We start from the raw sequence: 57,671 nt of genomic DNA on the forward strand, positions 1-57,671 counted from the left end.
AGAGAGCTATGATTTCGTCGGTAAGTGTTCCCCATTCGATTTTCTTATTTATTAATTCTTGATTTTCTTTACTATTATTTAAAGCTAATAACTCCTCTTCTAATTCAAAAGAAGCACCAAGTGAGTCTGTAAATCTATTCTTTTCATTTACATCATCGAATAATAAATAGCCTCGTAAATAAGCTTCCCGCGTAGCCATATTATTTGCCAAGTTTTCATCGACAATCAGCAAGGATAGTTGATAATCCATGATTTCGGTCGTTTGTTCATTCGTGGTACGAATCATATAAGAATTAAATAGTATAAATATAAGTACAAGGAGTATTACGACTGCAAAACCGGATAAAACCCTTGTTCTAATGCTTTTAAAATTGTATAACTTCTTCAATACTTCCACTTCTTTCATCCTCTTATTGAGGTATATTTATTTCATAATTAGGCAGAATGAGTACTTCCACTCTTCTGTTTTTCGCCCGATTCTCCTCACTCGTATTTGCTACAATTGGTTTGTGCTCTCCGAATCCTTTCGCACTGAAGAGGGTAGGGTCCAATTCTTCATTCTCCAAAACAAGACTCATAAAGTTCAAGGCACGAGTCACACTTAGTTCCCAGTTCGAGCTATATTCTGATGTACCAATCGGGACATCATCAGCATGTCCACTGATAACAATCTGATGTGGAGGCTCTGTATATAAAAGATTAGAAACATCCCGTGCAACTTCATTACCTTCTGTTTTTACTTCTGCACTGCCAGAATCAAAGAAAATATCATTTACAATGGTGATCAGCAAACCCTCATCCGTCAATTCCGTACCTAACTGATCAGTAAGACTATTTTCATAGATATAATCTTGAATCATCGTTTGCAGTTGTTCTAATCGAACGAGTTCACCTTGAGAATCGCTTTCAGCTTCCTTATCTTTTTCCTCATTCTTATCTTCCTGCACTTCGTCTGCTGGCAGAGGTTCTACCGGAGCATTATTTTGCTCTAGCAGTCCAGTCCCACTGCTCGAAAATTCACTGCGGAACACACTTGATAGTTCTTCATACTTTTGAACATTGATATCACTCATCGCAAACAGAACAACAAATAATGCTACTAGAAGTGTCAGTAAATCAGAATACGGGAGCAGCCACGATTCATCAATATGCGATTGCCTTTTCTTTTTTCTTCTACTCATTGGCATCAGCCTGCTTCATCGCTGCCATCTCTTTACCAGAGAGTAAAGATCCAAGTTTCTCTCTAACGATCATTTTAGAATCTCCTGTCGTTATAGAGAGAATTCCCTCTACCATAATTTCCTTGTTTAAAACTTCTTTTTTGGACTTCTCCCGTAATTTATTAGCAAATGGATGCCATAACACATACCCAGTAAAAATACCTAACATTGTTGCAATAAAAGCTGATGAAATTGCATAACCAAGCGCATCTATATCGGACATATCTCCTAAGGCAGCAATTAAACCAATTACCGCACCAAGCACCCCAAGTGTTGGTGCATATGTACCCGCCTGGGAAAAAATAGCTGCACCCTCTTCATGTCTTTGCTCCATCGCATCTATTTTTTCAAGCATTATATCTTTGATAAAATCGGGTGACTGTCCGTCGATTGCAAGCTGCAACCCGGATGATAAAAATGGATCATCTACCTCTGAAACCCGTTGTTCCAGTGTTAGGATTCCTTCTTTTCGGGTCTGATCTGCCCATTCACTGAACATTTGAATCAGATCCTTTCTGTCTATATGGTTTTGTTCTGTAAAAAGAATTTTAAATAGCACAGGGACTTTTTTTAAGGTGCTTGCTGGAAAAGCTATGGTTACAGCAGCAACCGTTCCTAGAAGTATAATTAAGATTGCTGCAGGATTTACCAGTGCCATGACACTTACGCCTTTAAGCACCATACCTACTCCAATCGCAACGAGTCCTAATATCAAACCTATAATCGATGTTTTATCCATGCGGTTACCTCCTGAAGAATATGAAATCTTTCATTGTAAAGTTGTTATTCTTTTTATCGGTTTATATTGCGAGGAGTGTAGTGAATTATTGGAATGTCGAATATTTCGATTATTGCTCGATGGATTCGACAAAATTCGGGGAGTGACAGGCACTCTTTATTTCGATATATTTCACTCTCCTCCTCATTTCCAGTAAAATAAAAACAGATCATTGAGAAAGGGTGAATCAACATGCTAAACACGTTTGTATTAAACACGAACAATCATTCAGAAATGATAGAAATTACTGCAGAAATTGAGGAGTGGATACATAATGAAGGAATAGCAGATGGCATTGCAGTAATCACATCTCTACATACAACAGCAGGGATTACAGTAAATGAAAATGCGGATCCGGATGTGAAGCGGGACATGCTTATGAGGCTAGATGAGGTCTATCCATGGGAACATACAAAGGACAGACATATGGAAGGTAATACAGCATCTCATTTAAAAGTAAGTACTGTCGGCCATGCACAGACGCTGATCATCTCAAACGGTGCGTTGTTGCTTGGTACATGGCAGGGCGTCTATTTCTGTGAATTTGACGGACCGAGAAGAAACAGGAAGTATACAGTAAAAATAATGGAAGGTTAAGCTGATCACAGGACAAGCAGTTCTCCTTTTGGTGTTAATCATAACTGCTTGTTCTGCCTGATTAATTGTAAAGTTTTTAGGTACCTTTAGCATAGTTACGAAGACTTATTTTTTTAAAATATACGCTGCTTTTAATCCTTTTTCATCTTCTTCCCTCCTCTCTCTTCCATATCTAGGATGTATAGCTCAGTTATATTTTCCCTATGTACCTGATAAAGGCGATTAAATGTCCCGAATCACAACCAATTTGATTAAAAAATTTAAATTTAGATTATATAGAAATTATTTAAAATATTTACTATAATATAGGAAACTGATGTTCTTTCAGGTTGTGCCATAGTCATTATTTTTGCCTTTATTAGATAGAAGGGAGGAAAATTAGGATGAAAAAAAATACAAGTCCTGATGAGGAACAATGTGAATACACATGGGCTAAACAGTTTGTTGATGAAAATGAGTTGATTTTCCGTAACAATCTGATGCGATCATTTTTGCTTACGAAGAATAATTGTTTTCTTCTGGATCAGTCCATCCGTTATTCAACATCTGATGCAAAAAAAGCGTTAGATAAGGCGTTCCAAGATCATCTTGCCGAGATAAGGTTAATTAGTCAATTATCAAATGATTTGCGAAGGTATGCAATTCGTTACGACCAAAAATTTAACCTGGAAAGGAAACGGCAATTATTAATTTTGGACCAGCCAAATCATATTGATACGAATAACCCAGCATCGAAAGTCGATCTTATTGCAGACGATCAAGCTTTATCTGTTGATGAGGAAGCCTTGGAAAACGATAATCACTTGGAAAGTAACATTGGAAATCCTTCTCTTTATCAAGCTCTTCATTCTCTCACACCAAGACAGAAATATATTTTAGAAGCATCGTATCTTTTTCATATGACTGATACGGAAATCGCAGCTAAAGAAGGTGTCTCCCAGCAATCCATTTCCAAAACAAGAAACAAAGCTTTAAGCAACCTAAAAAATCAGTTATTAGCAGAGGAGGGTAAACATGAATGAAATTTCCGCTCTCTCTTATATGGTCCAATCCATGGAAAATGTCGGGTTTCCGGTTGTGGTTACTTTAATTTTGTTAATTCGTTATGAAGTAAGAATGGAACGTTTAGAAAAACATTCCAAAGATTTATCGGATATTATAAAAGAATTAAGGAGGGATATTTCATGACTCGACTCATTGATTTAACGAAAAAAATTCAAAAGCAAAATGATATCGAATCGTTGGAAATTGTTCTTCATTTATTTGAACCGAAAATCAGAGTTTCTTTGAAACAGACTTCTCCCCAAGAACGGGAGGACCTGTATCAGGAATTGAAAATCAGAACAATTGAGATTGTTAGGCAATATGACTTCCATAGCACATATGGATTTTGGGAATTCACAGATATACTAAGGAAACAATACTATATGGAATATGCTGAATCAAAGTAGCTCTACAAGTTCTAAAACGCATACTATATTCAACGCTTAGAGGAGGAAAGTACAAATATTGTATAATAAGAAAATAATTTATTCTGTTTCTAATTTTAATCCTCCGGTATAGAATCCGTTCTCTTTCAGAGGGGGACGGGTACATAATGCTAGAGAATACGAGTTCAGCTGCGCCCCTCACCCGCTTTTCTAGGTGGGGGAAGGAAACCGCTCTAATTACCTCTTTATTTCTCTTACTTTTTATGATGTACAAGCCCATCATCTTCCTGAAAAGATCTTACAGTGAACCAATCCCGCTACATGAACTACCCAACTATATTATAAAAGGGAGAACTGTTTGTTCTCCCTCTCCTTCTGTCTATTTATTTTCTCTTATCTATCCTGAACTGCTGTTTGTACTTGAAGTTGATAATTTTTTGCCATTTCAACAGCGCTTTCTGCTTCAATATATCCCCATAAATCATCAAGTGTAGAATGAGAAGTTGCCTTTAAGATGCTTTTTATATCATTCGGACTGAGCTTCGGGTTAGCTTCCAACATAAGGGCGATGATTCCTGCACAAATTGGTGTTGCCATCGATGTACCTGACAACTGGATGTAGTTTTCATCGATAATCAACTCTGGTATTTGTGATTCGATTGCTGACCCTGCGGCTAACAGTGAGATAATATTTGTACCTGGTGCATAGATATCTGGTTTAATTAGGGAATCGATTGTAGGTCCCCTACTGGAATAATCTGCGATAATATCATCCTTACGTTCGATCGTATTCTGATCATCCGTCGATCCGACCGTTATGATAAATGGGTCGATTGCTGGGGTACTGATTGTTGCTGCAGCAGGTCCACTGTTTCCGGCTGGTGCACATACAACAATTCCTCGATGCCACGCCTTCTGTGCCGCTCGTGATAGTGGATCATCTCTGAAAGATTCATAGGCAGGAGCTCCGAGTGATAAGGAAATGATTCGAATATTATGCGCTTCTTTATGATCCATACACCATTCCAAACCTTCGATAATCGTTGATAGTCTACCACTTCCCTGTTCATCCAAAACTTTGATTCCTATTATAGAGGCTTCAGGTGCTGGGCCTACATATCTTCCATTGGAGAGATTACCGTTTCCAGCAGCATCACCGGCACAATGTGTTCCATGACCATTATCATCATACGGTTCGCTTTCACCATTTATAAAATCTTGAAACGCTATTATTCTATTGGAGGGATTGATCAAGTCTTCATGCGGGTAAATTCCTGTATCGATGACAGCAATCGTTATCCCATTTCCAGTTAAATCAAGATTTTTATGAACATGAACAGCACCTATTTGCTCACTCGCGACATCTAGAAAGGAAGTTACAATTCGATCGTAAAAAATCCGATCTACTGCTTCATGGTCTTTAATCTCTTTTATTTTATCAGGTGTTAAATGGCCTTTCACACCATTTATACTATGCAGTTCTCTTTCGAGTTTGTTATGAGAATCTAAATTGCAGGTTTTTAGGAGATCGTCTTTTTTGTCTTTGTCACAGTTCTTCTTCAAATAAACGATAATGGGGATTTCATTGCTGTTAAGTACATTCGTGTCTACTTTGCGGAAGTTCCATAATTGTTCCACCAGGCCAGGGTCAAGTTTGCGATCGGTATCTTCAAACCATACTCTTTTCCTGTTACTCATTTTACTCCTCCTTTTAAAATAATCTATCTTCATTGATAGATTAGCAATCAAGATAGATGATAACAATCCGACAACAGGACTATTTTTAGAAAATTAAAATAAAAAGTAGTAGTTTTGTCGATAGTTTGATAGCTTTTTGATTAATATTTGTTGCTTTTTAAGCATTGCAGAGTTGAGATGAAATGCTACGTAATTTCTATCTTTATTAGATCCTATCCATAAAGCGACGTAACTTCTGGGTGGTATTCTAAGATGTGTGCTATTGTTGCCGTCCGGGATCGCTACGGGCGGATGCTTTCCTCGGGCACGGCCTCAGCCTCCTCGAGAAACCCACTCTGCGGGGTCTTCGGACACGTGCTGGGACTGCGATTACTCGCCCCACCGGAAACATTTGTTCCCGCAGGAGTCACCGCCCTTCGCTCAACCGGACTGGTGAAGCTGTAGGATGTTATTTTATCTATTAGCAAGTGTAGTCATTGTCAACAACCTTCCAGCTATGGGAAATACACGTAGACTTCTGCGGGAGGAAAGGCATAGGTGAGACTCTGAAATGCGTCAGCATGAAGAGGCTCACCAGCCGCCCGCGAAAAGCGAAGTGTATTTCCCATAGCGGTCGCCGAAGCTTCTACATACTGTTAGAAACAACCAACAGTTATAGTTTATGTATTTTTTGAACTAACAACAATTCTTTTAGAATACACCCATTGATAGGATAGTAGATTTTAACCTTTACATTTTGAGACTTTTTACGTAATGACAAGCATACAATTAACTATATTTTAATATTATCAAATAATTTGATAATATTGTTTTGAATACGTTTACAAAATAATTAAGGAGGAATAATTGTGAAAGGATTAACTTCATTCTTTGACCGTATGGTTCAGCGTTATTTACCGGATGCATTTTTATTTGCTATTATCTTAACCTTTGTCGTTTATCTTTTGGGTGTGCTATTTACAGACAGTGGACCTGTTCAGATGATTGAGCATTGGGGAACGGGGTTTTGGGATTTACTTGCTTTTGCTATGCAGATGGCCCTCGTAGTTGTTACAGGGTATATTTTAGCAAATGCACCGGTTGTTAAGAACCTGCTGGCGAAATTGAGTACACTTGCCAATACGCCAGCACAAGCAATTATGTTAGTTACCTTTGTTGCCATTATAGCTTGTTTAATCAATTACGGGTTTGGCCTTGTAGTTGGAGCGCTCTTCGCTATTCACGTCGCAAAGCGTGTTCCATCCGTGGATTACCGCTTATTAATCGCCAGTGGATATAGTGGAATGCTTGTCTGGCATGGTGGTTTTTCTGCATCTATCCCACTAACCATTGCAACACCAGGGCATTTTTTGGAAGAAACGTTGGGAACAATTCCGGTAGTAGAGACGTTATTCAGTCCTTTTAATATTTTCACAGTTCTTGTACTCGTTATTACCTTACCTTTATTTAATCGTTACTTGTTAAATGGCACAGATCCGCTTAGAAACACGGATGCGGCTTTGTGGAAGTCAGATACTGAGGAACAAACCGAACATGAAATCACACAACCGTCCACACCTGCAGAGAAGCTTGAAAACAGCCAAATTGTTTCACTGATTATTGGTGTTATGGGTCTTGCTTTTATTGTTTATCATTTTGCTACAAATGGATTTGATTTGAATATCAATATCGTTAACTTCATTTTTCTATTCCTAGGTATCATTCTTCATAAAACGCCAAGACGATTTCTAGATACAGTAAGTAACGGTGTGAAAAATGCAGGAGGAATTATTATTCAATTCCCTTTTTATGCTGGTATTATGGGGATGATGGTTGCTTCTGGTCTTTCGGAACAAATGTCTCTCTGGTTCGTCAGTTTTTCAACTGAATATACACTGCCATTTTTCTCCTTTATTAGTGCTGGTATCGTGAACTTCTTCGTTCCCTCTGGTGGTGGACAATGGGCAGTTCAAGGTCCAATTATGATTCAAGCAGCTCTTGAAACCGGCGCAGACACAGCGAAAACTGCAATGGCAGTTGCATGGGGAGACGCATGGACGAACATGATTCAGCCATTTTGGGCACTGCCTGCACTCGCAATTGCTGGTCTGAAGGTTCGTGACATTATGGGATTCTGTGTAATGATCTTACTATTCAGTTTTATTCCTATCTCCATTGGTCTGTTTTTATTTTAATAAAAATCCAAAAATCCCCGATTCCTTCATTGGAGTCGAGGATTTTTTAATTGAGCAACGATAATACCAATAACAATCAACACAAATCCTACCACGATGCTTGGGGTCATTTCTTCGTTTAATAGTAAACTGCTAAACACAAGTCCAAACATGGGAACGAGCATGGTGGAGATTGTTGCTGTTACCATATCAATCATTCCTAAAATAATAAACCACACCGTGAAACATAATGCTGAAGCCAGTACACCTGTGAAGAGAATATAATAAGTGCTTTGTGCATTTAGGTGAACAGGCTCCCCCCATTCCATAAATAAGGTAACAATAAAAATAGCTATCGTTCCAAACAACATCTGAAATGCAGTTGCTTGTATTTTTGGTAAATCCTGTACATGTATGCGGTAATATACATTAGATACGGCCCAAGAAATGGCTGCAATAATAATTAACAATTCCCCAATTATAATAGACGGGTTCTGTCCAACCCATATGTCCCAACCAAGAATCGTCAACAATCCAAGCATTCCTATCCATAGACCTGCCATTTTAGCCGGAGTTATTTTTTCCTGTAAAAATTTAGTTGCTAGCATACTACTCCAAATCGGCATAGAGTAAAGTAGAACAGAAGATTTTCCTGCATCAACATATCGTAATGCGAACATAACAAATAGAAAAACAATTGCCGTTTGCAGAGTACCAACGATCAATAAATGTTTCCAGGACTCTCTCGGGGGTATTCCTATTTTCAACAGCCATACGAAGAGCATTAATGTTACTGTTCCAACACCAAATCGTAAAAAGGAAAATGAAAATGGACCCATGAATTCAATTGAAGCCTTCATCAATACCCAAGCATAACCCCATATGATGGTAATAGTAAGAATAAGTAACCAAAGGAGAAGTTTATTTTGGCGAAGCGTTTTTATACAAGGAAATTTTTGTGTCATAATGATTTTACATCCTCCCTGGTTCATTTATAGTTTATGCTAGCAGGTTTAGTGGATAGTTAAAAGTAAATATGAACAAAAAAAATAAGCCTGCCTTAGCACGCTTAGCTGATTGCTTTATAGACTGCTATCTCTTCTTTAGCTCTGCTCATGATACAATCCAAGACCTGAGACAGCCTATCGTTAAGGCTCTGTGCATTTTTTTCCAAACCATGGATATTTATCTCCACATCATTAACTCGTGTTTCCAACTGATTTATTAATTCATCCATATGATAGCTATTTTCTTGAACATCTTTGACATCATCGAGTAATAATGTGATGGATTCCAACAACTCGTCAATAATTTCCTGAGTCAAATCGTCCCCCCCTATGACTTTATTTTATTTCAATCGTGCATTCATTCACAAGTGTAATTAGTATGAATTCAATATTAAGGTATAGGTCATATTATCTGTATTTCAGAAAAAACAGTTAAAAACTGCCCTATTATAGTCTTCAAAGCTAATATTTTCTTACTGACAATTCATTTATGATATCCTATATAAATATACATGCAAAGGAGCGGTTTATAATGGACAAGCTTATAGAAAATCAAATTATTGGCCTATATCAACAACTTATTATTTCGTGGAATAATCGCCAAGCCCATGATATGGCTGATGTATTTACAGAAGACGGTGTACAAATCGGTTTTGATGGCAGCGTAGCAGATGGGCGTGAGGAGATCTTTTCACATATTGCTCCAATATTTAGAGACCACCCTACCGCACCGTTTGTAACAAAAATAAAAGAGATAAGTTTGTTAAATAACGATACAGCTATATTACGTGCGATTGCCGGAATGGTACCCCCTGGCCAATCGGATATCAACTCGGAGGTAAATGCCCACCAAACAATGGTTGCGGTTCATAAGAATGGAAACTGGCGTGTGAAACTTTTTCAGAATACGCCTGCACAGTTTCATGGAAGACCAGAGCTTGTAGAAGAAATGACAACTGAACTAGAGAGTTACTTTAACTAAAAACATGAAAATGTTTACTCCTCTTCTTTTCAATTAAGTACAAACTTAATTGCATATTCTAAAGGGAGCGACTCAGCACATCAAGCAGGGATTTCCCCATCTTGGTTCAAGCACAAAAAAGCGCCGCCCCAAACAAGAGGAGCAGCATACTATTATTTATTTTCCTTGAGAATATTACCAGCGAGAGCATAAAGCACAGCATAGGTGACAAAATGGGATGAGTTATCATTTGTGTCCTGCTGTGGATAAACTTCCACATAGTCCATGCCACGAATACCGAGTTTCGCAAATTCATGAATGAGTTCCAATAATTCATAGGAAGTGAGGCCATTTCCATCAACCGGCCCCCCAGGATTGAAGGCGAAATCCAAAACATCACTGCAAATACTTAAATAAACTGCTTCTGTTCCTTCACTTGCAATCGAATAGGCCTTTCGTGCCAATTCTGTAAGATCCGTTCCAGCCTTTCTTATTTCCCTGACAGATATCGTTGTAGCACCAACTTCATCCGCATACTTCCCAGTCTCCGGCTGATTGCGAGGCCCGTGAATCCCCATATGCACAATACTTTCATTACGCACGCTTTCACTTTCATATATTCGGTGGAAAGGTGTACTGCGTGCATAGAGGTCACCTTCATAATCCGGATGATTATCGTAATGGGCATCCAAATGTAGGATGCCTACTTTTCCTTTTACTTCCTCACTTAATGCTTTTACGATTGGAAAGGTAATCCCATGATCTCCACCAAAGGCGACAGGAAATTTGCCCGTTTTCCATACATCGGTTGCGAAATTTTCAATACGAGTCATCGTTTCCAGTGTATCAGCTGGAACGACGTCCACATCTCCCAAATCACCAATCTTATAATGACTCAAAACATCCATGTGATCTAATTCAGGTAAATAGCCGGAATATCGAGCGGAATTCAAGCGGATAACCTTTGGCCCAAGCTCACAACCAGTATAATCCCCCCATGTTACCGCCCCTTCCCACGGTACGCCATATACGAGTACATCTCTATCATGATAACTAGTATCTTTTAGGCAGACTTTCTTTCCGCCTAAATAACAAGGTGTATTGCCATATAATTTTTCCGTCATAAACTTTCACTCCTATATTATTTGACTCCTGCAACTTTATCAAACTCTTCTTGCATTTCTTTTGTAGGTCCCTTTCCTATAAGACTAAATACAATAATTGCTATACTTGATAAAATAAATCCTGGTACCATTTCATATAAATCCGAACCTGTTAGCGGCCATAGGAATATCGTAATTCCACCAACAATAATCCCAGCCAAAACTCCATTACGCGTTGTTTTCCGCCAAAATAAGGAAAACAAGATTGCTGGCCCGAATGTTGCCCCAAAACCTGCCCATGCATAGGATACAAGATCAAGTACGGAACTGCTCTCATTCCATGCAAGTATCAATGCGATAATCGCAATAACGAGTACCGAGATTCTACCGACCCATACAAGTTCTTTATCACTTGCCTTTTTACGCAAATATCTTCGGTAAAAGTCTTCTGATAAAGCACTCGATGACACGAGCAACTGGGAATCAACCGTACTCATAATTGCTGCTAATACTGCTGCAAGTAAAAAGCCTGCAACCCAAGGATTATAAACTACCTGTACGAGTTGAATGAATACCTGCTCCGAGTCAGCTAATGGCTGATCAAATGTTACAATCCCAAGCATCCCTACAATTAAAGCTCCATACAATGGAATAACAAGTCCCAGAGAAACACTTATTAAACGCGCTTTCCTGACTTCTTTATGAGAACGAATCGCCATAAACCTTGCTAAAATATGTGGCTGTCCAAAATAACCAAGTCCCCAGGCAAGAGCTGAAATAATACCGACCGCTCCAATTGCTCCGGCAGATTCCCATAGAACTCCCCCTGCTTCATCATAAGATGTAGCAGCAAATGCATCTATTAAACTACTGTTGATAGAACCCAATTGACTAAACAATTCCCCAAATCCACCAATTTGAATCAATCCATAAATGGCAGTAAATAATAAGGCTGCTGACATTAATACACCTTGAATGAAATCTGTATAACTAACTGCGAGGAATCCACCCAAGAAGGTATACGCTACAATTATAATTGCTCCAACGACTAGTGCTATATGATAATCAATATCGAATGTTCCTTGGAATAACTTCGCACCAGCCACAAGACCTGATGCGGTATAAAAAAGAAAAAATGCTAAAATAAATAATGCGGAGATCACTCTTAATAAATGGGAATTATCTCGAAAACGGTTTTCGAAAAACTGCGGTAATGTAATGGAATCATTTGTATACTCGGTATAAATTCTTAATCGCTTTGCTACATACTGCCAGTTAATCATCGCACCAAATGCCAAACCAATGGCAATCCACAAACTCCACTGTCCAAGTCCTGCTGCATATGCTGCACCGGGTAAACCGATAAGTAGCCAACCGCTGAAATCACTGGCTGATGCTGAAAATGCCGTTACCCAACTATTTAATTTTCGACCACCGAGAACATAATCTGATAATGTGTTTGTCATTCTGTATGTAATAATTCCGATGGTGATCATAACTGCTAGATATGCGACAAATGTTATAAGTGTTGGATTCATACGTCATCACTCCCCTTGTCCGTAAAGAAAGTAATGATCGCCCATACGACCAATAATGGCATCGGTACGGCAAACCAAAACAATGTCCAGCCATCAAGCATAAATTCCTCCATAGTAAGCCCCCTCCTATTTTTTATACGCTACTTTTTTCCTTTTCCCATACAGAATAATATTAAACCGGAAAATTTAAAATATTGTTGCATAGTTTAGAACTATGTAATTCGATTGGCTATTATGACTAGACATTCGCTATTGTCCAATCTATTAATCTATTTTACCTGGTTCCTTTACACTATCTTTTTAAAATATTATTTCACAATATAGTTAGTTTGTGTGATGGACAATTTTAATAGCGTGCTATAATTAAAATAGAATTTAATAAATAATGTGAATTCTATGAATAAATAAAAGGAGGAAAACTATGCAAAAACGTTTTATCTGTATCGTTATTACTGGATTACTAGTCTTCTTGATTATTATTACCACAAGTGAGCCTGTACAGGCAAAAAAAGATTCTAAGCCCCGCTTTACTTGGGGAGATCCTGGAGCTACATCACCCGTCTTGCATCCAGGTTCCGTTAATGGAGCTGGTATGATGGAGGGCCCTTTATTGGAAATCGGGCCTTATATGGAATCAGCAATTGAAAGTGGCGCATTTCCTGGCGCTGTCACATTTGTTGCAAGGAAAGGTCATATTGTCCAACAGGAGGCATATGGACATGCATACCTATATGAAGATGACACTGGTAATACAACCGACCAACCGATTAAAATGAGTCAAGATACCATCTTTGATCTAGCCTCCATCAGTAAAATTTTCACTTCAACAGCAGCTATGGTTTTGTATGAACAAGGTCTTTTTGAACTTGACGACCCTGTTGCTGATTACATTCCAGAATTTGCTGGGAATGGTAAAGAAAATGTAACGATTAAACAACTTATGACCCATACATCAGGATTTACCCCATGGATTCCGCTTTATACGATTGGAGACAATCGCGAAGATAGACTGCAATATGTTTATCAGTACCCACTTAATAACACACCAGGATCTACATACACCTACAGTGATTTAAACATGATAACCTTAGGAGCTCTTATTGAACGTTTATCAGGCCAGCGTCTGGATGAATTTGTTTATAAGAACATAACAAAGCCACTAAAAATGAATGATACGATGTATAACCCACCGGAATCATTAAAGCATCGTGTTGCTGCAACAGAGTACCAACCCGGGATTAACAGGGGCCTTGTCTGGGGTGAAGTACATGATGAAAGTGCTTGGTCCTTGGATGGCGTGGCAGGACATGCAGGCGTATTTTCAACTGCAGAGGATCTAGGTAAACTTGCACATATGTTTATCAATGATGGACGTTATGGCGGAAAACAAATTCTTAATCCGGAAACAGTAGAGTTATTAGTTGAAAATCAAATCCCTGCGTTTCCTGGTAATGATCATGGATTAGGATGGGAGATTTCACAGGCATGGTACATGGACGGGCTTTCCGGACCTGCATCAATTGGGCATACCGGTTATACAGGAACATCACTTGTCATTAACATGGAAAACGATACGATTGCAATTCTTTTGACAAATCGCGTCCACCCTACACGTGATACCGTATCAACAAACACTGCCAGAAAACAGCTTTCAAGACTCGTTGCAAATGCAATTCCCGTTGCTACTCCAAATGGGGAAGACGCATGGTACGCCGGACATGGTGATCATTTGGAAAATCGCAATTTAACAGTCGAAGTAAATGTAAAGGACGATGCGACACTGTCCTATGATACGTGGTACAGAATTGAAAATTATTGGGATTTTGGATATATCGAAGTATCAAGTGATGGTGATCATTGGAATACTGTTAAAGATGCTTATTCCGGAAGCAGTGAGAACTGGCTTCATGAACAAATTGAAATTCCTGCAAATACGACCCAAATCCGGTTTCGTTACGCTACCGATGGAGGTGGAAATGAACGTGGCTGGTATATAAGCAATCTGAAACTCACCGATTCTTTAGAAGAAAATATACCTTTTGAAGTGGTAAGCGATGGATGGGTCGAACGTAATTATTAATGAATTAGAGGAGGAGTATCATGAAATTTTTTCGCAACGCTCCATTTATTTTTGTCACTATAATTGTGCTTATGTTAAGCACATTCACCTTTTCAGGTAGTAAAGTTATTGCTGCAGAGGGTAAAATCCATGATTTAATCATATTCCAAAACGTTCCAGAAGCTGCTATAACCGTTGAGGATAAACAAATCGATTTAAATGTACTGAATATCTATGAAGATGGTCATTTTAAAATGAATTCTGAGGATTTAACATGGGCTTCGAAAAATAAGAATGTTGCTACGGTGGATCAGAATGGTGTTGTTACATTCACTGGGCAAAACGGCCGTTCCTTCATCACAGTCACAGATGGTAATTCAACAGATCGAATCGCCGTGCACAAGAAACAATCCGAGGAGCTTGTTATGAAAGAAAAAGGAAATCGCTACGATGTAATCGAAAATGCAATCAAAGGAATGACACTAAATGAAAAAATAGGTCAAATGCTTATGCCGGATTTTAGAAACTGGGACGGGGAAAATGTAACTGAAATGCTCCCCGAAATCGAACAGCTAGTAAAGGAATACCATCTTGGCGGAGTCATTTTATTCGCTGAGAATGTTGTCACTACAGAACAGACAGCCCGCTTGGTAGCAAATTATCAAGAAGCAAGTGAAAAATATGGATTGTTGCTGACGATTGACCAGGAAGGTGGGATTGTTACCCGATTGCAATCAGGTACACATATGCCCGGTAATATGGCACTTGGCGCAACCCGTTCTGCTGAAACCGCAGAAAATGTAGGACAAGTGATTGGTAAAGAACTACAAGCTTTAGGAATTAATATGAACCTCGCTCCAGTATTGGATGTAAATAATAATCCTGATAATCCGGTAATCGGTGTACGTTCGTTCGGAGAATCACCTGAACTGGTTGCAGAAATGGGAACAGCATATATTCAAGGTTTGCAAAGCACAGGGGTTGCAGCAACTGCTAAGCATTTTCCAGGACACGGTGATACCGCTGTTGATTCACATCTTGGACTGCCTGAGGTTCCACATGATAAAGAACGTTTATTGGAAGTAGAACTCTTCCCTTTTCAACAGGCAATGAAAGAAGGCATTGATGCAGTCATGACGGCACATGTTACTTTCCCTAAAATAGATGATACGAAAGTAATCTCTCAAAAAGATGGTACGGAAATATCTTTGCCTGCTACCCTTTCCTACAAAGTATTAACCGGTTTGATGCGTGAAGAAATGGGATATGACGGTGTGATTATTACCGATGCTTTGAACATGGCTGCGATCGCAGAACATTTCGGATCCGTTGATGCCGTCATCCGTTCTGTAAAAGCCGGAACAGATATTATATTAATGCCTGTTGGTCTTGAGGAAGTAGCAGATGGCTTGGTAGAAGCAGTTGAAACAGGAGAGATAACAGAAGAACGTATTGAGGAATCCGTTGAAAGAATTCTAACATTAAAAATGGAACGGGGAATTATCAAATCTGAGAACTCCCTCCCTATTGAAGAAATAATAGCAAATGCTGAAGCGATTGTTGGTTCGGATGAACATAAACAAGTAGAAGCAGACGCTGCCAACCAATCAATTACCCTTATTAAAAATAATAATGTGCTTCCATTCACTTTATCTGAAGATGAAAAAATCGTTGTCATAGGTAATACGTTTATCAATAGCCTGCACGATGCAGTCAATGCGTACCATACGAATACAGACCTCTTTATAGCATCTGGGCCGCTCGATGAGGACCAACTAGCCCAACTTGAGGATGCTACTGCAGTTGTTGTTGGATCGTACACCTATAATGTAAGCGGCCGTTCACCAGACAGTGCACAAATGCAATTGATCAACCAACTTATTGAACATGTGGAAGCACCGATTGTCGGCGTCGGCATCCGTAATCCATACGATATTATGGCATTTCCTGCAATTGATGGTTATTTAGCACAATACGGATTCAGGCCTGCAAGCTTCCAGGCAACAGCAGCAACCCTTTTTGGCGAAAACAATCCAACTGGAACGCTGCCAGTAACCATTCCCGATCAAAATGGCGATTCACTATTTGAATTTGGCTTTGGACTATCCTACTAATAATAAGGAGTGTGTAAAAAAATGAAAAAATCTTTGATTATGGTTTTGACAGTTGTCCTGGCTTTAAGCTCCCTATCTGCGGTATTCGCAGATAAGGGCAACAACAATGGTAAAGGGAAAGACAAACAAAATGAATTAGAACTTGGTGTTGAAGTGCTGCTTGAAGAACAAAAGGAGCTGATTGAAGGAAAACGGGTCGGATTAATTACCAATCCAACCGGGGTAGATCAGGAGCTAAATAGTATTGTAGATTTACTGCACAATGATCCGGATGTTGAATTAACCGCATTGTATGGACCGGAACATGGGGTACGTGGTGATGCTCAAGCTGGAGAATATGTGGAGTTTTATATTGATGAGACTACAGGATTACCAGTCTACAGCTTATATGGACAGACTAGAAAACCCACACCAGAAATGCTGGAAAATGTTGATGTATTGCTATTTGATATCCAGGACGTAGGAACACGCTTCTATACGTATATTTATACGATGGCATATGCCATGGAGGCAGCACAGGAAAATAACATTGAATTTATCGTACTTGACCGTCCAAACCCATTAGGTGGCCATAAAGTCGAAGGACCAGTTCTTGAAACGGAATATGCATCCTTTGTTGGTAATTATCCGATCCCTTTGCGTCACGGGATGACAGTCGGAGAACTCGCAAAACTTTTTAATGAAGAATTTGAAATTGGTGCAGATTTAACCGTTGTTGAAATGGATGGCTGGAAACGGAATATGTATTATGATGATACAAACTTAGAATTTGTTCTCCCGTCGCCGAACATGCCAACACTTGATACAGCACTCGTATACCCTGGTGCAGCATTAATTGAAGGCACAAACCTATCTGAAGGTCGTGGTACAACGAAACCATTCGAATTGATTGGTGCTCCATTTGTAAACAGCACTGAATTTGCAGCTGCTTTAAATGAACTGGAACTACCTGGAGTTGCTTTCCGAGCAGCATCCTTCACACCTTCCATTTCCAAACATGCTGGAACACTTAGTCATGGTGTGCAAATTCATATCAAGAACAAGAAATCTTATAAACCGGTTGAAACTGGTCTGCATATCGTAAAAACACTGCATGATATGTACCCAGAAGACTTTGAATTCCGCGCTGAAAACAGCGCAGGTATTTCCTTCTTTGATAATTTAATTGGTAATGGTTGGATCCGTGAAGCAATCGAAAACGGCGAGTCTGTTAAAGATATGGAAAAAGAATGGAAAGATGAATTGAAAGAGTTTAAGCAGGTTCGTAAAGACTACCTTATTTATTGAATAGATGACTAGATAAAAAGACATCCAGTAAGCTGGATGTCTTTTCCTTTTTGTATCTACCCTTTTATCGCCCCTTCTGTCATACCTTGTGAAATCCTCCGTTGGAAAATCGCATAAAGAACAATAACTGGAAGGATAGCAATTACGAGACTGGCAAATAATGTACCCCAAGCATTTGTATATTGTGCTTCACTACTAATAAAGTCGATTGCCAATGCCAATGTATAATTCTCACTGGATTGTAGAAAGATCAATGCCATAAAATACTCATTCCAAAACTGAATCGCATTCATAATTGTTACCGTAATTATTCCCGACATTGTTAATGGTGTAATCACTTTCCAGAGAACACCATAAGGCGAGAGACCGTCAATTGCTGCAGCTTCTTCAAGTGACTTTGGAATCGTACTTATAAAGCTTGTTAAAACAAATATGGTAAAAGGCAACTGGCTGACTGCATATACAATAGCCAATCCATAAATATTATCTAATAAACCTATATCCGATAGTAGAAAGAATAACGGTATCCAACCCAATACCATTGGAATCATCATCGCTGATACATATAACGTAAATAAGAATTTACTCCCCCGGAAATTTATTCGCTCAATCGCATATGCCGTAGGGACAGCAAGGAACAATGTTAAAAGTGAACCTACTACCGTTACAATTAAACTATTAAACACACTTGTATCGATATTATAGTTCGTCCAAGCATCTGCAAAGTTTTGCCAGCTAAAGTTTTCAGGAAACCCCCATGGATTTCTGTATATTTCTGCATTTGATTTAAATGAACCGAGGAACATCCAAAATATTGGGTATAACACGGCTATTGACCATAAAATTAAAGGGATACGTATCCCTGTCTTACCTAAAATTTGACCCACACTACGTTTCACTTTTGTTCCTCCTTTACCTTTTCCACTTTATGATTCTAGTATTCAACTTTATCCCTGCGCATCAAGAATTGTAAAATTAATACGGTAATTAGCGAAATGACTAAAATCATAACTCCAATTGTTGCTCCATAACCAAAGTTATACTGTACGAATGCCTGCTGATAGAGATAGGAACCCATTACATGTGTAGAGTTATTTGGCCCACCGGCAGTCATAACCTGCACAATAACAAAAGAACCATTTAAAGTAGTAATAACGATGTAAAGAACGGATATTTTAATTTGTGGCCATACAAGTGGCAAGGTAACCTTCCAAAATTGTTGCCATTGGTTTGCTCCGTCGATTTCAGCTGCTTCATAATAGCTTTTGGATATATTAGAAATACCGCCTATTAGCATTAACATAAATAAGCCAATCCCCGCCCAAATGGATGGTAATACAAGACTTGGCAATGCCCATGTCTCACTTCCAAGCCATGGTCTGGCCAAATTCTCTAAACCAAGAAATTCCAATCCTGAATTAACCAGCCCCATACTCGGATTATAGATAAAGGTCCATAATATCCCAATTACAACAACCGACATAATATTGGGAAAGAAAAAGACAACCCGGTAAAATGGTGCTTCTTTAATTTTCAGTTGAGTCAGAGCAACTGCAAAAAACATTGCCAAAATCATAATGCCAATAACTTTGGTTACCACGAGGAAATAATCATGAATAATCGTATTGGGGATTATTGCATCATTGAATAATTTTATGTAATTGTCGAATCCAATAAATTCTTTGTTTTGGGACGAACCTGACCAATCAAAAAAAGAATAGTACAATCCGCTGAACAAAGGATAAAGCGTAAAAATAGCGAACATGATAAACGTGGGAATAAGGCAAAAGGCCAGAAATGTATATTTTTGTTTTTTAGACTGTACCATCCAATCACTCTTTCTTTTGGAAATAGATGTATGGAACATAATGGCTAACGTTGAATGCCATCATGTTCCATACCGACTTATAGAGACTGTTCAAATAGTCCGATAAAAATGAAGCAGATGTTTCTCGTTGACGGATCTTTTACCGAGATCGTCCACGTCCTATCGGCAACGTAGAGAGCATAGTTAATTAATTACGATATTCTGCAGCTGCTTTTTCCGCTTCTTCAACAAATTCTTCTGCAGTCATATTTCCGAGCATCAAGGACATCAATGCATTACCAATCGGTGTTTCCAAATCTGCACTCATTGGATGCGGTTTTTCATAGATTTGAACTTGATCCGGATCATTAATCATCGCATTCGCTTCTGTTAAATACCCTGGAACATTTTCATTTTCCGTTAAATCTACTTCCGTAATATTCATAATAGCCCCTGTATGTTCAGAGAACGACATTGCATATTCCCTTGTAAATGCAAACTCAACAAAAGCTTTAGCTGCCTCTGGATTTTTCGCATTTTCAGCGATTGCCAAAGGTCGTAAATCTGGAACAATAGCAAATGGTTCGCCAGCATCCTGCATTGGCGATGGAATAAATCCAAAGTCAAATCCTTCAGGAATATCATTTGCCATTTCATTCGGCAACCAGAAGCCTACTGGAATAAATGCATTTTCTTGTAACAGGAAGTTCATTTGAGATTGCGTATGGTTTAATGCACCCAATCCAGAATCAAACATTCCTTCTTGTTGCAATTTCTCCACTTTTTTCATCGTTTCTAGTACGACATCACTTGTCCAGGCACCTTCTGCACCAGTAATTAAATCAGCAAGTAGTTCTTCCCCACCGGCTGCACCAAATGCAGGGTAAAGCATTCCACGTAGGAAGTAATATGGATGTTGACCACTCGTTACAAGTGGATTAATATCCTCTTCCTCTTTTATCTCCTTCATCGAACTCATAAAGCTGTCAAAGTCTGTTGGTACTTCATATCCTTTTTCTTCAAATAATGCTTTGTCATACCATGTTCCCCATGTATCAAATACTAAAGGCAGTGAATAAATTTCCCCGTCGAATTTACCGGGCTGAACGATAAAGCTATCCACTAATTTATCGCCGCCTTCTAGTTCAATTCCTTCGACCCATTCTGACAAATTCATTAATTGTCCATCTTCGACCATTTGTGTTTCGCTTGAGCCAGCTCCATCAATGTAAACGACATCAGGCGGATCATTTGCAATCCAGCGTGAGCGCATTTCTTCATTAATGTTTGGACCCGCATGTTCAATTACATTTACATCAGGATATTCTTTCTGAAAATCTGCAATGACTTCTTTCCACCATGAATCTCCATATCCACCTACAAAATATTGTATTTCAAAATCCCCTGAAATTTCCCCTTCAGCGCCAGTGCTTGGTGTTCCACTTGTTTCCGTTGCATCCTCTGCATCATCCTCTTCATTTTCACCTGAAGAACATGCTGCAATCAGTGCTACCATTAACAGCACAGCTATTAGTAAAAAACGACGTACTTTAAATAACTTATTCAACTTATTACCCCCTTTTATTTTTGTGCAAAATATATGAAACACATTACTAGCATTCACCCAGTAATGGAGTTTCTGAATTTAATAATTGCTGAATGTTTCAATCGCAGTTCTTGCATAGCCATTACTTGTAGATAACGCTTCTTTTGCCTCTTCCAAGGTAACTCCAGCTTTGATCATTACAATTGCTGGCTTGACTTCATGATTGGTCTGGTTTAATACTTCTTCTGCAATCTCATAGGAAACATTTGTTATTTCAATGATGTTTTGTTTAGCACGTTCTTTTAATTTATAGTTACTTGCATGTACATCTACCATTAAATTTTCGTACACTTTTCCAAGCTTCACCATTGTCGTTGTGCTAATCATATTCAAAATCATCTTATGCGATGTAGCCGCTTTCATTCTTGTTGAACCGGTCAATACTTCTGGCCCTACAACCACTTCAATCTCACAATCTGCATATCTACTAATTAATGAATCTTTATTGCATGAGAGAGATATCGCATATGCCCCCATTTTCTGGGCAAATTTCAAGGCACCGATTGGATAAGGGGTTCTTCCACTGGCAGTAATTCCGATGACCACATCCTTTTTGGTGAGGTTCCTTGATTTTAGATCAACTTTCCCCTGTGCTTCATGATCTTCAGAACCTTCAGCAGCTTGGAAAAATGCATTATTTCCACCAGCCATAACCGTTTGGATCATTTCTGCTGGGGTCATAAAAGTAGGGGGACATTCCGAAGCATCCATTACTCCTAATCTCCCGCTCGTACCAGCGCCCACATAGAATAGTCTTCCACCATTGGAAAGAGCAACAACTATCCTTTCAACAGCAACTTCTACTTTATGCAGAACTATTTCAACAGCTTCGGCCACCTTCTTGTCTTCTTCATTAATTAGCTTCAACATTTCAAATGTAGACATCTGATCCAGGTTCATACTGTTCTGGTTTCTCTGTTCAGTAGTGAGATTGGTTAATTCCATGCGCATAAGGATCTCCCTTGTTATTAGATTCGGTAATTACGATTAATTAAATAATAGTAATTACATTAATTTTCTTAATTTTATTTCATTATAGGTCGACTGAATTATTTTGTCAATATTTCTTTTTTTTATAGTAATATAATTTCACTCATAATTCAAAACGGCCTGTTTTTTTAAATCTTAGGTATTGCCATAAATCTATAAACTGCGATGTAAGATAAACTTCGGCGACCGCTCTGGGAAATACACTGCGCTTTCCGTGGGCGGCTGGTGAGCCTCCTCGCGCTAACGCACTTCGGTGTCTCACCGATGCCTTTCCTCCCACTGGAGTCTCCGTGTATTTCCCAGAGCTGGTTAGAAGGTTGACACTTTTGAGTAGCTAAATTAGCAATTCAGCATAACCAGTCCGGGTGAGCGAAGGGCGGTGACTCCTGCGGGAACAGCACGTGTCCGAAGACCCGAAGAGCGGTTTTCTCTTCGGGGCTGAGGCCGTGCCCGCGGAAAGCATCCGCCCGTAGCGATCCCGGACGGCAGCAATAGCACACATCTTAGAATACCACCCAGAAGTTACGTCGCTTTGTGGATAGGATCTAATAGAGGTAGTAGTTAGTTCGCATTTTATCTCCACTCCGCAATACTTTAAAAGCAACAATCATTTTCAAATGGACGAGTAACTGCAATCCAAACAATTTAAAAGCCCTTAAAAAAAAGAAGTTATATCCGTTTCATTTCTTAAAAAAGGATATAGCTTCTCTCGTTTCATCTAAGTGTCGAACGGTCTCCTCATATTGAACAGATGCTAAACACATAAATAATATATCGATTACCTGCAGTTGTGCGATTCGGGAAGAGGTTGCACCACTTCGTATGGTTGCTTCCTTTGCAGCAGATGTATGTAATTGAATATCGGAGTAATTAGACACCAATGAATTCCCGTATTTTGTAATACTAATTGTCGTTGTGTTTTTATGTTTTGCAAGTTTTAATAGTCTTGCAACTTCTTCTGTATTCCCTGAAAAAGAAATGCCAACCACCACATCATCCGGTCCTTTATTCGCAATGGAAGTTGCAGCCATATGCGCATCAGAAAAGGCATATGCATTCTTATTAATTCGTAAAAATTTCTGTTCGGCATCTTTTGCAGCAATATAGGAAGCACCAACACCAAAAAAGATGATAGCTGGTGCATTCTCCAATGCATTTACAGCCGTTTGCAAATCCTTTTCATTCATAATATCTGCAGTTTCTTTAAGTGTTTGGATCGTATTAGTTGTTACTTTATCAATAATATTTTTAAAACCCTCATTTGGCTCAATATCCCTATATTCCGTTACAACCTGCTTCTGTAAATCACCAGCAACTCTAATCTTAAGCTCTTGAAATCCACGAAAGCCTAATGATTTACACAAACGGATAACTGCAGCACTACTTGTTTTACTTTTTTCACCAAGCATTAAGGCTGTCAGAAGAATGGACTCCTCAGGATTTTTCAATATGTATTCCGCTATTTTTTTCTCGGAAGGTGGCAAGCTGTTTACCATATCTTTTAAAATAACTAGTCCGCCTTTAATATGAGACATTCCTTCACCTTCTTATCTATTGGATTGTACCCTTTATATTTTTAATCATTTCCTTCGTAGGAAGCTCTCCCTGCAAAACATAGGCACCGATTATTGAACCACCCACTGGAGGCATGTCAGGTAATACAACAGTTGTATGGGGGTTTTTACTTAGGCTCTTCTTTATTAATTCAGAAATAGTCTTTTCGCTAAAAACTCCTCCACATAATACTACTCTCACTTTATCATGTTCAGAAAATAATTTTTTATATAATGTTTCAATACTGCAGGTTATTTCCTCAATCACATTTGCAATGATTCCCTCTGCCACGGGATCCTGTTTGTGGTAGGATTGAATTACTATTTTCGAAAGAGCTGAAATTTCATTTTTTGGTCTTGGTGATGTATATATTTTTTGAATCAAATCCTGGCCATTATCTACTTTAAAAAAGGTAAACATCTTCTGGCTCATGTCGGTGTCGATACCTCTCCCGTCGTAAGCCTTTAACACTGCCATCATTCCTTGGCGTCCTATATCATAGCCACTCCCCTCATCGCCCAGTAGATAACCCCAGCCGCCGACACGAGCATGCTTCAGACTGCTGTCAATTCCGTAAGTAATGGATCCTGTTCCGGATATTTGAACAATTCCAGGCTTTCCGTATGTACCGGAATAAAGGGCGTTAATCGTATCTGGTTCTACTACAACAGACGTAGTTGCTGGGACAAATCGTTTAATCATTTCTTTCAAAAAAATCTGGTTAGCTTTATTACCAGCGCCAGCAATACCAGCGAACAGATGCGTAATCTTTTGAAAGCTATCTGGCAATTGTTCTTCCAAAACACTGAATAAACCTCTGAATATTTTCTCAAGCTCCTGTTTTGAGGTAGCATTCGGGTTTGTGGAGCCCGTTCTTGTCTGAGCTAAAATATCCCCATTTCTATCAGCTATTGCAGCGACCGTTTTTGTCCCACCACCATCAATACCCAATACAAAGCCCATCCAGGATACCTCCTTTCAATTATTTATGTTTATTTATACACTATATAATTTTATGTTGATAAACAATACCTTTTTTAAAATTAAATTTTAAAATTATAAACAGAGGATCGATTAATCAATAGGGTTTCACTGTTTCCCCAATCATCGCACAGGCTTCCTTTACAAATGCTTCACATCGCAACTTATCCTTTTTATCTGGCTCAAGTTCCACTTTCAACCGAGTTGGGACGACCTTTGCACCAAGATGAACCAATCGATCACCCATAATTTCAATGGACTCACAGAACACATCATAAAACGATTCTCCTGAACCAAACACCCCAATTAACCTGTCTTTAAGATCTATGTTATCCAGCTCATCATAGAAATGCTCAGCCTCAAAGGGAATCTGTCCATCATCTGCAGAGTGCGTACCAATCAACACCAAGTTAAAATCAAGCAGTTCCTCTACATCGATTGTATCAAATTCAAATGATTTCGTTACAAGATCATAGCGATGACTTTCAAGGTAGGAAACCATAGTATCAGCAATCATCTCCGTATTACCAGTTGAGCTTGCATAAAGTATAAGTACCTTATTCATTGCTTTCCCTCCACTCAGGATTATTATCTATCTCCATTTTACCGATAATGATAATCATTTTCAATTAACCCCAAGAATTTAACACAAAACTATGTCCGAAATGTGTACAACTGAGCAAGGTGCCTGTCACTCCTCGAATTTTGTCGAAATATAATTATCTGATATATAAATAAGCGGAAATAATACTTTTCAGCATTATTCCCGCTACCTGAATTTACATCCCTAACTTATTTTATAAACCCTTGCTTCATAAGCCTTTAGAATATTCTCTTCATACTCATTATAGTTGTTGATCAATAAATTCTTTTTGTTTTCCCGTAAATCAGCTGGCAGCTTGAACTCTACCTTCTCTGCAAACAGATTCGTAACAATTAATATTTTCTCATCTTCCAGCGTTCTTGTATAAGCATAAACCTGATCATGTTCTTCCAATATAATATCATAACTACCATAAATAAGAACGTTATTTTCTTTTCTAAGCTGAATCAGCTTTTTATAATAATGGTAGATGGAATCAGAATCGTTCCTATCTTTTTCCACATTTATTTCCTTGTAATTCGGGTTAACCTTCAGCCATGGGTCACCTTGTGAAAAACCTGCATTTTTCTCCGCATTCCATTGCATTGGTGTCCTCGAATTATCTCTGCCTGTTTTCCATATAATTTCCATAATATCTTCGGATGGTGTACCTTCTGCTAGCTCGTTATCATACATATTTTTCGCATCAATGTCATTATAATCATCAATGGATGGGTACTGGACATTTGTCATGCCAATTTCCTGACCTTGATAAATAAATGGGGTTCCTTGCATCAGAAAGTACATCGTCGCCAAACATTTTGCAGATTCCACGCGGTATTCCTCACTGTTTCCCCAGGTCGAAAGCGATCGTGGTTGATCGTGATTTTCCAAAAACAACGCATTCCAACCGATGTCTTCCAGCCCTTTTTGCCACTTACTTAAGGTTTTCTTTAAAGCATGGATATCAAGGCCTTTGTTTGTGTTTTTTCCCCATAAATCTAAATGTTCAAATTGGAAAATCATATTAAACTTTCCGTTCTCTTCTCCAACCCATTCATCGGCTTCTTCCAAACGAACGCCATTAGCTTCACCAACAGTCATAATATTATAGTTATCCAGGGTTTCCCTTTTGAATTCTCCCAAAAATTCCTGAATACCTTTACGGTTCATATGACCTTTAAAGGAGGGAACATATTTAGTTTTATTCGGGTTTGGCATATCTGGAAATCCTTCGACTTTTTTAATATGTGAAATAGCATCTACGCGAAATCCATCAATTCCTTTATCAAGCCACCAATTAACCATGTTATATAATTCTTTACGTACAATCGGGTTTTCCCAGTTTAGATCTGGTTGCTTTTTTGAAAATACATGAAGGAAATATTCCTCTGTTTTTTCATCATACTCCCATGCCGATCCACCAAAAATGGACTCCCAGTTATTCGGCTCCTTCCCGTCTTTTCCGGGATGCCACATGTAATAATCACGATATGGGTTATCCTTTGAAGTACGTGATTCAATAAACCAGGGATGTTCATCAGAAGTATGGTTGATTACTAAATCCATGATCAGTTTCATATCACGCTTATGTACTTCATCCAATAATTGATCAAAATCTTCCATTGTTCCAAACTCATCCATTATATTTTGATAATCACTAATATCATAGCCATTATCATCATTTGGCGATTGATAGATTGGGCTGATCCAGATGACATCAATCCCAAGATCTTTCAAATAATCCAGCTTCATAATTACACCTTGAATATCCCCGATACCATCACCATTGGAATCCATAAAGCTTCGTGGATATACTTGATATGCAACCGCTTCTTTCCACCATACTCGTTTCATACAAATCCTCCTTGCTTTCGTTTATTAGCTATATGATTTATCTTAATTACTCAACTTTCGAACTAATAAAATAAGATCAAACAGTTTACTGGTTTAAACTTATTTTAATCCTAATAATTCCCTTACTAACCTGGTAAGAATATAGTTGTTTTCTAAAGGATAATTTTGTAATGGTTGTTGCTCTTTAAGCATCAGAGTTGAGATAAACTACAAACTAGGATAGGAACTTCGGCGACCGCTCTGGGAAATACACTGCGCTTTCCACGGGCGGCTGGTGAGCCCCTTCATGCTGACGCATTTCAGTGTCTCACCGATGCCTTTCTTCCCGTAGGAGTCTCCGTGTATTTCCCCGAGCTGGTTCGTGGGTTGCTGACAATGACTACACTTGCTAATAGCTAAAATAACATCCTACAGTTTCACCAGTTTGGGTGAGCGGCGGGCGGTGACTCCTGCGGGAAAAGCACGTGTCCGAAGACCAGAAGAGTGGTTTTCTCTTCGGGGCTGAGGCCGTGCCCTAAGGATGCGCATCCGCCCAGAGCGATCCCGGACGGCGGGAAAAGCAGTTACTTAAAGAAACCAAATAACCAGCAGTTACTTCGCTACCAAGGCTCAATTAGCCATTCACTCTGCAAAAGCTGTGTTATTTACTTGTGATTTTTATATACAATCTGTAAAACGCTGAAAATGATACAAAGGCTAGCAATGACCAGGTAAAGAAAGGGATTAAAAATTGCACCGTATTAAAGCTCGTAAGCAAAATAATTCCATTCATCAAGAGGACTGTGAAAAATAATATCGGGCTGCCTAGCGTGATTAGCAGGCTGTTTTTCAAAATAGCTCCAAGTCTCATCTCATAATGTACTGTTACAGAAAAGAAATTCATCGTATACACATATAGAAGTGCTCCCATGATGACAAAAGAAAACATCAGAATAATATTTTCCTGACTGAAGTAGTAATAATCAACACCCCATACAAACCATAATACCGTTAAAATCATTCCTCCGAATAAACTTTTTTTATAGTTTTCTTTATAATAACGCCAATAAGACTTGATTAAGCCTTTATCGTCCTTGTCCATAATCCAATCCCTTACCGAGGCAAACATTGCAGTTGTTGCAGGAAAAAATAATAAGGGCATGAAAACAATGAGTGGTGGAAGTAAAAGAAATATATTGCTGATTCTTTCAACAAACATAATGCTTACTACAATGAAAACGATCGGCAAATTGAAAAAGAGCCACAATACATTGATTACCGAAAAACGCATCATCCACTCACTTAAAACATATAAACCACTCATAAATCCGGTATTTCTCAATAGTGTTCTCCTCCCGCTAGTTATAGATCCTTTTCCATATATGATGAACAAATGCCCCCTTCAAGTTTATGCTACACATAAACTCAGGAGGGAGCTCTTGTCTTACGCCCACCACATATCAGCAGGCGATTCTTCAATATTAACAGCTTTCAAATTTTTAACTGCTGCTCTAAATCCTTCATCGACTGACATAATTGGATCCTCGTGTTCAATGCTGATAACATAGTCATAGCCATATGTTCGTAATGCACTCACAATATTGGACCATTCCTGAATACTATGACCATATCCAACAGAACGAAAGCTCCACGCACGTGTTTGAATTTCAGAATAGGCTTGCATATCTGTTAAACCGTACATGTTCACATTATCCTGATCGATGTACGTGTCTTTCGCATGGAAATGGTGGATTGCGTTTTCCTTGCCCAAAATTTTAATTGCTGCAACAGGATCTATTCCCTGCCACCACAAATGACTTGGATCAAGGTTTGCTCCGATTGCATCACATGTAGCCTCTCTTAACTTTAATAACGTATATGGTGTGTGCACGAGAAAACCTGCATGCAACTCCAAACCTACTTTAATGCCATGATCCTGCGCAAATTGACCCTGTTCCTTCCAATAAGGTATGAGTTTTTCCTCCCATTGCCATTTTAAAATGTCGGAGTATTCCGTTGGCCACGGTGTTACTGGCCAGTTTGGATATTTGGAATCTTCATTGGATCCAGGTGTGCCAGAGAATGTATTTACAACTGGTACACCAAGCATTTCTGCTAGAAGAACTGTTTTTGTGAATGCATCATGTGATTCATGAGCATGTTGTTTGTTTGGAGAAATAGGATTATCATGACAACTCAATGCACTGATGGTTAATCCACGTGATTGCACTTTGTCCATGAAGACGTTTCTTTTTTCTTCGCTTTCCAATAACTCATCTACATTACAATGAGCAGTTCCTGGATTTCCACCTGTTCCGATTTCGACAGCACTTAATCCAGCATCCTTTACATAGTCGAGCATTTCTTCAAATGGCTTTTCTGCAAATAATACGGTAAATACGCCTAGTTTCATGTATATTCCCTCCACTTACGAAAATTTTATACTTGATCCGGTATTGCTGCTTTCATAAATAGCTTCTATTAATTTCGTAACGATTAATGCCTGTTCAGGCTTACAGATTAATTCCCCTTCACCAAGGCAGCTTTCAACAAAATTCTGAGCTTGCAGTACATCAACTTTCGCTGGGTCTTCTACCAGTTTTGCTTCTGTCGTCATAAATGTTCCATGTCTTGGTTGATAGATTTCAAATGGAAATACATTTACTCCGCCTTCCACACCAGAAATACTTACATGTGTGGTATCCTCTTTAATATTTGCTGCCCAAGAACATTCAAACAGCATCGAGCTATTATCCTCAAACTTGATATATGCTGAAACATGATCATCCACATCAAATGTAGTATGATCAAAGCTTCCCCAATCGTTAAGCTGGTTTGGTGTTTTACTTAATTGATTATATGTTGTACCGATTACCTCAACCGGCTTCGGTCCGTCTAATAACCAAAGTGATAAGTCAAGAAGGTGACATCCCCAATCAATTAAACTACCTCCACCTTGTAATTCCTTATTTGTAAATACACCCCAGCCCGGAACTTTTCGCCGTCTTAGAGCTTGCACTCGGGTAACAAGCGGATCCCCGATATCATTCATCGCCTGCTTTGCGATCCGCGATGCCTCCATAAACCGGTAATGATAGGCAATGGATACTATTTTATTCGACTTTTCTGAAGCTGCTAGCATTGCTTCACATTCACTCACGGATATTGCCATTGGTTTTTCACAGAAGACATGCACATCTGCTTCTAATGCGGCAATGGAAATTTCAGCATGGAACTTATTTGGCGTGCAAATTGTTACAGCATCGACGACATCAAATAATTCATGATAGTTTGTGAAAACATGCGGAATATCATATTCCTTTGCTACTTCTACTGCTCGTGATCGGTTTAGATCCTGTACAGCAACAATTTCTACTTTTTCCGCTAATTCCAGATAGGCTGGAATATGCCTGCTTTGCGCAATCCCACCTACCCCAATTATTCCCATTCTTAATTTAGTCAAAGTAATCACTTCTCCATTTGATAGATACGTTTTGATTCAACCGATTCGATAGCACCTAATATAACTTCCAATGACTTCTTTCCTTCTTCCCCATTAATCAAAGGCTCTTTATCCTGAAGTATGGATTCCACAAAGTGATCAATAACATGTGTTGTTGATTGACCGCCTTCTTCATTGGACTGGATTCCACCTAATTCATATTTGACGACTTCACCGTTTTTGTATTGCACCACAAGAGAATAGTCAGGATGATCCTCGAGTCTCAATGTCGCATTCTCACCATAGATGATGGTTGAATTATCTTCTTTTGCTGTGTAGGCCCAGCTGGCAGCAAGGGTTCCAATTACTCCACTTTCCGTTTTTAAAATAAAGACCGCATTATCATCGACATCTGCATTTTCTTTTGCACTCGTCTCGACGAAAGCTCCAACCTCAACCACCTCTTCATTCAATACGTAACGGAGCAAATCGGCCTTATGTACACCAAGATCACCCATTGCACCAATAAATGCTTGATCCTTTTTAAAGAACCAGCTATCTCCTCCATCTGCACTCCAGCCTTCAGGTCCACCATGACCAAATGCAGTACGGAAGCTGTAAATTTTTCCTACTTCACCTTGTTCAATTAACATTCTAGCTCTTTGGTGCGAGGATACGAAACGCTGGTTATGTCCAATCATTAGCTTTTTATTATTTGATTCAGCAGCTTTAATCATGTTTTCAGCTTCTTCTTTGGAAGTCGCCATCGGTTTTTCGCATAATACATGACATCCTGCATTCAAAGCAGCAATAGTTACTGGAGCATGCAAATAATTTGGAAGACAGACACTAACCGCATCCAAATCTTCTGTTTTTAATAGGATTTCATAACTTGTATATGCATTCGCATGATACATTTCCGCAGCTTCTTTTGCCCGTGATTCAACAATATCGCATACGGCAACAATTTCTACTTCCGAGTTGTTATCGTATTCCAATAAATGACGATGTTTTGCAATACTTCCACAGCCGATTACTGCTACGCGAATTTTTGACATAGTTGCATTCTCCTCTAATTCATTATTTTTCAGAAATGTTTTCCAATGGCTTTGTATTGCCATAAACATGTGTTGGTGTGTTTTGATTATTTACCCATTTTACTGCATTTTTTATTACCCGTTGAACATCCTTGTTGTAGTAGGTAGGATATGTTTCATGTCCTGGTCTGAAATAGAATATCTTCCCTTTGCCGCGTTTAAACGTAGCACCACTTCGGAACACTTCCCCACCTTCAAACCAACTGACGAAAACGAGTTCATCTGGTGTTGGAATATCAAAATGTTCTCCATACATTTCTTCCTGTTCAAGTTCAATATACTCGCCAAGCCCCTCTGCAATCGGATGTGTAGGATCTACCGCCCAAAGACGTTCCTTTTCCCCTGCTTCACGCCATTTAAGGTCGCAAGTTGTGCCCATCAGTTGTTTAAATATTTTAGAAAAATGTCCAGAGTGTAAAACAATAAGGCCCATGCCTTCCAATACACGCTGCTGAACTTTTTCTACGATTTCATCCTGTACTTCGTGATGGGCTACATGTCCCCACCATAACAATACATCTGTTTCATTTAAAATTTCCTCGGTAAGTCCATGTTCTGTTTCCTCCAATGTTGCCGTTTTGACATTTACTTCCTCTTCATTCAGGAAATCTGCAATAGCTCCATGAATTCCTGTTGGATAAATTTCTGCAACTTTTGCATTTGTTTTTTCATGACGATTTTCATTCCATACGACTACATTCACAACTGTTCTCTCCCTTATGTTTGCATGATTTAAGGAAATCGTTTGCATTCAAGGTTGCAATGATGATTCCCTATACATATTTTAATCCTTCATTAACCTGTGAAGATTCTCTTATCTTAATGACAGTAGGTATAATTAAACTTCTTTTGAACATCTTCGGATCATGAATCAGTTCTATGACACACCTCGATGCCTCATATCCCAACTGATAGGTTTGTGTATCTATCGACGTCATTGGTGGACTGGCTAATTGGGAAACAATTGTATTATTAAAACTGACAATACTTATATCTTTTGGAATCGTAATATTTCTGTTTCTTAATTCCTTCATAACTACTAATGCATTTACATCGGTAGAGATCACCATCGCTGTTGGGGGATCAGGTAAATGAATTAGATCTTCGACGACCTGTACTCCATTCGGTGTTCCATATTCGAAATGTTTGATATAATCATCAGAACCTTTCAGACCATGAACCCTCAATGCTTCCTGGTACCCATTTAGCCTGTCCTGAATCACCTGAAAATCTGGATCATCGCCGATAAAACTAATTCTTTGATGTTTAAGTTTTATCAAATACTCGGTAGCTTCTTTAGCAGCCTGAATATTATCATTATCTACATACATGACTTTACTTGTTTCACTTAATGGTTTGCCAATAACGACAAATGGAAAATTTTGATCAATTAAATATGGAACAACTTTGTCATCCTTTTTTGAATAGAGCACAATTACTCCATCTACACGTTGCCCTTGTACCATTTTAACAACTTCATTAAAAATAGATTCTTCTGATTCACCCGTCGTTAGTGAAATACTATAATCTTCTTTGTTACAATAAGCACTTATTCCTCGCAGTACTTCCGGAAAAAATGGATTATGCAGGCTATGGCTTGCTGAATGCTTCATGACAATTCCTATTGTCTGTGTTGATTTCTGAACGAGAACCCGTGCATTTAAATTAATATGATATCCCATCTCATCCATTATTTTTCTAACTTTGCGCTTTGTCTTTTCACTTATTTTACTACTGTCCGACAACACCCGCGATACGGTGGACGGAGATACGTTCGCTCGTTTTGCTACATCTTTAATTGTAACCGACATATTTTTCACCCTTTCCCCTTAACTTACCAGTCTATGAGGGGATTTCCAATTATTTTACTGCGCCATCAGATACCCCTTTAATTATATGTTTTTGTGCAAAGAAGTAGATGATAATAACTGGAATAATTGCGATGGTTAAACCAGCTAATGCTAAATGCCACTGCTTCGTATATTGCCCAAAGAAGAAGAACATTTTCAATGGAATGGTTGCTTGGTCTGCACTTAATACGAGTGAAGGAAGTAAATAATCATTCCAAATCCAGATTAAGTTCAAAATCATTACCGTTACAGAAATCGGCTTTAACATCGGGAAAATAATTTTCCAAAATAATTGCCACCTATTGGCCCCATCAATTGTTGCAGCTTCATCTAATGTTCTTGGTATTCCAGTCATGGCACCATGATACAAAAAGATGGATAAACTTGAACCAAAACCTAAGTACATAAATATAAGTCCAGATCGGTTTAGCATATCAATTTGACCAAATAGCGATACAAGCGGAATCATAACCGATTGAAACGGAATCAGCATAGCAGCTACGAACACCATAAATATTCCCGCACTTAGTTTACTTGTATTACGTGCTAAAGCATAACCAGCCATCGATGAGAAAATGATAATCAGTCCGACACTTAGCACCGAAATCAAAACAGAGTTAAAGAGTGAATGGGCAAAATCCAAATCTATAAAAGCTTTTGAAAAGTTTTCAAACGTCCATTCTGTTGGCAACCCCAATACATCTGTAAAAATACCATTTTTTGTTTTAAATGCATTCACAATCATTAAGTAAAATGGAGATAACCATAATAAAGCAATCAAAACACCAACTATTTGCAGTAAAAGCTTATTGCGCTTTTTTTCCTTCATTATAAGTCAACCTCCCTTTTCTTGTTGTAATAAACTTGTGTTAACGCAACAGCAGCTACCAGAATAAAGAAAATAACCGCCTTGGATTGGGCATATGCCATATCATAATCACTGAATGCTGTGTTATAAATTTCCATTGCCACCATTTGTGTTGAGTTAAATGGTCCCCCTCCTGTTAATGCAAGGTTTTGATCATAAAGTTTGAATGCATTGGATAAAGTGAGGAACATACTAATTGTGAAAGCAGGTGCAATGAGCGGGAATGTCACTTTCCAGAATCGTTGCAGTGGATTCGCCCCATCAATCTCTGCCGCTTCAATTAATTCACCCGGTACAGCCTCCAAATAAGCAATATAAATAATCATAATATAACCACCATACTGCCATGTGTTCAGGATTACTAATCCCCAAAACCCTGTTCCAGTTGTAGACAACCAACCTTGAAGCCATTCCATTCCTAACAAACTACCAACACTATCGAACGCACTGACGAAAATAAACTGCCAGATAAAACCTAAGATCAGTCCACCAATCAAGTTTGGCATAAAGAATACCGTTCTTAATAGATTGCTGGATTTCATTTTCTGTGTAACAAGTAAAGCTAAGCCTAATCCAATCACATTTACGAGTATGATGGAAATGACTGCAAATTTAATCGTAAACCAGATCGAGTCAAGGAATTCTCTATCCTGAAATAGATTAATATAATGCTCCATGCCCAAAAATTGTGTAGCCGTTAAGCCATTCCAATCGGTAAAGGAAAAAATAAATCCATATATAAATGGAACAAAAACGACAAGCCCTAATGCTAGTAGGGTTGGTGTAACAAATAACCAAAATGATAAACTTCTATTTCGCATTACTAGCACCTCCACGCTTTCATAAAACTCCCCTAAAGTGAGAGATACAACCAACAAGTTCATCGATCTTGTTGGTTGTATCGCTTTGTTAAGTTTTCAACTATTTTCTAGCATTTTCCCAATCAGCTTTGGATCCTTCAATTACTTCATGCCAAGTAATATCTCCACTTAAATATCTTTGCATATTAACCGCTAAGGAATCTTCCTGCCATCCAATTGGAGATGCCATAAATACCCAGCCAATTGTTTTCCCTTCAGATGCATATTTATATACATCCTGTGAAAGTGGATCAGAAATTTGTTCTGTATCATAACCTTCATATGCAGGGATAAATTTAAACTCGTTTAGTACTAATTCTTTACCAGCATCAGACGTATACATCCAGTCAAGGAAATCTTTTGCAGCTTGTTGTGTTGCATCGTCTGCATTATTATTAACTACCCAGTACTGTGGAACCCCTACAGGCAGATGACCTTCAAGACCATCAACAGGAATTGGAATCATCCCAATACCGTTTTCAGCGAATTCTGCATCCATCTGCTCAACAGTTGGATAGATCCAGTTACCTTGTTGAATTAATGCAACCTTGCCAGTTGAAAATAACTGTTCAACTTGTTGTGAATAATCAAGACTTAACACTGGTTGTTTGGAATACTCATTTTGTAAATCTAACATTCTTTGTAATTCGTCACCTTTTTCAAATGGAATCGTTTCAGCATTGTACGCTTCCAAAATATCATCATTAAAGTCTGAAGCAATATAAGTGTTGGCTAAGTGGTTACCCATAACCCATAACTCTTTAGCTGGAAGTGCGATAACTGCTTCAAGTCCCAATTCATCTTTTTGACTTTCCAATGTTTCAAAAGCTTCTTCCAAAGCTTCATATGTTGTTAATTCTTCTGCATTAATACCCGCTTGTTCAAATATTTCTTTGTTGTAGATATAACCATAACCTTCCTGGCTATATGGTAATCCTAAAATTTCTTCATCAACTGTCACACCAGATAGCGTACCGTCCAACGCTGCATCTGCTGCAGCTGTATCTGACAAGTCAGTTAAGTATTCTCTATATTCTTCCACCTCTGTTGGCCCACCAACATTAAAAATGTCTGGCTCATTTCCTGCAGCAAATGATGACTTCAGTGATGCTGCATAGTCATTACCACCACCAACGGTTTGAACATCTATCTTAATATCAGGGTTCTCTTCTTCATATTGGGCAACAAGATCCTCAAATTGTTCTTTAAACTCTACTTTAAACTGGAAAACGCTTACTTCTGTTTGATCACCAGAAGCACTTGATTCACCATCTTCATCAGATGACGAACAACCCGCTACTACTAAAATACCTGAAAGAAAAAGTGCCATAAAAGCTTTTGAAAGAAACGTTTTGTTTCTCATAGTTATCCCCACTCCTAATTTTTTGTTTTCCCATTTGGATGAAACCGATTACAATGAACTCCAAAAAAATTTTGACTCATTTGCTTTTAGTTAAATCCTTCAAAGGCATATGTATAAGTAGATTCATGCCCTTGCAAGCGGAGGGAAACCGTTTGCATTAATTTAACTTGATAGTATCATAGAAAAATTGAAAGAGCAATAGATTTTAAATAAAAAAATAAAGCGCTAACATTTTAAAAATACTAGAGGTAATATTTTCTTGAAGCTATATATGGCATGGCCCTAACTGTTTTATATTAGTTTATTCAATAAACTAATTCAGTTTGATTTATATCTGACCAATTTAATACAACCAGTAAGAAAACCGTTTGCATAAATTATCTAAAACTGAAAAATAAAATAGGCATCAGCTACTTTTAGCTGTTGCCTCAATCCCATTAAAAAGAACCCATAAGCTGAATCATCGCAGGTCCCAATAAAATGATAAATAAGGTAGGGAAAATAAATAATACCAAAGGAAACATCATTTTAATTGGAGCTTTCATTGCCGTTTCTTCAGCCTTTTGTCTTCTGTATTCGCGTATTTCCTCTGTCTGTACACGTAAAACAGAAACCATTCCAATTCCCAGTTTTTCCGCCTGTACGATATTATAAATTAATGCTCTCAATTCATCGGATTCAAGGCGATCATTAATCGCGTTTAATGCTTGTTTCCTTGTTTTTCCTAAACGCATTTCTTCCAATGATACCTTAAATTCTTTAATAACTTCACCCTTTTTTTTGGAAACAACCTGGCTTAATGCTACATCAAATCCTAACCCAGCCTCAAGACTTATCGTTAATAAGTCAAGAATATCTGGAAGTTCTTTTCCAGCTAGCTGGCTTCTTTTTTTAATCGCTTTTTTTAAAAACTGCTTTGGTAATATAATTGCTAATGCGAAACATACAAAGAAAATAAGAAAGATATACTGCAATTCCAGGTTAAAAAGGAGGCCTATTCCCCCACCAAGTAAAGGCGATACCAAGGTTATCGTAATCTGCAGCATTTTAAATCCTACTGGGCTAAAACCAAATGGCTGGCCCGCTTTCAACAGCAGATGCTCGAGCTTGGATGCCTCTTCTTTCCCTAATCTTTTTGTGTATTTCCTTTTAAATGTAATCCAAGTAGGCTGCACAACTCGCTCATAAAAGGAACGTTCTTCTTCCTCGATATCTGCTTGGTACGACGGTGTATTCATGACGAAATAAGTTTGTATTCTATGTTGAATATGTCCTTTTCTTTCTGCTTTCATCCCGACAATAGCATAGGTTAAAAAGCATATAAATATAAAAAAACTACCATATAAAGCCATCCATTTTACACCTCAATTGTCGTAATTTTACGTATCAATATAAAACCAATAATACCGCCTATAGCACCAGCTATTAGCATTCCTATCCCAATTGGATTTGTAAATAGTGTTCCAATATATTCTGGATTCATCAAGTAAATAACGAAACCAAGTGCTACCGGCAGAAGACTGATAATCATACCAGATAGACGTCCTTGCGCTGTAAGTGTTTTAATTTGATTCTGAATTTTAGAACGTTCCCTGATGGTTTCAACAATTTTATTTAGTAGAAAGGCCAGATTTCCGCCTACTTGTCTCTGGATAATGATAGCTTCTACCATTAATTCCAGATCTTCACTAGGTATGCGATCTTTCCATTCCACTAATGCATCTTCAAGGTTGGTTCCATAACGCATTTTCTTTAAAACCAGCTCTGCTTCTTCCTTAATCGGGGAATAGGATTCTTCTGCTACCATTTGCAACGATTGAGGTAAACTGAATCCCGCTCGTAAGGAGCCAATGATCGAAGTAATCATACTCGGTAGCCCCATATTAAATTGTTTTATCCGCTTCTTTTCTTTCGTTTTCAGCCACAGAGGTAGAAATTGAAATCCAAAAATGAAACCAATAATAGAAAAAAGCAAATGACCCAATAGCAGATGAAACAACCCTCCAGCAAAAATTGCTGCCAGCCATTGAAAAGCAGCAAACTCTTCTGGCTTTATCGGAACACCCGCAACACTTAACCTTTGTTCCAGGTTGTTTTTTTTCTTACTTTGTTTTTTATTTTTTATTAAAAGCATTGTTAGCTTATGGTTCATCTCTTTAAGTATTTCTTTAACAGAAAATTTCTTTTTAACGATCTTATCTTGGTTGGCATTTTTAGCATAACGAACAAGACTAATTGCCATGAGAAAAAGAAAACTTGTGATAAACACGGAAAATATCAATATGAACATCATATTAATTCTCTACCTTTTCAGTAAATATCGAAGTTGGAAGATGGATCCCTTCGTTTTCCATTCGCTCGTAAAATTTAGGACGGATACCAGTTGGAACTAGCTTTCCTAATATCTTGCCATTTTCGTCAAGACCAAATTGCTTGAAGGTAAAGATATCCTGCAGCACAATAATATCTCCTTCCAAACCTTGTACTTCCGTAATATTCGTAATGCGACGCGTACCATCTTTTAATCGGGACTGTTGGATAATTACATCCAATGCCCCTGCGATTTGTTCACGAATTGCTTTCACTGGTAATTCCATTCCAGCCATCAATACCATTGTTTCCAATCGAGCAACCATATCCCTTGGACTGTTGGAATGTCCCGTGGCAAGTGATCCATCATGCCCCGTATTCATAGCCTGGAGCATGTCCAGTGCTTCCCCTCCACGAACCTCACCGATAACAATCCGATCTGGTCTCATACGCAGCGAATTTCGAACAAGGTCACGGATGGAAATCATTCCTTTTCCCTCAATATTAGGTGGTCTTGTTTCTAAGGAAACAACATGCTCTTGGCCAAGTTGTAACTCTGCTGCATCCTCAATCGTAACAATTCGATCTTTATTGGAAATAAAGGAAGATAACACATTTAATGTAGTTGTTTTACCTGACCCTGTACCACCACTTACAAAAATGTTCAATTTTGCTTCCACACAAGCCTTCGTGAAATTAGCCATTTCCTCGGTTAACGTACCAAAACCAATTAAATCACGAATTGTAAATGGATCCTTGGAAAATTTACGAATTGTTATCGTAGGTCCATTTAGTGCCAATGGGGGGATAATCGCATTTACCCTTGATCCATCCATCAACCGGGCATCCACCATTGGGCTGCTCTCATCAATTCGTCTGCCAAGTGGTGCAACAATCTTCTCCAGCACTGCCATCACATGCTCATTGTCACGAAACTTAATATTTGTTAGCACCAATTTACCATTACGCTCTGCATATACATGCTTTGGGCCGTTAACCATAACCTCAGTCACACTCTCGTCAAGCAATAACGGGTTAATTGGACCATACCCTGTCAGATCATTTTTTATTTCTTCCTTAAGAATATTCCAGTCATTTATGTTGGTTAAGCCTTCATTATCATTCAGAATTTCAGATATAATGGAATCAAGATCTGCAACAATCTCATCTATATCTTCATCATTTCGTTCTTTTATAATGTATTTAAAGATAAGATTTTTTAATTCAAAGTAGTCGTTGGTAAGCTCAGGAGTATTATCCTTCTCAGCAGCTGATGAAATAGTATTATCAGATAAAATCGTTTCTTCTTTTGGTACTACTACTTCTTCAATTGGAACTTCTGTTATCATCTGGTCGGTAATATGCTCATGACTCTTGGATTGGATCCGCGCTAATAAACTCATTTTTTATCCCCCTTGACCTGTGACCTTTATTCGTAAACTTTGAGAAAATACCAGAATTGCCCTTCGTATTTGAATCGTAAAGGTTTAGACTTTCAGCTAATTTTTCCATTTCTTTGGAGAATGTTAATTTTGGGTGACTGGACACAATTGGTAATCCCATGTCCAGGGAATGATCAATGTGTTTATCAACAAATGGTAAAAAGAATGCTTGTTCCATATTTGTTAGCTCTGCCATATCTTTTGATTTGATAACTGTATTTGAAGTAGCTTTATTCAATACTAATCGTGCTTTATCCTTTAAACCGAGCATGCTGAGTGTTTCAATCAACAGTTTAGTGTTTTTTAATACGGCCATTCTTGGTGTACCAACCACTAAAATAAGATCTGCCTTTTCCATTACTTGAATATTTAAATCGTTTAATCCTGCTTGTGTTTCAATTAACAATACCTCTGCATTGTCATTCAGTGTATCAATGATTGAATTCAGAAAATCAGGAATAATCAATTCTGCATATTCTGGCCTGTCAGGTGCAGGTAAGACATTTACACCAGATTCATGATTCATGACATAAAAATGGATATTATCCTTATCCTTACGCTCTGCCGCATCTTTAATGGTACGCGTTGGATGAAGATCGAAAGCCAACGCTATATCTCCAAACTGAAGGTCTGCATCAATGACAGTAACTTTAACATGTTCCTTTGCCAGAATTGCTGCCAAGTTAGCGGTTATAGTCGTTCTACCAACTCCACCAACAGCACTGCAGACTGCAATCCGCATGATATTAGGTTTCTCTGTCATGTCAAATCCCTCCGTAACGTTATTCTTGTTCGCCCTTTATGATTCGACTGCTGATCCAACCTTTTTCTTTATTTGTCGTCTCTATCTCAAGCCAGATTCTTCCATCCCTATCTGTTTCCTGATTACCAAGAAGCAGCAGAGAAGTTTCTTCCTTAACAACTTCAATTGGGTTTGCCAAGAGACTTGGTGAATCCCGGATAATAGACTTTACTGGCAACGTAACAATTTTGCTTGTAGCTTCTGTGATTTTTTCATCCGATTGATTCGCTTCTTTATCTGTTGTTTCCTCATTTAAATCCGATTTACTGTAAAGTGCCAGCTGGAGTACACCACGGTTCCCCGCATTGATCAGCTTTACAGTGTCATCCTGATCCAGTTCCAGTGTGACAGATTGATACAGGACCGGTTCAGCACCTTCTGCTTTTTTCTCGGTCATCCTCTCCCCAACCGCAAGTACCCGAATCTTTTCAAGGATAATTTCTGTCTCTGGCTTTTCTCCTGATGTTAAAACCACATCCACGTAATCTTCTGGATGGATCAGGTTGGAGACACCGGTAACATACATAACTTCTGCAGAAACTGCCCGATATCCCTCATTAATCTTACGGGATACGACTTCTTTCTCTTCTGTTTTTTCCATTATCCGATGGTTCATCAGAATTTCCCCCGGTTTGATATCAGCAGTTGTGTATTTATTCAGCACGCTGTTTATGTCTGTCACCATTTCCGGATGCACCTGACCTGCAGGGATTTCCTTTACCGTAACCTGCTCCTTTAGTATTTGCTGGTCACTTGGTATTTCTGCTGCCGCTGCAACCACTTGCACCATCTCCACCGGTGGTTGTTCGGAAGCATTTGTTTCAGCAGTCGTATTCGTTATAAATAGATAAAATAATGCCGTCGTAATGATTCCTGATAGCACTGCAAGCAGCAATACTTTCTTTGGTTTCATATGAATACCACCTACTCTTCCAGTTTAATTGCATATGCCCCACGATCTGCCGGGCTGTTTTCACCGGTAATACCAGGACCGGTGCGTTTGATGAAAATCCCTTTAACTGTGTCATCCGTATTACTCATCTGCTGATTGACATAAAAATAAGCAAAACCTGTTATTTCTACACTTTTTATTTGCTTATTTTCAGTGGGGTGTGGTTTATAAACGATAATTAGCATAACCCTTGGACAATCTCTCTCTTGATAATCCCCGTCAGGATATGGACAATTGGCAATTCGGTAGTCTATCCCTGCTTTAGTTTTACCAGCTATGTTTCCTGTTTGCGTGTTTACTATATCTCCTACCTTCAAGCTTTCATCAAATCCATGTTTTAAGGTTTCCTCATAAGTTTTTGCTCCCGGTCCTTCTAGTGCGAGTACACCAAAGTTACCACTTATCGAATCGCCAGCATCTACTTTCAGTTCATAGGTTTCCCCATAATCTAAGTTAACAGAATCATTAATACCAAGCGGGACAGCACCCTTTGCCTCCCCCATTGGATTTACAATAGCTTTGGCATCCACCGTAATGGGTACAGAATCAATTCCAAATAATGTAGCGAAATACAGTGGTACATCCTTCGTGACTTCAACATGGAGTTGGCTATTTGGTTCTATATTCACCTGTAATGAGCTATTCTGTTCCTCATGTAATGCCAGTATTTGATTAACTACTTCTTTTACATTAGCTTCCGAATTTACAATTTCCTGTGCACCTGACAATGCAGCTGCATTGGCTGTTTTTTGAAGATGGCTTTTAGATACAAATAAATTGCCACCGTCGATAACAAGTCCAACCATGGCAATCATCGCACTCATTGCTAATGCCATCAGAATGATTGTATTTCCATCTTCACTTTTTTTCAGCTTCTTATAAAAAGATTCCATTCTGTCCACCTCATTCAACCCGTATTGTGGAATCTGTTTTTACAGTATAGGGAATGGCCGCTTCTCCAAGTACATTCATAAATACCTCTGGGTAGGCTATTGTTACCGTGATATAATCGCCGGCTTTCCGAACACTTTCCCCAGGTGTTATCGATATTTGCAGTTTGGTAGCATCCCCATTAAACTGTGTCATCGCATAGGTGCGAATGGCTTCATCACCTTGACCCAAACCACCAATTCTCACCGATTCCTGTGCAACCATTTCAAGCTGTAGATGGGTATATAATATTCTTCCAAAGTCAAAAATTCCTACTAATAACATTAATAAGAGTGGTAGAATCAACGCGAATTCTACTAATGACTGACCATCCTGCTTCTTGATCATAGAAAACTCACACCTTGTATAAATAACAGTAGAAATGCTCCTCCAACAATGGCAACACCATAAGGGTAGGTAGCGGTTAATGATCCTCTGGAAATGCCACCTTTTAATACAACGCCGTTCTTTAAGCTAGATAGAAAGTAAATCATAGACTTTAACATTCCACGACGGAATAAAATAATTGCAATTGCCATTAGAGCACCAATAATTGCGATATATATAAAAGATTGAAAAACAAATGCTGATCCTTTCATTGCACCAATCAGAGCAAGCAGCTTCACATCTCCAGCTCCCATACCACCCATAAAGTAAGGAATCAGCAGTAATCCAAAGCCTATCAAAAAACCAATGAAAGAATGGCTAAGACCTTCCCAACCGCCAGTTGTAAAATGGTAGATAAATGTGATTAATAGTGCCGGGTATATTACTTTGTTGTAGATCATTCGGCTTTTGATATCTGTGACTAAGCAAATCAGTAATATAATAATAAGGAAAATATCAATCATGTGGTCCATCCTTTCATTCGTGTTTTGATATATATAGAAGGACCCTATGACAACGGGTCCTATAGTTTTTATTAATATTCTGTGTGGTGTTACGCTGTTTTACCACCAAAATCAGTTACAATATCTTCAAAAATCCCTTTTACAGAACCGCCTAAAGCAGTTAATGCTATAATAACCGCCACCGCAATCAACCCCAAAATCAACCCGTACTCAGTCATCCCTTGTCCTTTTTCTTCAATAAATAATCCTTTGATTTTGTTTAACATTCAAAATCTCTCCTTTTAATATATATAATTTTTTTATTTGACTATCTCATAAATCCTGGTCAGCTAAGTTTACCTTTTGTCCAACTAAGGTGGAGGTGTTTCGAATCGTACCGGCTGGAAGCTCAATGACTGATTTTACGTTCATAAATTTCTTACCTATTTTTCCCGGCTCCAGGTATTCCTCGATCCCCACGATCTCTTTTTCTCTATTAAGATAAATAATATCAATGCTATATTTCATAAAAAACGTATGAATCGCTGTACAAGGAGATATATGAAGGGCTTCGTTTTCCGGCATGCTCTCTGTGAGTATCAATCCTTTAAACCGAGACCAGAATGTATAGGCTCCTTTTACACGTTCAGCAATTGCTTCATCTGTATCTATATTTACCAGTTTGATTTTCAGCACCTCCTGCTTTTTTTGATTTGATGTAACTTGTTGACCAACTTACAATCCCTATTATGCAATGATGGAGACATAAAAAATATCCCCCACCATTCCTGTTATTCATTGGCAGTTTCTAATAGGAATGCATTCCTATTCATGCCGTTTTTTATCGTTTGATAGGAACAAATGAAAATGGGTGCATTAGAAAAACCCCCCATTCCTGAGAGGTTTAACCTGAGTGATATTTTAGCTGATATACTTTGGAAATAGCATGGGCCCGGTCAGGCACATCCAGCTTTTGGAAGATCTTCGTTACATGGTTCTTTACCGTATGTCCGCTTATATAGAGTTCCTGGGCAATTTCCTTATTGTTCAGCCCCTGAATGACAAGATCAAGTACCTCCTGCTCCCTCGGGGACAGATCCATTTCCTTAATCGTACTTGTTACAGAGTCAATTTTCCTCTCAGTTGGAAGGACAGCCAAATCGATTTCTTCTTCAATAACCTGAAATTCTGTTACGAATGATATAAACGCTTGAACAGTTTCATTACCAAGAATTTGCTTTGGGATAGCCTCGATTGAATCATTACGAATATAGGTCATTGCCAATGCAACTACTTGTCTCGAGACACTTGCCTCTGCCCAGGTTAATGTATTGCCTTCCATTAATGCTTTGCCTTCCTTGACAATCAAATCAATTCTTTTCTCTGGAAAGGTATCCCGAATGAATTCCGGCGTATAGTACGATAATTGGCATGCATGGATGATTTCCTTTATTACCACTGCATCCAAGCCAAGATTCATCGCATACTTGCCAGCAAGGTTTGCGGCATTCTCCGCTTCGGCATATGCATCTTTATCGAATTGTTCGATTGCTCGAAAAAGGGTGTTTACTTGCTTCTCCTCATATTCCTCTTCCTCTTTACCTGCCAGCTGCAGCGATATTCCGCCAATAATGGAAAGCGTCTCTAAATAATTGATATGTTCCTGGAGCTGTGCTTCCGATTGATTGGATATGCCCACGCTGAGTATTCCAACTGCCTGTCCTCTGTTAAATAACGGACATTCAACCACACGATCTCCACCTTCAGTTACTTGGACCGTTGGCATTTGCTGTTCACGAGAATTCCCGTCAAAAAAGCGTTTTGCCACGTCTTTTGCATACTCTCCGATACTGCCTTTCGACTTTCCACGGGAAATAAGCTTCACCTTATCATCTTTGATATCTCTTAATACAAGGCAAGAAAAAGTTCCTTCTACTAGATTAAGGCCTATATCTACTAAAATATAGACGATTCGTTTTATATCTGGAGCAGCAACCATTAGTTTGGAAATTTCAATAAGTGATGATAACCGGCGCAGCTGCTCATCGTTCTCTCTTTGCAGATGATGGATAAACGAATGGGCTTCCAGCATGATTCCCAATGTTTTTGCCATTTCCAATTCTCTACTTGAAAAGCCATCCTTATGGATATTTCCGCCAAACAATAGTTTCGTTGAACCATCATGCTGCTTCATTGGGTAGCAAAGAAGTGATCTCGGCTTAAATTGATGTCTCTTAAAAAAGATTGATCGTGGATCCTTATCAACATCTTCCCAGAAATCAAATTCACCCGTTAAAAGAACCCTTCCTAAAAACCCTTCTCCTGGAGAGAATTGAGCACCATGAAAAGCGTCAATTCCTTCTCCGATCACTTCTGTTACTACAAAAGTATTGTCCTGTTCTTCTGCCAAACCAAGAAATTCAAATACCTTTTTACGATGAAAAAAATTATGCAATAAATGGGTGATACTATGTTCCCTTTCTTGTACACCCTGATGAAACAGTTCATTTTGTAAAGCAAAAATGGAACGTTCAGCCTTCTCAGTAAGCAATTGGGAAATAAGCTCACCGACTTTTTCTATCTTCCCCTTCCATATCTGTTTTGCTGAAGGGCTGATGATTGGAGTGTTAGCTAAAATCGCTTCCCAGTTTATGTCATCTTGGTATGCAGTCTTAAGTTGTTCGATAATAAGATCCTGGGTTTCATCCTCAATCATGAAACCTGCGAATAGATCATATTTTTTTGCATTCTCCAGGGAGATCGAAGCCGTCAATACATATACGCCCGGAAAAACATCATAAAAAACAGGTGTATGGTTGGGCCATGCTTTTTGTGTCCCAGGCTTTCTTTTCGTAATTAAATTATTCTGTTTCAGGTTTAGCAGCACATTACATAATTCATTGTCACCAACAGGAGGCAGCACAGTTTCCCCGTTTTCGTCTGTCAGCCATATCGTGAAGCCATACTTCGCTGCATATACGGATTGTAATTCCTCCAGAAGTTCCAGATTCTCATTCATATGCTATCCACTTCTTCTACAAAGTCGATATCCTGAATGATCTTCGGCTCCTTGTAGCGGTACAATGGGGATATTTCATCGCCAAGCATTTCCAAAATCCCTTGTTTCTCTAACTGTTCGATAATCGGAAGAATATCATCTGCTTTTCTTCCGAGTTTCATACTTAATCCTTCCACCGTTTCAATCATGTATGGATTCGATTGAAACAGCATGGTACATTCCATTTGAAGCGGTATCAGTTCTTTACTGACCATATGTCTTACCTCCTTCTATATTAAACGTATATAAGGGAATTCCTGCATGTTTTCCAATAAGTAAGGCTTCGAGATATCACCATTGGATGCTTTCGTTACCTGTAAATATTGATACGATCCATCCACCCACGTTTTTAATACGCCGTTGCAGGAACGTTCCAGAAATGATGCAACATTGATTCCGACTTCCTTAAAATTACACAGCACTAGCACTGTCATCCCTTTTGATCTTGCATTTGCTGTTTCTGCTGCAAAATGTCTTAAAACATAGTCCGTTCCACGTTCATTAATGATCGCATTCAAATCGTAATAAATAAACCAGTTCTTCTCATTATTCATGCCTGAATGAACCTTAGGATGTAACTCGTAATTTAGGAAATGATTATATTTTTCATTATCGAGATCATTCACATGAAAAACCGAATTCCTCCAGCTTTCAGGGATTGGACGATCATAATGTTCAATGAAGAACATTTTCTTTTCTTTGATCACTTTATCCAAGTCTACTCGATGTAGTCTCAGGAGCGCTGCCAGTTCCTCAATAGATTGTATACTCGAAAGAATTGTCAGTAATTGATCGCCTGCTTTTATCCGCTCAGCCAATATGGATGTAATGATGTTTCGATAATTTGCTTTACTGTTTGTATCCAGCATATAGATATTTCCTCGATCCAACCCACCGCCTAAAATATCATCAAGCGAAGCAATCCCTGTTTTTAAGCGTAAATCTGATTGCGAATCGTGAATATCAGCAACTGTTCTACTGGCAAGCACAACATAGATTCCTTTTTCGGTAATGCGATAAATATGCTCCCCTTCAAGAATGCTGCTGCCTCTCATTTTTAATACTTCCAATGTTCGTTGACGAAATAACTGTAAATGTTCTTTTAAAGATAAACGAATAAGTCCATCAAAAATAAAATGTTCAAAAGGTACATGATTCGAATCAAGGTCTGCTTGTTCTTGAATAAGCAGCGAAGTAAGCTTGAACTTCCGTAAAATATTTCGTAACGTATATAAAATCTCTCGCCCTTTTATTTCACTATTCCTATTCAAAAATTTTAGTAGACTAATACTGTCAATTACAATTCGCTTGCAATTAATCTCATTTACCATTTGTTCAAATAAACCATTTGGTGTCAACATCTGCCCGATTAACGTTTCGGGCGATAGAGAAATGACCCGCATTTTGTTTTGTCTCTCCAGTGCTTTTAAATCCCAACCAAAATGTTCCATGTCAGCATAAATTTGTTCTGGAAATTCCTCAAAGGTTATAATTATCCCGTTTTCATTATATTGCTTGATCCCATTGTAAAGAAATTGGATACCAAGTGTCGTTTTGCCTGTTCCAGGTGCACCTTCCACAATGATTGCTGATCCCTTAGGAAGGCCGCCTCCCAAAATACTGTCTAAGCCGTTTATTCCTGTAGCTGATTGCATTGATATCCCCCTTATCTGTTTCCAATATATTATTATGTACTAGGAAAGGAATAGGGGTGATATTCCATATCTTATACCAGGAATATACAAATACATATCCCCTACCGTTCCTATTTATTTCTATACCCTTAATGAAAGTACTTTAACTGTTTATCTACGAATCCATACAAACAGCTTTTATCAGGTATGCTATAATTAAATTGGAAAATCAGCTATAAAAAGGAGTCCCAAAATGATCAAAGTAAAAATGAACGTCCAAACTGCATATCACGGAGAATTACTCCGGGCAGGCAAAGTTTATGAAGTTGAAGAAACGATTGCTAAACGTTGGATTGCTAGCAAATTAGCGGAAGAAATAAAGGAAGAAAATTAACGACAAAATACAACATTATATATATTCATGCAGGGTAATATAAGTTATAATTGATAAAAAGAGGGTTGATATTTATGAGTAGGGATGAGTATATACAACGTTTCGATAAGCTCGAGGGAATGATGGCACAGTTGATTAATACAGTTGGAAATATGATGGAAGAACAAACTTCCATCAAAAATGACATCAGTTCCATTAAAAAAGAACAGACTTCGATGAGAGAAGGACAAACTTCCATGAAAAATTACATTAGTTCCATTAAAGAAGAAAATGGAATTCGCCATAAGGAAGTCATGGACCAACTGGCTTTGGTTAAGGCAGATCAAGATGTTCTTTGGGATAAATCTATCCAAAATGAACGGGAGATTGGAATAGTAAAAAAGCTATATAACTTATAAACTTTAACCACGATCAGAATTTTAAGTTTCACAACACATCATCGTTAAACTTCATCATCTTTTCATAGATAAAATCTTCGTTATTAAACGAATGATTTTTCCGTTTAATAACGGAGATTACTATATATTTTTAAGTAAAAAAATAAGACTGCACATTGCAGCCTTAAAATAGTAATTTACTCTATCTATTCGCAAAGAATTCTTCTGCTTCTTCCAGGTATTTCTCCTGATTCGGTGTTAGATCATATTCTTCCTCAATTGCAGAAACCGGGCAAACTGCTTTACATGCACCACAGTCAATACAAATATCGGGATCAATGTAAAACTGTTTTATACCTTCTTCTATACAATCAACCGGGCAGACACTGACACACTCGCCAGCCTTTTCTCCCTGGCACGCATCCAAAATTACAAAAGCCATCTATATTTACCCCCTTAAAAGCTAAAGCATTACTCAATTAAATGATAATGCTTTCTCCTTTAGAAGTAAACCTTTTGGAACGAATCTAACAAAATTATCAAGCATCGATGTTAGATTGTATTGGTTCGTTATATATAATTTCCAGAAAATTTCAGGAATAGATTTTTAGTTTTATTTTAAACAAATCTGGGAAAAAGATATATGTAGTTATTTAGAAAAAGGAGATTGTTAAAATGAGAACCTATAGTGTTACACCAAATGTAGATGCATCCGCATGGTTTGTAAAATTGGAGGATGTTGCACCTGAAGAAGTATACGATACAAAGACGGAAGCGATTGAGGTTGCAGAACAGCTAGCGAAGGAAAATACTCCAAGTTTGGTAGAAATACTTGATAAAGACCATAATGTAATTGAAGAAAAACGATACAAAGGATTATAGGATGCCTCTAATGAGGTGTCCTTTTTCATTGTGTAATTGCTCATCAAATGTGAACAATTGTATTTCTCCTTCCTCCTTCATGCAAAAAAAAGGAAACCCCACTTTTCATGAGATTTCCTCTACCATCTATTTCTTCAGCTTTGCCAATGCTTCAGCAAGTGCATTATTTGTAAATCCATCATCCTGTTTCTTCAGATACTTGTTCACATCTTGTTTTGAGACTTTATGTTTCTTCTCTTTTTGTTTCCGGGCATTAAATGTGGAAAGTTTCTCCCTGTGTCCGCATTTGCATGTAAACATTTGGCCATCTCCTTCACCGCGGAGCTCTAAGCGCTTGTGGCAATTCGGACAGCGCGCATTCGTTTGTTTGGCAATGTTCTTCTTCGTCCCGCATGAACGGTCCTGACAGACAAGCTTCCGTCCATGCTTATTATTGATTTCAAGCATGAGCTTCCCACAATTCGGACATTTTGTACCTGTCATATTATCATGCTTAAACTTTTCATCGCTGTTTTTAATCTCGTTAACCGCTTCTTTTGTATAATCTTTAATTTCAGCAATAAATTTTCCTTTTTTTAATTTCCCTTCTGCAATAAGGGCAAGCTTTTTCTCCCATTGGGCAGTTAATGCCGGTGAGCGTAAATCCTCTGGAACCAAGTCCAGCAGTTGACGACCTGTTGAGGTTAGATAAATATATTTGCCCTTCTGCTCCATGTACATATTGTTAAACAACTTTTCAATGACATCAGCGCGTGTAGCAACCGTTCCAATACCACCTGTTTTATTGATTGTATTAGCCAAATGCTTTTCATCCGAACTCATATATCGGACTGGGTTTTCCATTGCCTGCAGTAAAGCACCCTCCGTAAAGCGTTCCGGGGCTTTCGTTTCACCTTCCGTAAGTGAAATCCGTACACCAGTGAATTCATCACCTTTGTTAATAACCGGCAACTGTTGGTCATCACGATCCTCATCATCATTGGTACTATTATTATAGATTTCTTTCCACCCTTGTTGTTTAATAACCTTTCCTTTTGCAACAAAGCGTTCGGTGCCAATGGCAGCAGTAATCGTTGTTTGTTCGAATTCATATGGATCCGACAGCACCGACAGAAATCGTTTAACGACAAGGTCATAGATTTTCCGTTCCCTATCGTCCAAATCAGTTAAAACAACTGACTGTTCTGTCGGAATAATCGCATGGTGATCTGACACCTTCGCATTATCAACGACCGCTTTGGATAGCTTCAAGTCCTTTTTCAAAACTTTCGCTGCAGCTTTTGAATACTCATCCACACCACACGCTTTTACACGATCCTTTAATGTTGGAACGATATCCGTTGTAATGACACGAGAATCGGTTCTTGGATAGGTTAGAACCTTATGTTGCTCATAAAGCTTCTGCATGATGGACAATGTCTGTTTTCCAGAGTAATTAAAAATCCGATTTGCATCACGTTGTAATTCTGTTAAATCATATAGCTGCGGTGCAAATTTTTTCTTGTGATTTTTATCAATTTGTACAACCTTCGCCGTCTTTTTTTTCAACTGACCAAGTAACGCATCTGCTTTCTCCTTGGAAAACATGCGCGTATTATTTTTATCATCCTGCCATACGAGTTTAAAGCCTTTTTCTGTTTTTGCTTCCAGTCCATAAAATTTACGAGGTTTAAATTCCTTTATTTCTTGTTCCTTTAAAGCAATCATGGCCAGTGTCGGGGTTTGCACACGACCACTGGAAAGCTGTGCATTATGCCTTGTCGTTAATGCACGCGTTGCATTTAATCCAACATACCAATCAGCTTCTGAGCGCGCCACAGCAGATTCATACAGATGGATATAATTTGCCCCAGGCTTCAGGTTTTTGAATCCATCACGAATCGCTTTATCGGTAACCGATGAAATCCACAAGCGTTTGACAGGCTTTTTCACCCTCACTTTTTCCAAAATCCATCTGGCTACCAGTTCACCTTCACGTCCAGCATCCGTTGCAATGACGATTTCACTAACGTCATTACGAGTCAACTGTGTCTTAACAGTACTAAATTGTTTCCCCGTCTTTTTAATAACCACGAGTCGTAAATCCGTCGGAAGCATTGGCAAGTCTTCCATACGCCATGTCTTATATTTATCATCATACGTTTCCGGATCTGCCAGTGTAACCAAATGTCCAAGTGCCCATGTAACGATATATTTAGAACCTTCCAGATAGCCATTACCTTTTTTTGTGCACCCAAGTACCCTTGCGATATCACGGCCAACGGATGGTTTTTCAGCTAAAACAACTATTTTACTCATTATCTTAAATCCTCTCTTCTATTACATCTACTGTTACTTTATCATAATTGACCTCAATCGTGCAGTAATCAATTGTAATCACACGGAATGCCTGGATTCCATATTATAATCTAGAAACCTTGAAGAGGATGTTCATGATGCTAATATATAGTGGGTTGTTATTATTGGTTATAGCAGTTAGTTTGGATGGGTTCGGTGTTGGAATTACCTATGGTATCCAGAAAATAAAAGTTCCAACCATGGCTTTACTGATTATCATGATCTGCTCTGGAATTATTGTTTATACGTCAATGGTTATTGGCGATTTATTAAGCATATTCATTTCTAAGGAATCGGCAAAAATTCTCGGAGGGACGATTTTAATTTCATTAGGTTTGTTTTCTTTCGTGAATATTATACGTTCCAGGTTGAAAAAGCCACGGACGGATTCACCGGAAAAGATATCAACGACGAAGATTCATGATTTAAAAACGGTTATAACTACTCCCGATAATGCTGATTTGGATCGGTCTGGTATTATATCCGCTGGTGAGGCCTTTTTACTTGGGCTGGCACTTGCATTAGATGCATTTGGAGCGGGAATAGGAGCTTCCATGCTCGGATATTCTCCATTTCTCACAGCATTTCTGACTGCATGTATGAGTGGCTTCTTCTTGTACTTCGGTATGAAATTAGGGATTTTTCTGTCAAGAAATGAAAAACTGCAGCAATTAACACTTTTGCCACCAGCTTTATTAATTGGGATTGGGATATTGAATTTAATTTAAGCGAATCGTAAGTGGATTAGCGGAAATCACACACAGCTCGGCTCAGTTTGCCTCAGAGATGACAGGACTTAGCCTTATTCCGCGAATTGATGCTTCTTTCCCGCGGATTTTTCTATATATCCGCTAATTCGTGAATTTTATCCGCGGATATGGGGAGATATCCGCGGATTCACATCTTTTTCCCGCGAATCGCCCGCTTTTTTAATCGCGTTATGTAGCCTGAACCTTTTATAATGCTTTAACTTGTCCACCATCGATAATCAATGATTGGCCAGTGATATACGTATTTGCTCCAGAAGCTAGAAAGACAACAGCCTTTGCAAATTCTTCCGGCTGACCAAAACGTTTCATCGGAATTTTTTGTTCCGCCTCTTCCATTAAAATTTCCATCGAGATATTTTGTTTCTGAGCTTTTGCTTTATTCAACTCAAGAATTCGGTCCGTCTCAATCGTACCTGGACCAACTGTATTTACCAAAATATTATCCGAACTCAGTTCTTGGGCCAATGTTTTAGCAAGACCAACAATTCCAGGGCGCATCGTATTCGATAATACTAACTGGTCCAAGCTCTGTTTAATGGAAGAGGAAGCCAAATTCACAATATGTCCACGGTTCTGTTTTTGCATAATCGGAACGACTGCTCTTGTTGAACGAACAAAGCTGAGCAGATTTAATTCAAATGCGTGGTACCAGTCTTCATCAGTCATGTCCATAAAGTTCCCTGAAGGTGGTCCTCCCGCATTGTTAATCAGTACATCAACAGTACCATTCCAAGCTACTGCTTTTTCGACCAATCGGATAATATCATCCGCTTTTTTCATGTCACATACCATAAAATCAATTTGTTCATTTCCAGTCTCCCGTATGATGTCCCTAACAGTTGTATGTAATAACTCTTCTGACCGGCTGCTGATTAAAACATGTGCACCTTCTCTTGCAAATTCAGTTGCAATTGCTCTTCCAAGTCCTTTACTTGCTGCTGTTACAATAACCGACTTTCCCTTCAGCTCCAATTCCATCTAAAAGCCCTCATTTCTTTTTTCTTTATTATAACAAAAATTCTGGCAAGCGTCGTTAGATACTTGCCAGAAAAAGGGATGCGAAAACCCGAAGATGCAGCATCTCCGGGTTCCATCGTTATAAAATAGTGTTTTAAGTTTAGATTAGATCATGGAAAGTATTAATCCGATAACAACGATAGCTCCAATAATCATTAATATGGTACGCAACATTTAATGTTCATCCTCTCCTGCAGTAACTGTTTCTATTTGGTATATCTATAAGATACCCAAATTCCAATGAATGAAAACATACGCAAACTATGAAATTAGATTTAGCAGGATAGTGAGTGTTACGATACTTATCAACGTAGATATAAATGTGATACTTGAAACCAATTCAGGCTCTGTATCAAACTCAATTGCATACATCGTAGTAGTTGCTGCTGTTGGCATTGCAGAAATAATAATAAGTACCATACCAATAAGTGGATCGACGTTAAACGCTAAAACAAATAGGAATGCAATAAGCGGTGCAATCACCATTTTTAATGTAACAGCTGATATGACCACTTGCCAATTGAGCTTCAAACCGGTTATGGATCCAAGCTGCATACCAAGCATAACCATCATGACTGGAATTGCCGCTTCCCCTACCATTGATAATGTAGAATGCACAGATTCTGGAACTGTGATCGAAAAATACTGAAAAACGAAGGCCAAAATTGCTGCATATGTTGTAGGCATCTTCATTACATTTTCAACAGCACGTCTCATACCACTTGTACTTCTTGATGCATAATAAACCCCAAAAAAGTTGTTTTGCAGTGCTTGAACAACCATAATGAAAATTGCATATGGGAGCGCAGTACTTCCTATACTGAAAAGCACCACTGGCAAGCCATAATTACCAGAATTCATAAAACCAGATGCCAGAATGGATGCACTCTCAGTACTTGGCCCCCATCCAAAGATTTTAGCCAGTATTTTGTTTAAAAAAACCATTATATAAAACAATACAAACATATAAATAAGAATTATTAAAAATCCACTGTCAAACTCTGCATCATGTAAAGTAACAAAAATTAATGCTGGGGATAATATGTACAAACAAACAGCCGATACAGACTTCACATCCAATAGCCGAATCCTTTGCAAAATAAAACCCGATGCAAATACAGCCATGATAGGAATAATAACATTTAAAAATAAACTCATTTCAACATCTCCATATAGATAATATATATAGTCTACCATATCGGTTCCATAGCCGGAACATCATGTTTATTTGTCCTCATCAGTCTCGTTCAAATTTAAATTTGACAATATAATCAAAGTATGAGATTATAGTTAAGTTATCAAAGTAACAGTAAGTGATCTGGCATTCTACAACGTTTTTGTTTTTGAAGATGCTTATTCACACTGGCGCGACTAAGGGGTCGCAAGGACGTAAGAGCAGGTAGGGCTTACGTTGCTTAAGTTTAGAGAACATAGGAAGGCGTAAGCGACCGGTTAGCGACGGTCAGACTGGCTTGAGCCGTACGAGTTAAACGACTTATTGTACGTAGGTGAAGGAAGTCTCGCAAGTCGCTGGGAGCTGAAGCTGGACAACCAGTGGAACATGTACCGCGGTTAAGTGAAATTTATGATCATGCAAATTTCCCACCCGAAAAAATCGGGATTAAAAAATAATAATCTTATGTGTTACTTTATAAACAAAGGGGTACTCTTTTAGTAAGGGGTGCCCCTTTTCCAATTTAATTTACATAATTATATAAATGAAAGAAGGAACATGATGAGCACATTACCAATAGGTACGATACAACCAATGACAGTCTCCCGTACGATTGATACAGGATATGTCTTAACTAAAGATGGTCACGATGCACTTGTACACCACAATGATACGGAAAGTGAACTTGAAGTGAATCAACAGGTTGATGCTTTCTTATACAATGACAAAAAGGGCAATCTAATCGCAACAACAATTCTTCCAAATGTGTGGATGGATGTTTATGATTGGGCTGAAGTAGTAGAAGTTATGCCGCATCTCGGTGTTTTCGTTAATATTGGGATTGCTAAGGAAATGCTTGTATCCAAAGACGATCTGCCATTTTTTGAGAAAGTATGGCCCAAGCCTGGTGATAAATTATTTGTCACCCTTGGAAAAGACCAAAAAGGCAGATTGCTGGCACTCCCTGCAACCGAAGGAATTGTTGCAAGAGAAGTTGAATTTGCCCCGGAAGAATTAATGAAGCAAACAGTAAGTGGTACCGTCTACTTAACAGATAAAGAAGGTTCTGCAATTATAACTACGGATTACCACCGTGGCTTTATTCACCGTACAGAGCGCAAAACGGAACCAAGATTAGGCGAATTCGTACAAGGCAGAGTAATCGATGTGAAAGATGACGGTTCCATAAACGTTTCGCTTCGTCCGCTTAAGCAGGATAGCATGGAATCTGACGCCGATGTCATTCTCAAACATTTGGAAGCAAGTAACGGTGTAATTCCTTTTAGTGATAAGAGTGATCCTGAGGATATTCTTGGTACTTTTCAAATAAGCAAAGCAGCTTTTAAACGCGCATTAGGCAGACTGTTCAAAGAAGGAAAAATTGAACAGCGTGAAGGAAAAACGTATCTTAAATAAATAAAGGATACTTTCGCAAACGTTTGTTGTTTTTTAGTCATCGCAGAGTGAGATAAAATGCGAACTGAGATAGGAACTTCGGCTACCGCTCTGGGAAATACACTGCGCTTTCCACGGGCGGCTGGTGAGCCCCTTCATGCTAGCGCATTTCAGTGTCTCACCGATGCCTCTCTTCCCGTTGGAGTCTCCGTGTATTTCCCAGAGCCGGCTAGAAGGCTGCTAATAATTACTATACTTGTGTAGCTTAAATAGCATCCTACAGCTTCACCAGTCCGGCATCGCTGTGGGCGGTGACTCCTGCGGGAACAAATGTTTCCGGTGGGGCGAGTAATCGCAGTCCCAGCACGTGTCCGAAGACCAGAAGAGTGGTTTTCTCTTCGGGGCTGAGGCCGTGCCCGCGGAAAGCATCCGCCCAGAGCGATCCCGGACGGTGGGAAAAGCAGTTACTTCGCAGTTTATTGATTTTTTGGCAAAACAACAATTTTTAAAGTAAGACAACTAACCACATTTCCACTTTTTTAGAAAACAGCCAAAATAAAAAAAGCAGAATCTATTAATAGATTC

General features: G+C 38.5%; 56 protein-coding genes (1 of these 56 cut by a window edge). 14 read left to right on the plus strand and 42 right to left on the minus strand.

The window, feature by feature from the left end; all coding sequences use genetic code 11:
- The 3 genes in view from ACFOUV_RS08795 to motA are tightly spaced (at most 13 nt apart) and all read right to left on the minus strand, a layout consistent with a single transcriptional unit that may run on beyond the window.
- On the minus strand, positions 1 to 397 hold the start of the coding sequence (locus tag ACFOUV_RS08795) for a methyl-accepting chemotaxis protein (protein WP_379496386.1). The gene continues 1,307 nt to the left of window position 1, outside the view; only the first 397 of its 1,704 coding nucleotides appear in the window; its start codon is at positions 395 to 397; its stop codon lies beyond the left edge, outside the window.
- Between the two features lie 13 nt (positions 398 to 410).
- Positions 411 to 1,181 (minus strand): flagellar motor protein MotB, encoded by a 771-nt coding sequence (motB, locus tag ACFOUV_RS08800; protein WP_379496387.1) that lies wholly within the window; start codon positions 1,179 to 1,181, stop codon positions 411 to 413.
- Positions 1,174 to 1,959 (minus strand): flagellar motor stator protein MotA, encoded by a 786-nt coding sequence (motA, locus tag ACFOUV_RS08805; protein WP_379496388.1) that lies wholly within the window; start codon positions 1,957 to 1,959, stop codon positions 1,174 to 1,176. Before motA ends, motB begins: the two co-directional genes overlap by 8 nt.
- Positions 1,960 to 2,190: 231 nt before the next feature.
- Here motA and ACFOUV_RS08810 point away from each other — a divergent pair, with 231 nt between their 5' ends.
- The 4 genes from ACFOUV_RS08810 (at position 2,191) to ACFOUV_RS08825 (ending at position 4,046) form a co-directional block, all read left to right on the plus strand.
- On the plus strand, positions 2,191 to 2,595 hold the full coding sequence (locus tag ACFOUV_RS08810) for a secondary thiamine-phosphate synthase enzyme YjbQ (RefSeq protein WP_379496389.1): 405 nt from the start codon (positions 2,191 to 2,193) through the stop codon (positions 2,593 to 2,595).
- 383 nt (positions 2,596 to 2,978) lie between these two features.
- The gene (locus tag ACFOUV_RS08815) at positions 2,979 to 3,617 is read left to right on the plus strand and encodes a sigma-70 family RNA polymerase sigma factor (protein WP_379496390.1); all 639 of its coding nucleotides are present in this window, start codon (positions 2,979 to 2,981) and stop codon (positions 3,615 to 3,617) included.
- Complete coding sequence (locus ACFOUV_RS08820) at positions 3,610 to 3,783, plus strand: YvrJ family protein (RefSeq protein WP_379496391.1); 174 nt, start codon at positions 3,610 to 3,612, stop codon at positions 3,781 to 3,783. The genes ACFOUV_RS08815 and ACFOUV_RS08820 overlap by 8 nt, the downstream gene beginning before the upstream one ends.
- Entirely contained in the window at positions 3,780 to 4,046 is a 267-nt protein-coding gene (locus ACFOUV_RS08825; protein ID WP_379496392.1) for a helix-turn-helix domain-containing protein, read from the plus strand. Before ACFOUV_RS08820 ends, ACFOUV_RS08825 begins: the two co-directional genes overlap by 4 nt.
- Positions 4,047 to 4,418: 372 nt before the next feature.
- Here the strand turns inward: ACFOUV_RS08825 and ACFOUV_RS08830 are convergent, their stop codons facing one another.
- Positions 4,419 to 5,723 carry a S8 family serine peptidase gene (locus ACFOUV_RS08830; protein ID WP_379496393.1) on the minus strand — a complete coding sequence of 435 codons (1,305 nt, stop codon included), beginning with the start codon at positions 5,721 to 5,723 and terminating at the stop codon, positions 4,419 to 4,421.
- An 848-nt stretch (positions 5,724 to 6,571) separates the two neighbouring features.
- Here ACFOUV_RS08830 and ACFOUV_RS08835 point away from each other — a divergent pair.
- Positions 6,572 to 7,897, plus strand: a complete 1,326-nt coding sequence (locus ACFOUV_RS08835; RefSeq protein ID WP_379496394.1) for a short-chain fatty acid transporter — start codon at positions 6,572 to 6,574, stop codon at positions 7,895 to 7,897.
- A 26-nt stretch (positions 7,898 to 7,923) separates the two neighbouring features.
- Here ACFOUV_RS08835 and ACFOUV_RS08840 read toward each other — a convergent pair whose 3' ends face one another.
- Together ACFOUV_RS08840 and ACFOUV_RS08845 are read right to left on the minus strand one after the other, a co-directional pair.
- Complete coding sequence (locus ACFOUV_RS08840) at positions 7,924 to 8,841, minus strand: DMT family transporter (protein WP_379496395.1); 918 nt, start codon at positions 8,839 to 8,841, stop codon at positions 7,924 to 7,926.
- A gap of 104 nt (positions 8,842 to 8,945) precedes the next feature.
- Positions 8,946 to 9,200 carry a hypothetical protein gene (locus ACFOUV_RS08845; protein ID WP_379496396.1) on the minus strand — a complete coding sequence of 85 codons (255 nt, stop codon included), beginning with the start codon at positions 9,198 to 9,200 and terminating at the stop codon, positions 8,946 to 8,948.
- A gap of 215 nt (positions 9,201 to 9,415) precedes the next feature.
- Between ACFOUV_RS08845 and ACFOUV_RS08850 the strand changes: the two genes are divergently transcribed.
- Complete coding sequence (locus ACFOUV_RS08850; protein WP_379496397.1) at positions 9,416 to 9,865, plus strand: SgcJ/EcaC family oxidoreductase; 450 nt, start codon at positions 9,416 to 9,418, stop codon at positions 9,863 to 9,865.
- Positions 9,866 to 10,017: 152 nt separating this feature from the next.
- On the opposite strand, the gene ACFOUV_RS08855 is transcribed toward ACFOUV_RS08850, so the two are convergent.
- Together ACFOUV_RS08855 and putP are read right to left on the minus strand one after the other, a co-directional pair.
- The gene (locus ACFOUV_RS08855) at positions 10,018 to 10,968 is read right to left on the minus strand and encodes an agmatinase family protein (protein ID WP_379496398.1); all 951 of its coding nucleotides are present in this window, start codon (positions 10,966 to 10,968) and stop codon (positions 10,018 to 10,020) included.
- A gap of 17 nt (positions 10,969 to 10,985) precedes the next feature.
- Positions 10,986 to 12,485, minus strand: coding sequence for a sodium/proline symporter PutP (gene putP, locus ACFOUV_RS08860; RefSeq protein ID WP_379496399.1), 1,500 nt, complete (start codon positions 12,483 to 12,485; stop codon positions 10,986 to 10,988).
- Positions 12,486 to 12,906: 421 nt separating this feature from the next.
- Here putP and ACFOUV_RS08865 point away from each other — a divergent pair, with 421 nt between their 5' ends.
- Genes ACFOUV_RS08865 through ACFOUV_RS08875 form a run of 3 tightly spaced genes read left to right on the plus strand, consistent with a single transcriptional unit; the run spans position 12,907 to position 17,945 of the window.
- Complete coding sequence (locus ACFOUV_RS08865; protein ID WP_379496400.1) at positions 12,907 to 14,565, plus strand: serine hydrolase; 1,659 nt, start codon at positions 12,907 to 12,909, stop codon at positions 14,563 to 14,565.
- 20 nt (positions 14,566 to 14,585) lie between these two features.
- Positions 14,586 to 16,658: a beta-N-acetylhexosaminidase gene (gene nagZ / locus ACFOUV_RS08870; protein WP_379496401.1), complete on the plus strand. Its 2,073-nt coding sequence runs from the start codon at positions 14,586 to 14,588 to the stop codon at positions 16,656 to 16,658.
- 21 nt (positions 16,659 to 16,679) lie between these two features.
- Entirely contained in the window at positions 16,680 to 17,945 is a 1,266-nt protein-coding gene (locus tag ACFOUV_RS08875) for an exo-beta-N-acetylmuramidase NamZ family protein (RefSeq protein ID WP_379496402.1), read from the plus strand.
- A gap of 56 nt (positions 17,946 to 18,001) precedes the next feature.
- On the opposite strand, the gene ACFOUV_RS08880 is transcribed toward ACFOUV_RS08875, so the two are convergent.
- The 30 genes from ACFOUV_RS08880 to ACFOUV_RS09025 form a co-directional block, all read right to left on the minus strand.
- The gene (locus ACFOUV_RS08880; RefSeq protein ID WP_379496403.1) at positions 18,002 to 18,844 is read right to left on the minus strand and encodes a carbohydrate ABC transporter permease; all 843 of its coding nucleotides are present in this window, start codon (positions 18,842 to 18,844) and stop codon (positions 18,002 to 18,004) included.
- A 35-nt stretch (positions 18,845 to 18,879) separates the two neighbouring features.
- Complete coding sequence (locus tag ACFOUV_RS08885; protein ID WP_379496404.1) at positions 18,880 to 19,773, minus strand: carbohydrate ABC transporter permease; 894 nt, start codon at positions 19,771 to 19,773, stop codon at positions 18,880 to 18,882.
- Between the two features lie 187 nt (positions 19,774 to 19,960).
- The gene (locus ACFOUV_RS08890; RefSeq protein WP_379496591.1) at positions 19,961 to 21,268 is read right to left on the minus strand and encodes an ABC transporter substrate-binding protein; all 1,308 of its coding nucleotides are present in this window, start codon (positions 21,266 to 21,268) and stop codon (positions 19,961 to 19,963) included.
- Positions 21,269 to 21,397: 129 nt separating this feature from the next.
- Entirely contained in the window at positions 21,398 to 22,303 is a 906-nt protein-coding gene (gene murQ / locus ACFOUV_RS08895; RefSeq protein WP_379496592.1) for an N-acetylmuramic acid 6-phosphate etherase, read from the minus strand.
- Positions 22,304 to 23,028: 725 nt separating this feature from the next.
- Positions 23,029 to 23,883 carry a MurR/RpiR family transcriptional regulator gene (locus ACFOUV_RS08900; protein ID WP_379496405.1) on the minus strand — a complete coding sequence of 285 codons (855 nt, stop codon included), beginning with the start codon at positions 23,881 to 23,883 and terminating at the stop codon, positions 23,029 to 23,031.
- A gap of 16 nt (positions 23,884 to 23,899) precedes the next feature.
- Positions 23,900 to 24,865 (minus strand): N-acetylglucosamine kinase, encoded by a 966-nt coding sequence (locus ACFOUV_RS08905; RefSeq protein ID WP_379496406.1) that lies wholly within the window; start codon positions 24,863 to 24,865, stop codon positions 23,900 to 23,902.
- 115 nt (positions 24,866 to 24,980) lie between these two features.
- A complete protein-coding gene (locus ACFOUV_RS08910) occupies positions 24,981 to 25,448 on the minus strand; it encodes a flavodoxin domain-containing protein (RefSeq protein WP_379496407.1) in 468 nt (155 codons plus the stop codon).
- A gap of 222 nt (positions 25,449 to 25,670) precedes the next feature.
- On the minus strand, positions 25,671 to 27,323 hold the full coding sequence (locus ACFOUV_RS08915) for a glycoside hydrolase family 13 protein (RefSeq protein ID WP_379496408.1): 1,653 nt from the start codon (positions 27,321 to 27,323) through the stop codon (positions 25,671 to 25,673).
- A gap of 640 nt (positions 27,324 to 27,963) precedes the next feature.
- On the minus strand, positions 27,964 to 28,644 hold the full coding sequence (locus ACFOUV_RS08920) for a YesL family protein (RefSeq protein ID WP_379496409.1): 681 nt from the start codon (positions 28,642 to 28,644) through the stop codon (positions 27,964 to 27,966).
- Positions 28,645 to 28,746: 102 nt separating this feature from the next.
- Positions 28,747 to 29,715: a sugar phosphate isomerase/epimerase family protein gene (locus tag ACFOUV_RS08925; RefSeq protein ID WP_379496410.1), complete on the minus strand. Its 969-nt coding sequence runs from the start codon at positions 29,713 to 29,715 to the stop codon at positions 28,747 to 28,749.
- A gap of 15 nt (positions 29,716 to 29,730) precedes the next feature.
- On the minus strand, positions 29,731 to 30,765 hold the full coding sequence (locus ACFOUV_RS08930) for a Gfo/Idh/MocA family protein (protein ID WP_379496411.1): 1,035 nt from the start codon (positions 30,763 to 30,765) through the stop codon (positions 29,731 to 29,733).
- Between the two features lie 5 nt (positions 30,766 to 30,770).
- Positions 30,771 to 31,802 carry a Gfo/Idh/MocA family protein gene (locus ACFOUV_RS08935; protein ID WP_379496412.1) on the minus strand — a complete coding sequence of 344 codons (1,032 nt, stop codon included), beginning with the start codon at positions 31,800 to 31,802 and terminating at the stop codon, positions 30,771 to 30,773.
- A gap of 22 nt (positions 31,803 to 31,824) precedes the next feature.
- On the minus strand, positions 31,825 to 32,544 hold the full coding sequence (locus ACFOUV_RS08940; protein WP_379496413.1) for a ThuA domain-containing protein: 720 nt from the start codon (positions 32,542 to 32,544) through the stop codon (positions 31,825 to 31,827).
- Between the two features lie 70 nt (positions 32,545 to 32,614).
- The gene (locus ACFOUV_RS08945; RefSeq protein WP_379496414.1) at positions 32,615 to 33,652 is read right to left on the minus strand and encodes a LacI family DNA-binding transcriptional regulator; all 1,038 of its coding nucleotides are present in this window, start codon (positions 33,650 to 33,652) and stop codon (positions 32,615 to 32,617) included.
- Positions 33,653 to 33,701: 49 nt separating this feature from the next.
- Positions 33,702 to 34,520: a carbohydrate ABC transporter permease gene (locus ACFOUV_RS08950; protein ID WP_379496415.1), complete on the minus strand. Its 819-nt coding sequence runs from the start codon at positions 34,518 to 34,520 to the stop codon at positions 33,702 to 33,704.
- Positions 34,520 to 35,380, minus strand: a complete 861-nt coding sequence (locus tag ACFOUV_RS08955; protein ID WP_379496416.1) for a carbohydrate ABC transporter permease — start codon at positions 35,378 to 35,380, stop codon at positions 34,520 to 34,522. Before ACFOUV_RS08955 ends, ACFOUV_RS08950 begins: the two co-directional genes overlap by 1 nt.
- Positions 35,381 to 35,480: 100 nt before the next feature.
- Positions 35,481 to 36,782: an ABC transporter substrate-binding protein gene (locus ACFOUV_RS08960; RefSeq protein WP_379496417.1), complete on the minus strand. Its 1,302-nt coding sequence runs from the start codon at positions 36,780 to 36,782 to the stop codon at positions 35,481 to 35,483.
- 437 nt (positions 36,783 to 37,219) lie between these two features.
- A complete protein-coding gene (locus ACFOUV_RS08965; protein WP_379496418.1) occupies positions 37,220 to 38,134 on the minus strand; it encodes a type II secretion system F family protein in 915 nt (304 codons plus the stop codon).
- Between the two features lie 5 nt (positions 38,135 to 38,139).
- On the minus strand, positions 38,140 to 39,075 hold the full coding sequence (locus tag ACFOUV_RS08970; protein ID WP_379496419.1) for a type II secretion system F family protein: 936 nt from the start codon (positions 39,073 to 39,075) through the stop codon (positions 38,140 to 38,142).
- Between the two features lies 1 nt (position 39,076).
- The gene (locus tag ACFOUV_RS08975) at positions 39,077 to 40,495 is read right to left on the minus strand and encodes a CpaF family protein (RefSeq protein WP_379496420.1); all 1,419 of its coding nucleotides are present in this window, start codon (positions 40,493 to 40,495) and stop codon (positions 39,077 to 39,079) included.
- Positions 40,458 to 41,297 (minus strand): AAA family ATPase, encoded by an 840-nt coding sequence (locus ACFOUV_RS08980; RefSeq protein ID WP_379496421.1) that lies wholly within the window; start codon positions 41,295 to 41,297, stop codon positions 40,458 to 40,460. The genes ACFOUV_RS08975 and ACFOUV_RS08980 overlap by 38 nt, the downstream gene beginning before the upstream one ends.
- A gap of 19 nt (positions 41,298 to 41,316) precedes the next feature.
- Positions 41,317 to 42,249 carry a Flp pilus assembly protein CpaB gene (gene cpaB, locus ACFOUV_RS08985; RefSeq protein ID WP_379496422.1) on the minus strand — a complete coding sequence of 311 codons (933 nt, stop codon included), beginning with the start codon at positions 42,247 to 42,249 and terminating at the stop codon, positions 41,317 to 41,319.
- 11 nt (positions 42,250 to 42,260) lie between these two features.
- Complete coding sequence (locus tag ACFOUV_RS08990; RefSeq protein WP_379496423.1) at positions 42,261 to 43,181, minus strand: pilus assembly protein TadG-related protein; 921 nt, start codon at positions 43,179 to 43,181, stop codon at positions 42,261 to 42,263.
- 10 nt (positions 43,182 to 43,191) lie between these two features.
- A complete protein-coding gene (locus ACFOUV_RS08995) occupies positions 43,192 to 43,566 on the minus strand; it encodes a TadE/TadG family type IV pilus assembly protein (protein ID WP_379496424.1) in 375 nt (124 codons plus the stop codon).
- On the minus strand, positions 43,563 to 44,069 hold the full coding sequence (locus ACFOUV_RS09000) for an A24 family peptidase (RefSeq protein ID WP_379496425.1): 507 nt from the start codon (positions 44,067 to 44,069) through the stop codon (positions 43,563 to 43,565). Before ACFOUV_RS09000 ends, ACFOUV_RS08995 begins: the two co-directional genes overlap by 4 nt.
- 89 nt (positions 44,070 to 44,158) lie before the next feature.
- Positions 44,159 to 44,335: a Flp family type IVb pilin gene (locus ACFOUV_RS09005; RefSeq protein ID WP_379496426.1), complete on the minus strand. Its 177-nt coding sequence runs from the start codon at positions 44,333 to 44,335 to the stop codon at positions 44,159 to 44,161.
- A gap of 46 nt (positions 44,336 to 44,381) precedes the next feature.
- Positions 44,382 to 44,744 carry a DUF192 domain-containing protein gene (locus ACFOUV_RS09010; RefSeq protein WP_379496427.1) on the minus strand — a complete coding sequence of 121 codons (363 nt, stop codon included), beginning with the start codon at positions 44,742 to 44,744 and terminating at the stop codon, positions 44,382 to 44,384.
- 208 nt (positions 44,745 to 44,952) lie between these two features.
- Positions 44,953 to 47,067 carry a LuxR C-terminal-related transcriptional regulator gene (locus tag ACFOUV_RS09015; RefSeq protein ID WP_379496428.1) on the minus strand — a complete coding sequence of 705 codons (2,115 nt, stop codon included), beginning with the start codon at positions 47,065 to 47,067 and terminating at the stop codon, positions 44,953 to 44,955.
- Positions 47,064 to 47,321, minus strand: coding sequence for a hypothetical protein (locus tag ACFOUV_RS09020; RefSeq protein ID WP_379496429.1), 258 nt, complete (start codon positions 47,319 to 47,321; stop codon positions 47,064 to 47,066). The genes ACFOUV_RS09015 and ACFOUV_RS09020 overlap by 4 nt, the downstream gene beginning before the upstream one ends.
- A 15-nt stretch (positions 47,322 to 47,336) precedes the next feature.
- Positions 47,337 to 48,761, minus strand: a complete 1,425-nt coding sequence (locus ACFOUV_RS09025) for an ATPase domain-containing protein (RefSeq protein WP_379496430.1) — start codon at positions 48,759 to 48,761, stop codon at positions 47,337 to 47,339.
- A gap of 232 nt (positions 48,762 to 48,993) precedes the next feature.
- Here ACFOUV_RS09025 and ACFOUV_RS09030 point away from each other — a divergent pair, with 232 nt between their 5' ends.
- Both ACFOUV_RS09030 and ACFOUV_RS09035 read left to right on the plus strand, forming a co-directional pair.
- The gene (locus ACFOUV_RS09030) at positions 48,994 to 49,134 is read left to right on the plus strand and encodes a hypothetical protein (RefSeq protein WP_379496431.1); all 141 of its coding nucleotides are present in this window, start codon (positions 48,994 to 48,996) and stop codon (positions 49,132 to 49,134) included.
- A gap of 74 nt (positions 49,135 to 49,208) precedes the next feature.
- On the plus strand, positions 49,209 to 49,532 hold the full coding sequence (locus tag ACFOUV_RS09035; protein WP_379496432.1) for a hypothetical protein: 324 nt from the start codon (positions 49,209 to 49,211) through the stop codon (positions 49,530 to 49,532).
- Positions 49,533 to 49,713: 181 nt separating this feature from the next.
- Here the strand turns inward: ACFOUV_RS09035 and ACFOUV_RS09040 are convergent, their stop codons facing one another.
- Positions 49,714 to 49,953: a DUF362 domain-containing protein gene (locus ACFOUV_RS09040; protein ID WP_379496433.1), complete on the minus strand. Its 240-nt coding sequence runs from the start codon at positions 49,951 to 49,953 to the stop codon at positions 49,714 to 49,716.
- A 233-nt stretch (positions 49,954 to 50,186) separates the two neighbouring features.
- Between ACFOUV_RS09040 and ACFOUV_RS09045 the strand changes: the two genes are divergently transcribed.
- Positions 50,187 to 50,393, plus strand: a complete 207-nt coding sequence (locus tag ACFOUV_RS09045; RefSeq protein WP_379496434.1) for a DUF2188 domain-containing protein — start codon at positions 50,187 to 50,189, stop codon at positions 50,391 to 50,393.
- 126 nt (positions 50,394 to 50,519) lie between these two features.
- Here ACFOUV_RS09045 and ACFOUV_RS09050 read toward each other — a convergent pair whose 3' ends face one another.
- Positions 50,520 to 52,691: a DNA topoisomerase III gene (locus ACFOUV_RS09050; protein WP_379496435.1), complete on the minus strand. Its 2,172-nt coding sequence runs from the start codon at positions 52,689 to 52,691 to the stop codon at positions 50,520 to 50,522.
- A 134-nt stretch (positions 52,692 to 52,825) separates the two neighbouring features.
- On the opposite strand from ACFOUV_RS09050, the gene ytaF reads away from it, so the two are divergent.
- The gene (gene ytaF / locus ACFOUV_RS09055; RefSeq protein WP_379496436.1) at positions 52,826 to 53,458 is read left to right on the plus strand and encodes a sporulation membrane protein YtaF; all 633 of its coding nucleotides are present in this window, start codon (positions 52,826 to 52,828) and stop codon (positions 53,456 to 53,458) included.
- 228 nt (positions 53,459 to 53,686) lie between these two features.
- Here the strand turns inward: ytaF and ACFOUV_RS09060 are convergent, their stop codons facing one another.
- On the minus strand, positions 53,687 to 54,478 hold the full coding sequence (locus ACFOUV_RS09060) for an SDR family oxidoreductase (RefSeq protein ID WP_379496437.1): 792 nt from the start codon (positions 54,476 to 54,478) through the stop codon (positions 53,687 to 53,689).
- A gap of 300 nt (positions 54,479 to 54,778) precedes the next feature.
- On the minus strand, positions 54,779 to 55,675 hold the full coding sequence (locus ACFOUV_RS09065; RefSeq protein ID WP_379496438.1) for an AEC family transporter: 897 nt from the start codon (positions 55,673 to 55,675) through the stop codon (positions 54,779 to 54,781).
- Between the two features lie 577 nt (positions 55,676 to 56,252).
- Here ACFOUV_RS09065 and ACFOUV_RS09070 point away from each other — a divergent pair.
- Complete coding sequence (locus ACFOUV_RS09070) at positions 56,253 to 57,107, plus strand: CvfB family protein (protein WP_379496439.1); 855 nt, start codon at positions 56,253 to 56,255, stop codon at positions 57,105 to 57,107.
- The last annotated feature ends 564 nt before the right edge of the window (positions 57,108 to 57,671 follow it).

Origin of the sequence: Oceanobacillus longus (genome assembly GCF_042650085.1) — a bacterium.
Lineage (GTDB): Bacteria > Bacillota > Bacilli > Bacillales > Amphibacillaceae > Oceanobacillus > Oceanobacillus longus.

What these genes read in the sequence shown, in the direction of transcription:
- ACFOUV_RS09020 (WP_379496429.1), bottom strand. Translation starts at nt 47,321, where the DNA reads ATGGTCAGTAAAGAACTGATACCGCTTCAAATGGAATGTACCATGCTG.
- ACFOUV_RS09060 (WP_379496437.1), bottom strand. Translation starts at nt 54,478, where the DNA reads ATGGAATTGGAGCTGAAGGGAAAGTCGGTTATTGTAACAGCAGCAAGT.
- ACFOUV_RS08850 (WP_379496397.1), top strand. Translation starts at nt 9,416, where the DNA reads ATGGACAAGCTTATAGAAAATCAAATTATTGGCCTATATCAACAACTT.
- ACFOUV_RS08970 (WP_379496419.1), bottom strand. Translation starts at nt 39,075, where the DNA reads ATGATGTTCATATTGATATTTTCCGTGTTTATCACAAGTTTTCTTTTT.
- nagZ (WP_379496401.1), top strand. Translation starts at nt 14,586, where the DNA reads ATGAAATTTTTTCGCAACGCTCCATTTATTTTTGTCACTATAATTGTG.
- putP (WP_379496399.1), bottom strand. Translation starts at nt 12,485, where the DNA reads ATGAATCCAACACTTATAACATTTGTCGCATATCTAGCAGTTATGATC.
- murQ (WP_379496592.1), bottom strand. Translation starts at nt 22,303, where the DNA reads ATGGAATTAACCAATCTCACTACTGAACAGAGAAACCAGAACAGTATG.
- ACFOUV_RS09050 (WP_379496435.1), bottom strand. Translation starts at nt 52,691, where the DNA reads ATGAGTAAAATAGTTGTTTTAGCTGAAAAACCATCCGTTGGCCGTGAT.
- ACFOUV_RS08905 (WP_379496406.1), bottom strand. Translation starts at nt 24,865, where the DNA reads ATGGGCTTTGTATTGGGTATTGATGGTGGTGGGACAAAAACGGTCGCT.
- ACFOUV_RS09015 (WP_379496428.1), bottom strand. Translation starts at nt 47,067, where the DNA reads ATGAATGAGAATCTGGAACTTCTGGAGGAATTACAATCCGTATATGCA.
- ACFOUV_RS08925 (WP_379496410.1), bottom strand. Translation starts at nt 29,715, where the DNA reads ATGAAACTAGGCGTATTTACCGTATTATTTGCAGAAAAGCCATTTGAA.
- ACFOUV_RS08890 (WP_379496591.1), bottom strand. Translation starts at nt 21,268, where the DNA reads ATGGTAGCACTGATTGCAGCATGTTCTTCAGGTGAAAATGAAGAGGAT.
- ACFOUV_RS09070 (WP_379496439.1), top strand. Translation starts at nt 56,253, where the DNA reads ATGAGCACATTACCAATAGGTACGATACAACCAATGACAGTCTCCCGT.
- ACFOUV_RS08975 (WP_379496420.1), bottom strand. Translation starts at nt 40,495, where the DNA reads ATGAGTTTATTAGCGCGGATCCAATCCAAGAGTCATGAGCATATTACC.
- ACFOUV_RS08935 (WP_379496412.1), bottom strand. Translation starts at nt 31,802, where the DNA reads ATGTCAAAAATTCGCGTAGCAGTAATCGGCTGTGGAAGTATTGCAAAA.
- ACFOUV_RS08875 (WP_379496402.1), top strand. Translation starts at nt 16,680, where the DNA reads ATGAAAAAATCTTTGATTATGGTTTTGACAGTTGTCCTGGCTTTAAGC.
- ACFOUV_RS08810 (WP_379496389.1), top strand. Translation starts at nt 2,191, where the DNA reads ATGCTAAACACGTTTGTATTAAACACGAACAATCATTCAGAAATGATA.
- ACFOUV_RS08885 (WP_379496404.1), bottom strand. Translation starts at nt 19,773, where the DNA reads ATGGTACAGTCTAAAAAACAAAAATATACATTTCTGGCCTTTTGCCTT.
- ACFOUV_RS08825 (WP_379496392.1), top strand. Translation starts at nt 3,780, where the DNA reads ATGACTCGACTCATTGATTTAACGAAAAAAATTCAAAAGCAAAATGAT.
- ACFOUV_RS08820 (WP_379496391.1), top strand. Translation starts at nt 3,610, where the DNA reads ATGAATGAAATTTCCGCTCTCTCTTATATGGTCCAATCCATGGAAAAT.
- ACFOUV_RS09030 (WP_379496431.1), top strand. Translation starts at nt 48,994, where the DNA reads ATGATCAAAGTAAAAATGAACGTCCAAACTGCATATCACGGAGAATTA.
- ACFOUV_RS09000 (WP_379496425.1), bottom strand. Translation starts at nt 44,069, where the DNA reads ATGATTGATATTTTCCTTATTATTATATTACTGATTTGCTTAGTCACA.
- cpaB (WP_379496422.1), bottom strand. Translation starts at nt 42,249, where the DNA reads ATGAAACCAAAGAAAGTATTGCTGCTTGCAGTGCTATCAGGAATCATT.
- ACFOUV_RS08965 (WP_379496418.1), bottom strand. Translation starts at nt 38,134, where the DNA reads ATGGCTTTATATGGTAGTTTTTTTATATTTATATGCTTTTTAACCTAT.
- ACFOUV_RS08855 (WP_379496398.1), bottom strand. Translation starts at nt 10,968, where the DNA reads ATGACGGAAAAATTATATGGCAATACACCTTGTTATTTAGGCGGAAAG.
- ACFOUV_RS08830 (WP_379496393.1), bottom strand. Translation starts at nt 5,723, where the DNA reads ATGAGTAACAGGAAAAGAGTATGGTTTGAAGATACCGATCGCAAACTT.
- ACFOUV_RS08900 (WP_379496405.1), bottom strand. Translation starts at nt 23,883, where the DNA reads ATGTCTCATATTAAAGGCGGACTAGTTATTTTAAAAGATATGGTAAAC.
- ACFOUV_RS08955 (WP_379496416.1), bottom strand. Translation starts at nt 35,380, where the DNA reads ATGCGAAATAGAAGTTTATCATTTTGGTTATTTGTTACACCAACCCTA.
- ACFOUV_RS09045 (WP_379496434.1), top strand. Translation starts at nt 50,187, where the DNA reads ATGAGAACCTATAGTGTTACACCAAATGTAGATGCATCCGCATGGTTT.
- ACFOUV_RS08865 (WP_379496400.1), top strand. Translation starts at nt 12,907, where the DNA reads ATGCAAAAACGTTTTATCTGTATCGTTATTACTGGATTACTAGTCTTC.
- ACFOUV_RS08840 (WP_379496395.1), bottom strand. Translation starts at nt 8,841, where the DNA reads ATGACACAAAAATTTCCTTGTATAAAAACGCTTCGCCAAAATAAACTT.
- ACFOUV_RS09065 (WP_379496438.1), bottom strand. Translation starts at nt 55,675, where the DNA reads ATGAGTTTATTTTTAAATGTTATTATTCCTATCATGGCTGTATTTGCA.
- motA (WP_379496388.1), bottom strand. Translation starts at nt 1,959, where the DNA reads ATGGATAAAACATCGATTATAGGTTTGATATTAGGACTCGTTGCGATT.
- ACFOUV_RS08960 (WP_379496417.1), bottom strand. Translation starts at nt 36,782, where the DNA reads ATGAGAAACAAAACGTTTCTTTCAAAAGCTTTTATGGCACTTTTTCTT.
- ACFOUV_RS08945 (WP_379496414.1), bottom strand. Translation starts at nt 33,652, where the DNA reads ATGTCGGTTACAATTAAAGATGTAGCAAAACGAGCGAACGTATCTCCG.
- ACFOUV_RS08980 (WP_379496421.1), bottom strand. Translation starts at nt 41,297, where the DNA reads ATGACAGAGAAACCTAATATCATGCGGATTGCAGTCTGCAGTGCTGTT.
- ACFOUV_RS08990 (WP_379496423.1), bottom strand. Translation starts at nt 43,181, where the DNA reads ATGGAATCTTTTTATAAGAAGCTGAAAAAAAGTGAAGATGGAAATACA.
- ACFOUV_RS08950 (WP_379496415.1), bottom strand. Translation starts at nt 34,520, where the DNA reads ATGAAGGAAAAAAAGCGCAATAAGCTTTTACTGCAAATAGTTGGTGTT.
- ACFOUV_RS08995 (WP_379496424.1), bottom strand. Translation starts at nt 43,566, where the DNA reads ATGATCAAGAAGCAGGATGGTCAGTCATTAGTAGAATTCGCGTTGATT.
- ACFOUV_RS08815 (WP_379496390.1), top strand. Translation starts at nt 2,979, where the DNA reads ATGAAAAAAAATACAAGTCCTGATGAGGAACAATGTGAATACACATGG.
- ACFOUV_RS08915 (WP_379496408.1), bottom strand. Translation starts at nt 27,323, where the DNA reads ATGAAACGAGTATGGTGGAAAGAAGCGGTTGCATATCAAGTATATCCA.
- ACFOUV_RS09035 (WP_379496432.1), top strand. Translation starts at nt 49,209, where the DNA reads ATGAGTAGGGATGAGTATATACAACGTTTCGATAAGCTCGAGGGAATG.
- ACFOUV_RS08910 (WP_379496407.1), bottom strand. Translation starts at nt 25,448, where the DNA reads ATGAATAAGGTACTTATACTTTATGCAAGCTCAACTGGTAATACGGAG.
- ACFOUV_RS09025 (WP_379496430.1), bottom strand. Translation starts at nt 48,761, where the DNA reads ATGCAATCAGCTACAGGAATAAACGGCTTAGACAGTATTTTGGGAGGC.
- ACFOUV_RS09040 (WP_379496433.1), bottom strand. Translation starts at nt 49,953, where the DNA reads ATGGCTTTTGTAATTTTGGATGCGTGCCAGGGAGAAAAGGCTGGCGAG.
- motB (WP_379496387.1), bottom strand. Translation starts at nt 1,181, where the DNA reads ATGAGTAGAAGAAAAAAGAAAAGGCAATCGCATATTGATGAATCGTGG.
- ytaF (WP_379496436.1), top strand. Translation starts at nt 52,826, where the DNA reads ATGATGCTAATATATAGTGGGTTGTTATTATTGGTTATAGCAGTTAGT.
- ACFOUV_RS09005 (WP_379496426.1), bottom strand. Translation starts at nt 44,335, where the DNA reads ATGTTAAACAAAATCAAAGGATTATTTATTGAAGAAAAAGGACAAGGG.